We start from the raw sequence: 55,076 nt of genomic DNA on the forward strand, positions 1-55,076 counted from the left end.
GGGTCAGATCCCTTTTCCTGCGGAAAAGGGATCTGACCCTGGAAGCAATCGGCTGTTGCCTTTGCTTCTGCTTTTTCCTTTTTTTGATCTTCCGTGGCTGGCGCGCACGGAAACTTTCAGAGGTCGGGCGGGGTGGGCTGCGCAGGGGCGTGAGCCGCATGGATGCGGCGACCGAGCTTACATGGACGTACTTGCAGCGTCCCCTGCGTGGCCCACCCCGCCCGGCCACGCGCGGCTGTTGCTTTCATGACCCCTCCACCAGCCACGAGGGGCTCCGCCGTTGGCCGTATCCGCGCCGAAGGCGCGATAATGACCGGATGGAAACCGTCCGCATCGCCACCCGCAAGAGCCCGCTCGCCCTCTGGCAGAGCGAACACGTCGCCGATCGCCTGCGCCAGGCCCACCCCGGCCTGCATGTGGAACTGGTGCCGATGAGCACCCGCGGTGACGAGGTGCTGGACCGCTCGCTGGCCGCCATCGGTGGCAAGGGCCTGTTCCTGAAGGAACTGGAGCTGGCCATGCTGCGTGGCGAGGCCGACTGCGCCGTGCATTCGCTGAAGGATGTGCCGATGGAACTGGATGAACCCTTCGCGCTGCCGGCGATGCTGACCCGCCACGATCCGGCCGATGGTTTCGTCTCCAACCTGTACGCCTCGCTGGATGCGCTGCCGATCGGTGCGCGGGTTGGCACCTCGTCGCTGCGCCGCCAAGCCCAGCTGCGCGCGCTGCGCCCGGACCTGGAACTGCTGGACCTGCGCGGCAACGTCAACACCCGCCTGGCCAAGCTCGACAACGGTGGCTACGACGCCATCGTGCTGGCCGTGGCCGGCCTGGAGCGTCTGGGCCTGGGCGCGCGCATCGTCGCGCGCCTGCAACCGCCGCAATGGCTGCCGGCCCCGGCGCAGGGCGCGGTGGCGGTGGAGTGCGACGGTGGCAATGCGCGCCTGATGGCGCTGTTCGCGGGCCTGGATGACGCGGAAACCCGTGCCTGCGTGGAAGCCGAGCGAGCGATGAACCGTGCGTTGCATGGCAGCTGCCACGTGCCGGTGGCGGCGATCGCGCAGTGGCAGGGCACCGACCTGCACCTGCAGGGCCTGGTCGGCAGTGCCAGTGATGGCCAGGCGGTGCGTGCCGAAGCGATCGGCCCGGCCAGTGACCCGGAAGCACTGGGCCAGCGCGTGGCGAAGATGCTGCTGGATGCCGGTGCCGGCGAACTGCTGAACGTCTGAGCCATCGCAGCTAGTGCCGGCCGCTGGCCGGCAACCTCGTGCTCCGATTGAATGCAGTTGCCGGCCAGCGGCCGGCACTGCCGAAAGAAGAACGGGCGCCTTTGGCGCCCGTTTCTTATTTGAATTTGTAGACCACGTTCATCGTGGTCAGCGTATCGGTCTTGCGCTTGTCCTCGGCCACGTCACTGTTGTAACGCGCCTGCCAGCCGGCCTTCAGCGCCAGATGTTCGTTCATGCTCACCGAAACACCGAAGTCGTTCTGGCCGAAGGTGTTGTAGGAACCCGACTCGACCAGCAGGGTGTTGACCAGGTCGGTGTTGTCGGTCAGCGAGTACTTCATGTCGAACAGGCCGCGGCCGATCATGCCGGTGCGGGTGCGGTCGTCCTCGGTGCTGTGGGTGCGGCGCACACCGGGGCCGATCTGCGCGTCGAACGAGAAACGCTCGGTGTTCCACAGGCGGGTGCCGTAACCCAGACCGAACGAGCTCTGGCGGTCGTAGGTGGCGAAGTCATCGCGCTCGGTACGCACCGTGGCCGTCAGCTGGCGGTGCTCGCCCAGCTGCAGCGCGCTGCCGGCACTGCCGGTGTAACGGTTGGCGGTGGTGTTGTTGCGGCGGCTGGTGGAGCCGTCGTCGCGGGTCTCGATCACCTTGGAGCTGGAACGCAGGCCAGCCAGATCCATGCTGTGCACCCAGTCACCATCGGTGTAGCGCAGGCGCAGGCGGCCGTTGAAGCTCTCGGTGCTGCTGTTGCCGCGTGCCGAAGCGAAACCGAGCTCGCCGCCACTGCCGCTCCACGGCGAGGACATCGCCGCCAGTTCGGAGGCATCCTGCGCATACGCGAGCGGTGCGCACAGCAGCAGGGGGATCAGCAGGGACACGCGCAGGGACATCGGGGCTTCTCCGAAGCGGTTGACAGCCGGTGATGATACTGGAAGCGTGATGGCGGTCCGAATCGATCCAAACGGTTTCTTCAGCAGACGTTGCCGCGATCGCCTATTCAGGGCAGATCGACGCGCAATGCCGGGTCGTTGAAGCGCGAATAGCGCAGGCGCAGCTGGAAGCTGCGGCCATTGCTGCTGCCGCTGCGTACGATCTGCCGCGGCAGGCCCTGCGCGTCCACCCAGTACTCCAGGCGTTCGCCGGGCTGCGCACCGCGCAGGCGGTAGTGACGCGTCTCGACCCCGTCCAGCGACTGGCTGCCCAGGTCTTCGGCCTGCAGATCGGCGGGCAGGGCATCGGCCGGCAGCGGGTTGCGCCATTGCTCGAGCAGGCCCGGCGGGGTCGGCACCTGCCGGATCGCGTCGTCGGCCTGCAGGAACATGGTGTCGCCGATGATCGTCTGCGGACCGGCCGGGGTCTGCACCCGGAAGCGGTCGGGGGCGACGAAGTCCATGGCGCTGCGCACCGGCTGGGGCGCGCCCAGCACCTCCAGTTCGGCGTGGAAGCTGCGCAGGGCCGAGAAGCGCTGGCTGGCGCCCAGCACCGCCTGCGCCGGATCCGCCGCAGGCACGGGCGCTTCGGTGCTGGCCGGCGCGGGCGCGCGATCACAGGCGGCCAGCAGCAGGCAGGCCAGCAGGGACAGGGCAGGCAACCGGCGCATCGGGTGTTCCAGAGGGGGGGGGGCGACCACGATAGCCCAAACGTCCCACACAAGACCCGCGACTCGGACATAATCGGGGGTATGGACCGATACGAACGCATCACCGCCCTGCATCGTCTGCTCAAGTCCGCACGCTATCCGGTGACGGTGGCGACCCTGCAGGACAAGCTCGGTTGCTCCCGTGCCACCGTCTACCGCGATCTGGCCTTCCTGCGCGATGCGCTGATGGCACCGATCGAGGGCGACGGCGAAGCCGGCTTCCGTTACCAGGCCGACGAGAGCGACCGCTTCGAGCTGCCCGGCCTGTGGCTGAGCTCGGAGGAGCTGCATGCCCTGCTGGCCTCGCAGCACCTGCTGGCGCGGACCGGCGGCGGCGTGCTGTCCTCGGTGCTGGCACCGCTGCAGCAGCGCATCGAGAGCCTGCTGGCGGCCCAGGCTGGCGTTTCCAGCTGGCCGGTGGACCGGGTGCGGGTGATTCCGCACCGTGGCCGCAAGTTCGATGAAGGCAGCTTCCGCAGCGTGGCTTCGGCGGTGCTGGAGCGCCGCCAGCTGGCGTTCGAGTACCGCGCCCGTTCCACCGACGAGCCGACCAAGCGCACCGTTTCGCCGCAGCGCCTGACCCACTATCGCGACAACTGGTACCTGGATGCCTGGGACCATGACCGCGAGGCGCTGCGCAGCTTTGCCGTGGATCGCATCCACAAGGCGCGGGTGATCGACAGCACCGCCCGCGACGTGGCCGACAGCGAGCTGGACGAGCAGCTCGGGGCCAGCTACGGCATCTTCTCCGGTGCGCCGAAGGGCTGGGCGACCATCCTGTTCAGCGCCAAGGCCGCGCGCTGGGTGGCCGACGAGCACTGGCATTCCAAGCAGCAGGGCCGCTTCCTGGCCGATGGCCGCTATGAACTGAAGGTGCCGTACAGCGTCTCGCGCGAGCTGCTGATGGACGTGCTGCACTACGGCTCGGATGCCGAGATCGTCGAACCGGTGATGCTGCGCGAGCAGGCCAAGGCGCTGCTTGAGCTCGCCCTGAGCAACTACGACAACTCCTGACACTCCCCCCCGAGAACCCTTCCGCCCATGAAGAAGACCCTGTTGCTGCCCCTGCTCGCCGCTGCGCTGGCCCTGACCGCCTGCGGCAAGTCCGGCGAGCCCTCGCAGAAGCTGGTGGTGGCCGCCACGGCCGTGCCGCATGCCGAGATCCTTGAAGTGGTCAAGCCCATCCTCAAGCAGGAAGGCGTGGACCTGGACGTGCGCGTGTTCAACGACTACGTGCAGCCCAACGACCAGCTGGTGCAGAAGCAGGTGGACGCCAACTACTTCCAGACCGAGCCGTATCTGGATGCCTACAACCGCGATCGCAAGACCGATCTGGTGAAGGTGATCGGCGTGCACATCGAGCCGTTCGGTGCGTACTCGCGCAAGATCAAGTCGCTGGCCGAGCTGCGCGAAGGTGCCGACGTGGTGATCCCGAACGACCCGAGCAACAACAGCCGTGCACTGATCCTGCTGCACAAGGCCGGTGTGATCGAGCTGAAGGATCCGACCAACGCGCTGTCGACCCAGCGCGACATCACTGCAAACCCGAAGAACCTGAAGTTCCGCGAGCTGGACTCGGCGATGCTGCCGCGCGTGCTGGACCAGGTCGACCTGGCCCTGATCAACACCAACTACGCACTGGATGCGGGCCTCAACCCGACCAAGGATGCACTGGCGATCGAGAGCAAGGACTCGCCGTACGTGAACTTCCTGGTCGCACGCCCGGACAACAAGGACGACGCCCGCGTGCAGAAGCTGGCCAAGGCCCTGACCAGCCCGCAGGTGAAGGCCTTCATCGAGACCAAGTACAAGGGCGCGGTGCTGCCGGCGTTCTGACGGCCGCTGACCATGTGGTAGTGCCGGCCGCTGCCGGCAATCTGCAGACGCCTCCAAGGATCATGGGGTTGCCGGCCAGCGGCCGGCACTACCGTCAGTCGACGTGGAAGGCGAGGGTGGCCGCCACGGCCTGCTGCCATCCCGCGTACAGTTTCTCGCGCCGCGCCACCTCCATCTGTGGCTCGAAGCGCCGGTCCAGGCCCCATTGCGCGGCGATCTGTTCGCGGCTGGTCCAGAACCCCACCGCCAGGCCGGCCAGGTAGGCCGCACCCAGTGCGGTGGTCTCGGTCAGCCGCGGCCGCAGCAGCGGCACGCCAAGGATGTCGGCCTGGAATCCGGCCAGGAAGTCGTTGCCGATCGCACCGCCATCGGCGCGCAGCTCGGTCAGCGCGATACCGGCATCGGACTGCATCGCATCGAGCACGTCGCGGGTCTGGTAGGCCATCGCCTCCAGCGCGGCACGCACGAAGTGCGCCTTGCCGGTGCCACGGGTCAGGCCGAACATCGCGCCGCGCACATCACTGCGCCAATAGGGCGCACCGAGGCCGACAAATGCTGGTACCAGGTAAGCACCGCCACTGTCGGGCACCTGCGCGGCCAGCGCCTGGCTGTCGCTGGCGCGTTCGATCATGCGCAACCCATCGCGCAGCCACTGCACCACCGAGCCGGCGATGAAGATCGAACCTTCCAGCGCATATTCCACGCGCCCGTCCAGGCCCCAGGCGATGGTGGTCAGCAGGCCATTGCGCGAACGCACCGCCTGCGCGCCGGTGTGCATCAGCATGAAGCAGCCGGTGCCATAGGTGTTCTTGACCATGCCCGGCTGGAAGCAGGCCTGGCCGAACAGCGCCGCCTGCTGGTCACCGGCGATGCCGGCGATCGGAATCGGGTGATCGAAGAAGAACTGCGGCCGGGTATGCGCGTACACCGCGCTGGAATCGCGCACCTGCGGCAGCATCGCGCGCGGGATGTCCAGCAGCGCCAGCAGGTCGTCATCCCAGTCCAGCGTGTGGATGTTGAACAGCAGCGTGCGCGCCGCGTTGCTGTAGTCGGTCACATGCGCCTGGCCACCACTGAGGTTCCAGACCAGCCAGCTGTCGATGGTGCCGAACAGCAGCTCGCCGCGCTCGGCACGCTGCTGCGCGCCCTCCACGTGGTCGAGGATCCAGCGCACCTTGGTGGCGGAGAAATAGGCATCGATCAGCAGGCCGGTGCGCTCGCGGATCAGCGCCTCATGCCCTTCGGACTTCAGCCGCTCGCAGATGGCGTGGCTCTGCCGCGACTGCCAGACGATGGCGTTGTGGATCGGCTGTCCGGTGGCACGGTCCCAGACCACGGTGGTTTCACGCTGGTTGGTGATGCCCAGTGCGGCGATGTGGCGCGGGTCGATCTGCCCGCGGCTGAGCAGTTCGGTCAGCGTGGCATAGACGCTGGTGAGAATCTCGCGCGGGTCATGCTCGACCCAACCCGGCTGCGGGAAGATCTGCGCGAATTCGCGCTGCGCGCTGCCGACGATGTCGCCGGCGCGGTCGAACAGGATCGCGCGCGAACTGGTGGTGCCCTGGTCGATGGCCAGCACGTAGCGGGGCGTCATGCAGCGTCTCCGGTAGCGATGGTGTTGGTAGAGTCGAGCCTGCTCGACTGCTTTTCATGTCAGTCGAGCAAGCTCGACTCTACCGTCTATCGATCCACGCCTGCAGCCGCGCCACCTGCGCAGCATCCAGCCGCAACCCCAGCTTGCTTCGCCGCCACAGCATGTCCTCGGCGTCCCAGGCCCATTCGTGGTCGCGCAGGAAAGCCACTTCCCGCGCATGCAGGCCGCCGCCGAAGTCCTCTCCAAGATCGTCCATGCCCCGTGCACCCTGCAGAAGGGCGGCGCTGCGGCTGCCGTAGGCTTCGGCCCAACGCCGTGCGATCTCCACGGGCAACCACGGTGCCAGCGCCTGCAGGCGGGAGCGCGCCTGTGTGGCGTCACCCCAGTCGCTGCCCGGCAGCGGGTCTCCGCCTGCCGTCCAGGCCGGTCCCATCTGTGGCAGGGCAGGGCGCAGCAGGTTCAGCGCTTCCTCGGCCAGCACCCGGTAGGTGGTCAGCTTGCCGCCCAGCACATGCAGCGCCGGCGCCGGGTTGGACTGCAGCTGAAGGCGGTAGTCGCGGCTCAGCGTTGCCGCACGCGGGTCCGGGTCGGCCAGCAGGGGACGTACACCGGCGAACTGCCAGACCACGTCTTCCGGAGTGATCGGCTCACGCAGATAGCGGCTGGCGGCCGCGCACAGATAGCTCACCTCGGAAGGCAGCACGCTGCAGCGCGCCGGGTCACCGCGGTAGTCGGTGTCGGTGGTGCCGACTAGCAGATGCTCGTGGGCGAACGGCAGCAGGAACACCACGCGGCCATCGGGCTGCTGCAGCAGGCAGGCACTGTCATCGGGCCAGGGGCGGCGCATCACGATGTGGCTGCCCTGTACCAGCCGCAGCGCGGGGCCGCCGCTGCGGGCCTCCATCTGCTCCAGCAGGCCACCGGCCCATGGGCCAGCCGCATTGGCGACGGCGCGCGCGGTCACATGCTGCTGGCCATCGGCGGATTCCAGCACGGCCAGCCAACGGCCCTGCACAGGGCGCAGCTCGATGCAGCGGCTGCGCACATGTACCTGTGCGCCACGCCAGGCAGCATCCAGGGCATTGAGCAGTACCAGACGCGCGTCATCGACCTGCGCGTCGGCGTAGCTGAAGGCCTGCCGCAGATCCGGGGAGAGCCAGGGGCCGAGCGGATCACGTTGAAGGTCCAGGGCGCGCGAGGCGGGAAATGCCGGGCTGCGTGGGCCCAGGTGGTCGTACAGCCACAGTCCCACGCGCAGCATCCAGCGTGGGCGCAGGTGCGGTTCCCACGGCAGCACGAAACGCAGCGGGCGGACCAGATAGGGTGCCTGCCGGCGTACCACCTCGCGTTCGCCCAAGGCCTTGCGTACCAGACCGAACTCGCGCTGTTCCAGGTAGCGCAGGCCACCGTGGATCAGCTTGCTGCTGGCGCTGGAGGTATGCGCAGCGAGGTCGTGCTGCTCGCACAACAGCACGCGCAGGCCGCGGCCGCTGGCATCACGGGCGATGCCGGCACCGTTGATACCGCCACCGATCACCAGCAGGTCGACGTCGTGCATCGCGCCTCCGCATCCTGTGTGTGTAGAGTCGACTGTCAGTCGACTGCTGTTGCAAAAGTCGAGCAAGCTCGACTCTACGAAAGGCAGTCGAGCAAGCTCGACTCTACAGAACGCGGGTGACGGAAACGACGACGGGCCCCGAAGGGCCCGTCGCGTTACATCAGTGAAGCAGGTGCAGCCTGGATCAGAAGCGGGCGCCGATGCCGAAGCCGACGGTCCACGGATCCATCTTGGCTTCGCCGATCTTCTCGCCGCCAACCTTCACGTCCGGGCGGGCGCGCATGTAGCGGGCGTCAGCACGGGCGAACCAGGTGGAGTTGATGTTCATGTCCACGCCGACGGTGCCGATCACGCCCTTGGCATCCTTGAAGCGGATGTCGGTGTCAGCGCCGTTGCCCAGCTTCTCGTTGCTGAAGCTCGACTGGTAGTAGCCCACGCCCACGAACGGACGGAACACGTTGTCAGCCTGGCCGAAGTGGTACTGGCCGCTCAGCGCGATCGGCTGCTGCTCGACCGAGCCCAGGCGGGCGTTGTTCGGGCCCTTGAACTTGTTGTCGAACTTGTCGGCAGCGCCCCACAGTTCAACGGCCCAGTTGTCGTTGATGTAGTAGCTGAAGCTGACGGTCGGCGCCGGGCCACCATCGGTCTTCTTGACGCCGGTGATCGGATCGTTCTTCGGTTCCAGCAGCGAGATGCCGCCAACAACGGCAAAATGCTTGCCCGAAGCGGTGTCGGTGCTGCTGTCCTGGGCGAAAGCGGCCGGCGCGAAGGCGGCGGAGGTCAGCAGGGCGAGACTCAGGATACGGATGGAGCGCATGGGGGTATCTCCTAATGTTTCTTGTTTTGGGCCCCCGGTTGCGGGGCGAGCACACCGTAGTCGCCCCAACATGAATCGAATCCGACGCACGTTAAAAAATAGTTTCCCTTGTTCAGCGACTGGAGCGAAAAGCCTGTTTTCATGGGCTTTTCGGCCTTCGGCGACATTCATGCAGTTGGAGACGATGTGAGCGAAGCAACGGTGTGCATCGGCCTGCAAGCGCAGGTGAAGGCGGATTGCAGGGTGCTGCTGCTGGGTTCGATGCCCGGCGTTGCGTCATTGCAGGAGCAGCGCTACTACGCGCATCCGCGCAATCGCTTCTGGCCTGTGCTGGCCGATATCTGTGGCTTCGATGTGGCCCTGGCGTACCCGCAACGGCTGCGCGCACTGCAGGCAGCCGGTGTGGGTCTGTGGGATGTGATCGGTCAGTGCGAGCGGCGTGGCAGCCTGGATGCCGACATCGTGCGTGGCACGGAAGTACCCAATGCGCTGCCGGCATTGATCGCTTCGCTTCCTGAGCTGGAGCTGATCGGCTGCAACGGTGCGGCATCGCTGAAGGCATTCCAGCGTTGGGTGCTGCCCGGCCTGGAGGCGCCGCCAAGGCTGCTGGCGCTGCCGTCCACCAGCCCGGCCAACGCGGCCTGGTCACTGCCGCGGCTGCGCCAGGCCTGGCAGCCGGTAGCCGACGCACTGGCGACATGAAGCGGACATCGTCCGGACAATACGCTACCGACTGGTCGCGGCCGCAACCCATGAGCAACAGCGTGTCCCGGCTGCGTGAGTACTGAAAACACCTGTAACGGTTGGCGCTGGCCCCCGCTGGCCGCACAATAGACGTTTCCCTACACCAGATTGCCGGAGTTATCCCCATGGCCGAAATCAAGGAAGCACTTGTCCCCGATATCGGTGACTACAGCGATATCCCGGTAATCGAGGTGCTTGTCGCCGTCGGCGACACGGTCAAGAAGGACCAGGGCCTGGTGACGCTGGAAAGCGACAAGGCGACCATGGAAGTGCCGTCGGCCGTCGCCGGCGTGGTCAAGGAGATCAAGGTCAAGGTCGGTGACACCCTGTCCGAGGGCAAGGTCGTGGCGCTGATCGAAGTGGCTGAAGGCGAGGCGGCCAAACCGGCCGCTGCCGCCCCGGCACCGGCCAAGGCCGCAGCGCCGGCCGCTGCCACCCAGAGCACGCCGGCCCCGGCCGCAGCTGCGCCGGCCGCTCCGGCTGCCAGCGGTGGTGCGGTTGAAGCGCTGGTGCCGGATATCGGCGACTATTCCGGCATTCCGGTCATCGAAGTGCTGGTCGCCGTCGGCGACACGGTCAAGAAGGACCAGGGCCTGGTCACGCTGGAAAGCGACAAGGCCACCATGGAAGTGCCGTCGTCGGTGGCTGGCGTGGTCAAGGAACTGAAGGTCAAGGTCGGCGACACTCTGTCGCAGGGCAATGTGGTCGCCATCATCGAGGCCGAGGGCGCTGCCGCGCCGGCGCCGACCAAGGCAGCCGCTGCTGCCGCTCCGGCTGCCGCCGAGACCGCCACCAAGGTCGAGCCGGTCGCTGTGCCGGCGCAGCCGGACAAGCTGGCGGCCCGCGAGGTCGCCTCGGCCGGTACCCCGTCCAGCCCGCCGGTGCAGTTCAACGCCGATGGCGTGCTGCCGGCCAAGGTGCCGTATGCCACCCCGGCGGTGCGTGTGTTCGCCCGCGAACTGGGCGTGGACCTGCTGCAGATCAACGGCACCGAGAAGGGTGGCCGCATCACCAAGGGTGACGTGCAGAAGTTCGTCAAGGCCGCACTCAGCGGTGGCGTGCCGGCTGCCGGCGGTGCTGCTGTTGCTGCCGGTGGTGGCCTGAACCTGCTGCCGTGGCCGAAGGTCGACTTCAGCAAGTTCGGCGAGACCGAAGTCCAGCCGCTGTCGCGCATCAAGAAGATCTCCGGTGCGAACCTGGCCCGCAACTGGGCCATGATCCCGCACGTCACCCAGTTCGAACAGGCCGACATTACCGACCTGGAAGGCCTGCGCGTGGCGCTGAACAAGGAAAACGAGAAGGCCGGCATCAAGCTGACCATGCTCGCCTTCCTGATCAAGGCCAGCGCCGCGGCGCTGAAGAAGTTCCCGGAGTTCAACGCCTCGCTCGATGCCAGCGGTGAAAACCTGACCCTGAAGAAGTACTTCCACATCGGCTTTGCAGCCGACACGCCGAACGGCCTGGTCGTGCCGGTCATCCGCGACGTGGACAAGAAGGGCGTGGTGCAGATCGCGCAGGAAACCGGCGAACTGGCCAAGAAGGCGCGCGACGGTAAGCTGGGCCCGGCCGACATGAGTGGTGGTTGCTTCTCGATCAGCTCGCTGGGCGGCATCGGCGGCACCGCGTTCACCCCGATCGTCAATGCACCGGAAGTGGCCATCCTCGGCGTCTCCAAGTCGTCCATCCAGCCGGTCTGGAACGGCAAGGAGTTCGCACCGAAGCTGATGCTGCCGCTGTCGCTGAGCTACGACCACCGCGTCATCGATGGCGCGCTGGCCGCGCGCTTCACCACGTACCTGTCGCAGGTACTGGCCGACATGCGCCGCGTGCTGCTGTAAGGCACCGCTTCGCCCCCACCGTGCGGCCGCCGCCCCTGGCGCGGCCGCGTGAACAGATGCAGTGACAGCCCGCCGGCACCGCCGGGCGGGCACGAGGAAAACCCACCATGGCCACGATTGAAGTCAAGGTTCCCGACATCGGCGATTACAGCGATGTGCCGGTGATCGAAGTGTTGGTCGCCGTCGGCGACACGGTGAAGAAGGATCAGGGTCTGGTGACCCTGGAATCGGACAAGGCCACCCTGGAAGTGCCGTCCTCGGCTGCCGGCGTGGTCAAGGAAATCAAGGTCAAGCTGGGCGACACCCTGTCCGAAGGCGCCGTGGTCGTGGTGCTGGACGCCGAAGGTGCCGCCGAAGTCCCGGCCAAGGCCGCCGCGCCGGCCCCGGCAGCGGCCGCTCCGGCCAGCAAGCCGCCGGTGACCCCGTCGCACCGCGCCCCGGCTGAACCGGCTGCGCCGAAGCCGGCGCTGTCCAGCGGCAAGCCAGCCGACATCGAATGCGAAATGGTCGTGCTGGGCTCCGGCCCGGGCGGCTACACCGCCGCTTTCCGCGCTGCCGACGTCGGCCTGGATACGGTGCTGGTCGAGCGCTACGCCAGCCTAGGCGGCGTCTGCCTCAACGTGGGCTGCATTCCGTCCAAGGCGCTGCTGCACGCTGCAGCGGTCATCGACGAAGTGGCCCACGCCGGTGATTTCGGCGTCGAGTTCGGCAAGCCGACCATCACCCTGGACAAGCTGCGCGAGTACAAGGAAAAGGTCGTCAACCAGTTGACCAAGGGCCTGGCCGGCATGGCCAAGCAGCGCAAGGTCCGCAGCGTGCAGGGCGTCGGCAAATTCGTTTCGGCCAACGAGCTGGAAATCACCGCCGCTGATGGTAGCACCCAGCTGCTGCGCTTCCAGAAGTGCATCATCGCCGCCGGTTCGCAGGCGGTGAAGCTGCCGAACTTCCCGTGGGACGACAAGCGCGTGATGGACTCCACCGACGCGCTGGAGCTGGCCGAAGTGCCGGGCTCGCTGCTGGTTGTCGGTGGCGGCATCATCGGCCTGGAAATGGCCACCGTGTACAGCGCGCTGGGCAGCAAGGTCACCGTGGTCGAGTTCATGGACCAGCTGATGCCGGGCGCCGACAAGGACCTGGTCAAGCCGCTGGCCGACCGCCTGAAGAAGCAGGGCATCGAAGTCCACCTGAAGACCAAGGCCTCGGGCGTCACCGCCGATGCCAAGGGCATCACCGTGACCTTCGACGCCGCCGAGGAAGGCCAGTCGCCGGCCCTGGCGCAGGGCACCTTCGACCGCGTGCTGGTGGCCGTGGGCCGCTCGCCGAACGGCAAGAAGATCGATGCCGAGAAGGCCGGCGTGCAGGTCACCGACCGCGGCTTCATTCCGGTCGACCGCCAGATGCGCACCAACGTGCCGCACATCTTTGCCATCGGCGACATCGTCGGCAACCCGATGCTGGCCCATAAGGCCACGCACGAGGGCAAGCTGGCTGCCGAAGTGGCTGCCGGCCACAAGAAGGAGTGGGTGGCCCGCGTGATTCCGTCGGTGGCTTACACCAACCCGGAAATCGCCTGGGTCGGCGTGACCGAAACCGAAGCCAAGGCCAAGGGCCTGAAGGTCGGCGTGGCCAAGTTCCCGTGGGCCGCCAGTGGCCGCGCGATCGGCATCGGCCGCACCGAGGGCTTCACCAAGCTGATCTTCGACGAAGAGACCCATCGCATCATCGGTGGTGCCATCGTTGGTGTGCATGCTGGTGACCTGCTGGCCGAGATCGGCCTGGCCATCGAGATGGGTGCCGAAGCCGAAGACATCGGCCACACCATCCACGCGCACCCGACGCTGAGCGAATCGGTGGCGATGGCCTCGGAAATCTACGACGGCACGATCACCGATCTGTACATGCCGAAGAAGAAGTAAGGCGCCCGCGCCTTCGCGAACGAAAAGCCCCGGCATCTGCCGGGGTTTTTTGTTTCTCCGCTCCGGATTTTTGCGAGCGGTGGGGCCGCTGCGCGGGTGGCAGGCGTTTGGACAAATGTCCCCCGTCGTCCGCCTGCGGCGGTCGCCTCCTCCTTTACTTTGTCCAAACGCCTGCCACCCGCGCAGCGGCTCGGCTTGCGGATAGTCGAGAGCCACAGCTTGGCCCGCCTGGATGCCTGACACGCGGGGGAAGAGGGGCTTGCGTGCGAAGTAAAGGAGGAGGTGACGGCCGCAGGCCGGTGCCGGGGGACATTCGCACGCAAGCCCCTCTTCCCCCAGCGCTCGACCAACCTGCTTCTCTGCTCGACGATGCAAAGAAAAAGCGCGGCCCCGATGTTCCGGAGGCCGCGCCAGGAGAGAGAGTGCCGTGGAAGGGGCGGGGGATCAGAACACGAAGCTGACGCCGGCCACCGGGCCCTTGAATTCCTGCTTCAGGCCGATGGTGCCGTCGCTGCCCTTCTTGTCCGCGTCGAGCTTGAACCAGTCGTAGCCAGCGAACACACCGAAGTTCTTCGTGAAGCGGTAATCGACGATGGCGTTGGCGCGGCTCAGGTCGCCCTTGTAGTCATCGAAGCTGCCCCAGCGCGTGTTGAGATACTGGCCCTGCAGCGTGATCATCCACTTTTCCGACGGGGTGAAGCTCAGGCGCGCACCGACCACCGGCGCCACGCCGTCCGTCTTCTCATTGAGGAACTGGCCTTCGTAGACGGTACCCAGATCGGCGTAGGCCTTGGTGCTGACCTTGGCGTACTCCGCACCCAGCTGCAGGCCGAGGTCGAAGGTATCGGTGTCCACCACCGAGTAGTCATAGACCAGGCTGGCGACCTGGTACTTCAGTTCGCCCTTGACGAAGCTGCCGGATGGCACGTTGACGTCTCCGAAGGAGATGTCCTGGCCAAGGGTCTCGCGGCGGTCCTTGTCGTACTTGAAGTAGTTGAACAGCAGGCGCTGGCGGTTGCTGATGCGGAACATGCCGTCGATGCGCGGTTCCCACTCCTTGCCACCCAGCTTGAAGTCCTCGGAGAAGCCGATGTCCTGGCCGGCGACGTTGGTCTTGCCGCGAAGGGTGTTGTCCGAGTCGATGTTCATCGCACCCAGGCGCAGGGCGAAGCGGTCGTCGCCTTCAGCGGCGTGGGCGGCAGTGGCGAACGAAGCACCAGCGGCGAGCAGGGAGAGGGCGAGCAGGGTGGGTACGGGGCGCATCGAAGAGTCCTTGCAGTGGTTCATCAGAATGAAGACCACTGTGCCGGACAGGCCCGTCCACCATCCGTGAACGTATGGTCCACGAAGTGTGCACGGTTCAGCGCTGTCGCGACGATGCAAAAAGATGGCCCCGGAGCCGGGCTTCGGGGCCATCGTGGGACCTGCGGGGCGGAGCGTCGACGAGGTTGCTGCAGGCAGGTCGAAAGATCGGACCGGCGCATTCGGTGAAAGTTCCGCGGCCTGCGACCAAAGTTCAATACTGCGCTGCAACATCATGCGGACGTCATTGTCCCCTGGGTGGCACGCAAAAATGTAACCGTTACCGCAACTTGCGGCCTCCCGGGATGAACAGGGAGCGGTTGTCTCGCAAATTGTCCCATTGCTATAATTTGGCGGCTCGATGAGGCCCCCCTGCTGTAGTCGCCTCAGCCCTCCACTTGCAACCACGCGGGACGTCCTGTGCTGAACTCCGTTGATGCGGGTCGGCGACTGATGCTGCGCGCCGCGGTCTACCCGCTGGCCGCAGTGGCTGTCCTGGCCCTGGCCTTCCTGCTGGTAGGTCCGAAATATGCCCTCGGCGCGCTGGCGTCCGGTGTGGCCATTTCGGCCGGTGGCTGGGTGGCGGCACGGATGGCCCTGGGCGGTGGGGCACTGGCCGCAGGTTCGGCGATGGCTCGCCTGATCATTGCGATCGTGGCCAAGTGGGTGGTGGTTTTCGGCGTCCTGCTGGTGGGGTTTCTGGTCTTCAAGCTGCCTGCATTGGCGCTGTTGGCCGGTATCGCCGTCGGCTTGATGTTCCAGGTCCTGGCGATGGCCAGGCGTTGACAGAATTCAATTAACTGAAGGTTCCGGACACATGGCGGGCGAGGCTCTAACCCCTACCAGCTACATCCAGCATCACCTGCACAACCTGACCGCGCCGGTCGGCAAGGGTGAGGGTATGTTCTGGCATATCCACGTCGATACCTTCCTCACCGCTGTCCTGATGGGCCTGGTGATCGTTGTCGCGTTCTGGCTGGGCACCCGCAAGGCCACCGCCGGCGTGCCGGGCAAGTGGCAGGCCTTCGTCGAGATCTGCCTGGAGTTCGTCGACCGCCAGGCCAAGGACACCTACCACGGCAAGAGCAAGCTGGTCACGCCGATCGCCATCACGATCTTCTTCTGGATCCTGTTGATGAATCTGCTGAAGATGATCCCGGCCGATTTCATCGCCAAGCCGCTGGAATGGGTGGGCGTGCACTACTGGAAGCCGGTCCCGACCGCTGACGTCAATGCCACCCTGGGCATGGCCATCAGCGTGTTCTTCCTGATGCTGTTCTTCGCGCTCAAGTCCAAGGGCCTGGGCGGCTTCATCAAGGAATTCCTGACGGCGCCGTTCGGCAAGTGGATGATGCCGTTCAACCTGATCCTCAACATCGTCGAGTGGCTGAGCAAGCCGATCTCGCTGGCGATGCGACTGTTCGGCAACATGTTCGGCGGCGAAATCGTGTTCCTGCTGATCTGGGTGCTGGGTGGTGCCGGTTTCTTCGGTGCCATTGCCGGTGGTGTGTTCGGCCTCGGCTGGATGCTGTTCCACCTGCTGGTGATCCCGCTGCAGGCCTTCATCTTCATGATGCTGTCGATCGTGTACCTGAGCCTGTCGGAAGACGCTCACTGAGTTTCAAGCTTCAACGCGTTTCAACCTTCATCCGTTTCATCACCCTTAGCAACTTAAGTTCCTGGAGATAACCATGTACTTCGCCGTCCTGACCAACTTCGCGCAGATTCAGAGCTCCACCGCCCTTGCCGTCGGCATCATGATCGGCCTGGCCGCGCTGGGCGCCGGTCTGGGTCTGGCCATCATGGCTGGTAAGTTCCTGGAGTCGGCCGCCCGCCAGCCGGAACTGATCCCGGTCCTGCAGGTCCGCATGTTCATCACCGCCGGCCTGATCGACGCCGCGTTCATCATCTCGGTCGCCGTTGGCCTGCTGCTGGCCTTCGCCAACCCGCTGTCGGCTGCCTTCGCTGGCGCCGTCACCAAGGCTCTGGCCGGCTGATACAGCGGTTTGAGACGACCGGGTGCTGATGCACCCGGTTTCGGATGAAGGCCGGATGTGCCGCTACGGCGGCGCGTCCACCCCGAAACCAGCGATCGAGCTAACCATGAATATCAATTTCACCCTTCTTGCGCAGGCGCTGGCCTTCGCTGGTCTGATCTGGATCATCGCGACCAAGATCTGGCCGCCGCTGATGAACGCGATCGAAGAGCGCCAGCAGAAGATTGCTGAAGGCCTCGCTGCTGCCGACCGCAGCCAGAAAGATCTGGCCCAGGCGCAGGAGAAGGTCAACGAAGCGCTGAAGGAAGCACGCACCAAGGCCAACGAGATCATCGATCAGGCTCACGCGCGTGCCAACCAGATCGTTGATGCTGCCCGTAACGAAGCGATCACCGAAGCCACCCGTCAGAAGGAACTGGCCCAGGCTGAAATCGACGCCGCCGCCAACCGTGCCCGTGAAGATCTGCGCAAGCAGGTGTCCGCGCTGGCCGTGACCGGTGCCGAAAAGCTGCTCAAGCGCGAAATCGACGCCAACGCCCACAAGGCGCTGCTCGACGAGCTGGCCTCGGAGATCTAAGGATGAGCCAGGCCCTCACGCTTGCCCGCCCGTACGCCCGCGCCGCGTTCGCGACCGCGCGCGACGAAGGCGCGTTCGCGCCGTGGTCGGACGCCCTGGCGTTCTCCGCCCACGTCGCCGCCGACCCGCGCGTGGCGGCCCTGCTCGCCAACCCGGAGCTGGGTCGTGACGACGCCGTCGCCCTGCTGGCGCCGGTGTCCCACGGCGAGACCTACTCGCGCTTCCTGGCCATCCTGGCCGAATCGCATCGTCTGCCGCTGCTGCCGGAGATTTCCGGCATGTTCGACGCCCTGCGCGCCGAAGCCGAGCACGTGGTCAAGGCCACCGTCACCTCGGCCGCCGAACTGTCGGCCGGTGAGCTGGACGCGATCAAGGTCGCGCTGCGCAAGCGCTTCAACCGCGAGGTCGACGTGACCACCGCGGTCGATGCCTCGCTGATCGGCGGCGCCGTGATCGACGCCGGCGACGTGGTCATCGATGGTTCGCTGAAGGGCAAGCTGGCCCGTCTGCAGACCGCGCTCGCTAACTGAATTCATTTAACGTCCGGCCCCGCTGCCGGCACTAGGACTTGACGATGGCAACCACGCTCAACCCCTCCGAAATCAGCGAACTGATCAAGAACCGCATCGAGAAGGTCAAGCTGGCCGCGGAATCGCGCAACGAAGGCACCGTGACCAGCGTGTCCGACGGCATCGTGCGCATCTTCGGTCTGGCCGACGTGATGCAGGGCGAAATGATCGAACTGCCGAACAACACCTTCGCCCTCGCCCTGAACCTGGAGCGCGACTCGGTCGGCGCCGTGGTGCTGGGTGACTACGAGCACCTGCGCGAAGGCGACGTCGCCAAGACCACCGGCCGCATCCTGGAAGTGCCGGTCGGTCCGGAACTGCTGGGCCGCGTCGTGAACGCGCTGGGCGAGCCGATCGACGGCAAGGGCCCGCTGGGCACCGACCTGACCGCTCCGGTGGAGCGCGTTGCGCCGGGCGTGATCTGGCGCAAGTCGGTCGACCAGCCGGTGCAGACCGGCTACAAGTCGGTCGACTCGATGATCCCGATCGGCCGTGGCCAGCGCGAGCTGATCATCGGTGACCGCCAGACCGGCAAGACCGCGATGGCGATCGATGCGGTGATCAACCAGAAGGGCACCGGCATCAAGTGCGTGTACGTTGCGATCGGCCAGAAGGCTTCGACCATCGCCAACATCGTGCGCAAGCTGGAAGAGAACGGCGCGCTGGCCCACACCATCGTGGTGGCCGCGACTGCTTCCGAATCGGCTGCCATGCAGTACATCAGCGCCTACTCGGGCTGCACCATGGGTGAGTACTTCATGGACCGCGGCGAAGACGCGCTGATCGTGTACGACGATCTGTCCAAGCAGGCCGTCGCCTACCGCCAGATCTCGCTGCTGCTGAAGCGCCCGCCGGGCCGTGAAGCCTACCCGGGTGACGTGTTCTACCTGCACTCCCGTCTGCTCGAGCGCGCTGCCCGCGTGTCCGAGGAATACGTCGAAAAGTTCACCGAAGGCAAGGTCACCGGCAAGACCGGTTCGCTGACCGCGCTGCCGATCATCGAAACCCAGGCCGGCGACGTGTCCGCCTTCGTTCCGACCAACGTGATCTCGATCACCGACGGCCAGATCTTCCTGGAAACCGATCTGTTCAACGCCGGCATCCGCCCGGCCGTGAACGCCGGTATCTCGGTGTCGCGCGTCGGTGGCTCGGCCCAGACCAAGATCATCAAGAAGCTGTCCGGCGGCATCCGTATCTCGCTGGCCCAGTACCGCGAGCTGGCTGCGTTCGCGCAGTTCGCCTCGGACCTGGACGAAGCGACCCGCAAGCAGCTGGAGCGTGGTCAGCGCGTCACCGAGCTGATGAAGCAGAAGCAGTACGCGCCGATGTCGATCGCCAACCAGGCACTGTCGATCTACGCCGTCAACGAGGGTTACCTCGACGACGTGCCGGTCAACAAGCTGCTGGCGTTCGAAGAAGGCCTGCACGCCCACTTCGCCAACACCCAGGGCGAGCTGGTCAGCAAGGTCAACGCCACCGGCGGTTGGGACAACGACATCGAAGGTGCCTTCAAGAAGGGCATCGCCGAGTTCAAGACCACCGGCAGCTGGTAATCGCGGTCCTGTAGAGCGGAGCCGCTGGCTCCGCTGGACCAGATGACAAACGGTTGAACAACGCGGGGCAGCAGCCCCGCGCCACGGGAAACAAGAGATGGCAAGCGGACGCGAAATCAAAACCAAGATCAAGAGCGTGCAGAACACCCGCAAGGTGACGCGCGCCCTGGAAATGGTCTCGGCCTCCAAGATCCGCAAGGCGCAGGATCGGATGAAGACCTCGCGTCCGTACGCGCAGGCGATGAAGCAGGTGATCGGTCACCTGGCCCAGGCCAGCACCGACTACCAGCATCCGTTCCTGGTCGAGCGCGAGCAGGTCAAGCGGGTCGGCTTCATCGTGATCTCCTCCGATCGCGGCCTGGCCGGCGGCCTGAACAACAACCTGTTCCGCAGGATGCTGGGCGAAGCCAAGGCATGGCAGGACAAGGGCGCGGAAGTGGACCTGGTGACCATCGGCCAGAAGGCATCGACCTTCTTCCGCCGCGTGAAGGTCAACATGGTCGGCAGCGTGACCCACATCGGCGACGTGCCGAAGCTGGAATCGCTGATCGGTGTGATCAAGGTCATGCTCGACGCCTTCACCGAAGGCAAGATCGACCGCGTGTACCTGGTCTACAACCGCTTCGTGAACACCATGGTGCAGAAGGCCAGCTTCGATCAGCTGCTGCCGCTGCCGCCGGCTGAGAAGCAGGTCGCTCACCACGACTGGGACTACCTGTACGAACCCGATGCCGCGACCGTGCTCGAGCACGTGATGACGCGTTACATCGAGTCGCTGGTGTACCAGGCATTGCTGGAAAACGTCGCCTCCGAGCATGCGGCACGCATGGTTGCGATGAAGGCGGCGAGCGACAACGCCAACAAGCTGATCGGCACCCTGCAGCTCGTCTACAACAAGGCGCGCCAGGCAGCGATCACCCAGGAAATCTCCGAAATCGTCGGCGGCGCGGCAGCAGTCTGACCGCGTTCGTTCAAAGCACACATTAGAGGATGCAGCAATGAGTCAGGGCAAGATCGTTCAGATCATCGGCGCGGTCGTCGACGTCGAATTCCCGCGTGAATCGGTGCCGAAGGTGTACGACGCACTGAAGGTGGAAAACACCGAGATCACCCTCGAAGTCCAGCAGCAGCTGGGCGACGGCGTGGTGCGTACCATCGCCCTCGGTTCCACCGACGGCCTGAAGCGCAACCTGGTTGCCGTCAACACCGGCCGTGGCATCTCGGTGCCGGTCGGCGCTGGCACCCTGGGCCGCATCATGGACGTGCTCGGCCGTCCGATCGACGAAGCCGGCCCGGTGGCCGCCAGCGACAGCTGGGAAATCCACCGTGCGGCCCCGTCGTACGAAGACCAGTCCCCGGCCACCGAACTGCTGGAAACCGGCATCAAGGTCATCGACCTGATGTGCCCGTTCGCCAAGGGCGGCAAGGTCGGCCTGTTCGGCGGCGCCGGCGTCGGCAAGACCGTCAACATGATGGAGCTGATCAACAACATCGCCAAGGCGCACAGCGGTCTGTCCGTGTTCGCCGGCGTGGGTGAGCGTACCCGTGAGGGCAACGACTTCTACCACGAAATGAAGGACTCCAACGTCCTCGACAAGGTGGCGATGGTGTACGGCCAGATGAACGAGCCGCCGGGCAACCGTCTGCGCGTCGCCCTGACCGGCCTGACCATGGCCGAGTACTTCCGCGACGAGAAGGACGAAAACGGCAAGGGTAAGGACGTCCTGCTGTTCGTCGACAACATCTACCGCTACACCCTGGCCGGTACCGAAGTGTCGGCACTGCTGGGCCGCATGCCGTCCGCCGTGGGTTACCAGCCGACCCTGGCCGAGGAAATGGGCGTTCTGCAGGAGCGCATCACCTCGACCAAGAACGGTTCGATCACCTCGATCCAGGCCGTCTACGTTCCCGCGGACGACCTGACCGACCCGTCGCCGGCGACCACCTTCGCCCACCTGGACTCGACCGTCACCCTGTCGCGTTCGATCGCCTCGCTGGGTATCTACCCGGCCGTCGATCCGCTGGACTCCACCAGCCGCCAGATGGACCCGCTGGTCATCGGCCACGAGCACTACGACACCGCCCAGCGCGTCCAGCAGACCCTGCAGAAGTACAAGGAACTGAAGGACATCATCGCGATCCTGGGCATGGACGAGCTGTCCGAAGAGGACAAGCAGGCCGTGTCGCGCGCCCGTAAGATTGAGCGCTTCTTCAGCCAGCCGTTCCACGTGGCCGAAGTGTTCACCGGTTCGCCGGGCAAGTACGTGCCGCTGAAGGACACCATCCGTGGCTTCAAGGCCATCGTCGATGGCGAGTACGACCACCTGCCGGAGCAGGCGTTCTACATGGTCGGCGGCATCGAAGAAGCGGTCGAGAAGGCCAAGAAGATGGCCGAGAAGGCCTGATCCGGGACGGGCGGGAGCGATCCTGCCCGACCTGACGCCGGCGCCGGGCAACCGCCCGCGCCGGTGGACTCCCACGGTGGCATTGCGCCGCCGCGAACAGCGAAGAGATTTGCATGAGCACGATCCGTTGCGACATCGTCAGCGCCGAGCAGGAAATCTTCCGTGGCGAAGCGACCCTGGTCGTGGCCACCGGTGAGCTGGGCGAACTGGGCATCGCGCCCAAGCACGCGCCGCTGATCACCCGCCTGAAGCCGGGCAAGGTGGTGGTGACCACGCCGAACGGCGAGCAGCTGGATTTCGCCATTTCCGGCGGCATCCTGGAAGTGCAGCCGCAGGTGGTGACCGTGCTGGCCGACACCGCGATCCGCGCGCAGGACATCGACGAAGCCTCTGTCCGCAAGGCCAAGGAAGAAGCCGAGCGCATCCTGGCCAACCGCGGCGAGGCGATGGAAGTGGCTGAAGCCCAGCAGAAGCTGGCCGAAGCCGTCGTCCAGCTGCAGGCGCTGGAGCGCCTGCGCAAGAACCTCAAGCACTGAGGTTTCTCGCGCTGCATCCACGAGAACGCCGGCCCTGTGCCGGCGTTTTTGTTTGTGCGGGGTAGAGTGTCGGCTGGGTAGAGTCGACTATCGCGCGCAGCGCGGGATTTCCGCATTCTGATGGAAGAGCAGTCGACCAACAGTCGACTCTACCGATCCCGATCCCGATCCCGATCCCGATCCCGATCCCGATCCCGATCCCGATCCCAGCGCCGTATCAGCGGTAGACCACGCAGCGCATCAGCAGGAAGGAAACGCACGCCAGCCCGCCTTCCACCAGCGGCTTGGCCAGCCAGGTGTACTGCAGGCCCAGCGCGTGGTCGACCAGGCTCACCAGCAACGTGCTTGTCGCGGTCAGCAGCAGCCACAGCCCGAAGAAGCGTGAAAATCGACGCCAGCCAAGGCGCGCATCACCTGCATTGGCAAAGGTGTAACGGCCGTTGAGCCAGAAGCCCAGCAGCATCCCGGCCAGGCGACCGGCAATGTTGGCAGGCACCACCGGCAGGCCCAGCGCGGTCGCGGTGACGAACACCAGCCAGTCGAGCAGCAGCTGCACGAGCCCGATGATGAGATAGGTGCTTCCCTGGCGGACGAGGCCCATCAGTGCGGTGAAGGAGGTGGGATGCACATGTTAACGGCCCACGCTCTAGAATCATCGGCAACGAACCACGGACTGCCGTTTCCATGACCCAACCCCTGCACGTCATCATCCTCGCCGCTGGCGCGGGCAAGCGCATGAAGTCGGTGCTGCCGAAGGTGCTGCAGCCGATCGCCGGCCAGCCGATGCTGGCACACGTGATCGCGGCCGCCCGCGAACTGGAACCGGCGGCGATCCACGTGGTCTACGGCCATGGTGGTGAAGCGGTGCGCCAGTACTTCGCCGACCAGCCCGACCTGCAATGGGCTGAACAGGCACGGCAGCTGGGCACCGGCCATGCGGTGGCCCAGGCGATGCCGCAGGTGCCTGACGCCGCGCAGGTGCTGGTGCTGTACGGCGACGTGCCGCTGATCCGCGCGCAGACCCTGCGCGACCTGCTGGCGCAGCCGGGTCGCCTGGCGGTGCTGGTCGCCGATGTCGATGACCCGACCGGTTACGGCCGCGTGCTGCGCGATGCCGAAGGCAAGGTGGGCTCCATTGTCGAGCAGAAGGACGCTACCGATGACCAGCTGCGTGTGCGCACGATCAACACCGGCATCATTGCCGCCGAGTCGACCGCGCTGCGGCGCTGGCTGTCGCAGTTGTCCAACAGCAACGCGCAGGGCGAGTACTACCTGACCGACGTGTTCGCCTTTGCCGCGCACGAGTACACCCCGGCCGAAATGGCACTGGTGGCCGACGCGCAGGAAGCCGAAGGGGCAAACGATCCCTGGCAGCTTTCGCAGCTGGAGCGTGCCTGGCAGCGCCGCGCGGTACGGGCCCTGTGCGCGCAGGGCGCGCGCGTACGCGATCCGGCACGTCTCGATATCCGTGGCACTGTCACCGTGGGCAGTGACGTGCTGATCGATGTCGATGTCGTTCTCGAAGGCAATATCGTGCTGGGCGATGGCGTGACCATCGGTCCATTCAACCGCCTGAAGGACGTTGCTCTCGGTCCGGGCACCGAAGTACGTGCGCACTGTGATCTGGAAGGCGTGGTCACCGAAGGCGCAGCACTGGTCGGTCCGTTCGCGCGCCTGCGCCCGGGTACCGTGCTGGCCGATGGCGTGCACGTCGGCAACTTCGTCGAGACCAAGAAGGTCACCCTCGGTGTTGGCAGCAAGGCCAACCATCTGACCTACCTGGGCGATGCGGTGATCGGCAGCAGGGTAAACATCGGTGCCGGCACCATCACCTGCAACTACGACGGCGTGAACAAGTCGACCACCACCATCGGCGACAACGCCTTCATTGGCTCCAACAGTTCGCTGGTAGCACCGGTGACCATTGGCGACAGTGCGACGATTGCCGCCGGTTCGGTCATCACCCGCGACGCCCCGGATGGCAAGCTGACACTGGCACGTGCACGACAGGAAACCATCGATGGCTGGAAGCGCCCGCTCAAGAAGTCCTGAGCCACGCATCCCGCATGCCGACGAACTCGGCATGCTGCCGGCAATTGAACAACGTGCCGGTGAACTGCTGAAGGGTCACCAGGCCTACCCGGTGTTTGCCGGGCATGGTCTGGACCTGCCGACGCTGCAGGATGGCCTTCAACGTGGCCAGTTGTGGGTGGTGGATGCGGCTGACGGTGGTATCGCGGGTTACCTGCTGGCCGGTGAACTCTGCGGTGAATTCCATGTGCTGCAGATGGACGTGGATCCCGCACACGCGCGGCGTGGCCACGGCCGCGCTTTGCTGCGCCATTCCTTGGCGCAGGCGAGGGCGGGAGGCTACGCGGCCGCGGTGCTGACCACGCTGTCCGATGTGCCGTGGAATGCGGCCTTCTATGCCAGCGAAGGATTCAACGTAGTGCCCGAGGCGCAGTGGAACGATGGCCTGCGCGCGGTGATGGCCGAAGAGGCTGCGCTCGGGTTCCCGATGCACCTGCGGGTGGCGATGCGGCAGGTTTGGTAGGTGCCGAGCTTGGTCGGCACATCCGCGCATGGCGTGGACCTACCCGCTCAACCCACCGGCAACAGGATCGACACGCACAACCCGCCATCGCCGCGATTCTGCAGTGATACCCGGCCGCCATGCGCTTCCACGATCTCGCGGGTCAAGGCCAAGCCCAGCCCGGTGCCATTGCGCTTGGTCGAATAGAACGGCATCAGCGCATTCTGCAGCACCTGCTCGTTCATGCCCTTGCCGCGATCCAGTACGTCCAGGCGCAGCCACTGCGGCAGCCGCGTGAGTTGCACCTGTACGTCGTCGTTGGGCGGTTCTGCTTCGGCGCAGGCTTCGTGCGCGTTCTTCAACAGGTTCAGCAGTGCCTGCCCGAACTGGGCGATGTCGATGCGGCTGCTCAGTTCCTCGTCCGGCTCACGTTCCATGCCGAATGGGATCTGCTGGCGCAGGCTGGACAGGAAGGGGGCCCAGTGCACGGTCTGCAACTGCGGTTGCGGCAGCTTGGCAAAGCGCGCATAGCCGCGGATGAAGCCTTCCAGGTGGCGTGCACGATCCTCGATGGTGGTGAAGATCTCCGGCAGCCGGTCAAAGCGCTCACGCTGCACCAGTACACCGCCGGAGTGGGCCAGCGAGGCAATCGGTGCCAGCGAGTTGTTGAGCTCGTGGCTGATCACCCGGATCACCTTCTTCCAGGTCTGTACTTCCTGGCGGCGCAGCTCGGCGGTCAGCAGGCGTACCAGCAGCAGGTCGTGCGGACGACCATTGAGCTGGAAGGCGCGGCGCGAGAGGTGGTACACCTGCTCGTCGTCCTCATCGCCGTCCTCGCCCTCGGCATGCACCGCGAACAGGCTGTCGCCACCGCGGGCGATGGCATCGCGCAGCTCCACCGGCACCTGTTCCAGCACGTCCTCCAGGTGCTGGCCTTCCAGCTTCCAGCCGCCATGCAGCAGCTTGCGCGCAGCCAGATTGGAGAACACCACGCGGGCGATGCCATCACCGCCCGAGGCGATCAGCAGCATCGCCACCGGCGTATTCTGCACCATCGTGTCCAGCAGAAGTTCGCGTTGCACCAGGCCCTGCCGCTGTGCACGCAGCACATCGCCCAGTTCGCGGTGTGCCTGCACCAGGTCGCCGAGCTCGTCATTGCCGGGCCAGTGCACGCCGAAGTTGTATTCGCCGTCGCGATAGCTGCTGGTGGTGCCCGCCAGGGCCCGCATCAGTGACCGCACCGGGGCGGTAGCGCGACGCAGGGTCCACCACATCAGCGACAGCAGGATCAACGCCGACACCGTGGTCACCACCCAGCCATGGTCCATCCAGTAGGCCAGCAGCCACGGCAACGCGGCGGCCAGCGCCAGCACCGGCAGCAGGCGCAGGAACAGGCGGAAAGTGAACGAGCGCCGTTTCATTCGCGCGGGATACCGTGGCGGTCCATGCGCCGGTACAGCGCCTGGCGGCTCAGGCCGAGTTCGGCGGCGGCCTGGGCGATGACGCCATGGTTGCGCGCCAGTACCTCTTCGATGCGCGCGCGGTCGGGGTCATTGCCCGCACTGGGGGCCGGGCGCGGTGCTGCGGCTGCGCGCGGCAGGTTCAGGTCGGCCACTTCAATGCGGTTGCCGATGGCCAGCAGTTCGGCGCGCTGGATCACGTTGCGCAGTTCGCGCACGTTGCCTGGCCACGGGTGCCGCAGCAGGGCGGCGGTGGCGGCGCTGGACAGGGGTTTGCCAGCGGTCAGGAAGCGCTCGGCCAGCGGCACGATGTCGCCCGGGCGATCGGCCAGCGGCGGCAGCACCAGTTCCACCGTGTTGAGGCGGTAATAGAGGTCTTCGCGGAAGGTGCCGTCGCGGATCATCGCCGGCAGGTCGGCATTGGTCGCGCTGACCACGCGGACCTTGACCTGGCGTTCGCGGTTGGAGCCCAGGCGCTCGAAGCGGCCGGTTTCCAGCACACGCAGCAGCTTCATCTGCCCGCCCAGCGACAGGTTGCCGATCTCATCCAGGAACAGGGTGCCACCATCGGCGGCCTCGAACTTGCCTTCGCGCGCCTTGTTGGCGCCGGTATACGCACCGGCCTCGGCACCGAACAGTTCGGCCTCGATCAGTTCCGAAGGCAGCGCGCCACAGTTGACCGCCACGAATGGACCCTTGGCCACCAGGGAATTGGCCTGGATGATCTGCGCGATCTTCTCCTTGCCGGCACCGTTCGCGCCGGTGATCAGTACCGGCAGTTCCGAGCGTGCGACCTGGCAGGCGAGGGCGATGACGCGCTCGCTGGCGGGGTCGGCGAAGACCGCGCCGCACAGGTCATACTTCTCTTCCAGCGCATTGCGCTGGCGCAGTTCACGGCTGCGGCGCCGGTCCAGTTCGCGGCGCGCCTCGGACAGTTCCAGCAGGTTGTTGACCGTGGTCATCAGCTTGCGGTCGTCCCAGGGCTTGGCCAGGTAGTCGGCCGCACCGGCCTTGACCAGATCCACCGCGCTGCTGAGGTGGGTCCAGGCGGTCAGCAGGATCACCGGCAGATCGGGATGGCGCGCGCGGATCTGCGCGAACAGGGCCTCGCCTTCTTCGCCGGAGGTGGTGTCCTCGCTGAAGTTCATGTCCTGGATCACCAGGTCGACCGGCTGCGACTCCAGCAGGGCCAGCCCTTCGGACGGGCTCTGCGCCTGCAGGGTGTCGATGTCGTGCAGGGAGAACAGCACGTCCAGCGCGGTACCCACGCTGGCGTTGTCGTCGATGATCAGGATCGCAGGCATCAAGCGGTTCTGCAGAAAGGGATGGGCGGCGCCGTTGGAGCCGTTCGTGTCCACGCACCGGGAGAGCCCGGCGCCACCCATCAAGCATAGCCAAACCCGTGGCTGTGCAGGAGCGGCCCTCGCTCAGCGCCGGGGAGGCGCCGGGGGCCGTGGCGGCGCAGGTGGCGGCGGCACCTCCAGCGCCTGGCGCCAGGTTGCGGCGTCGACCGCCACCGTCAGTTCGCGCTTGTCGCGGCGCAGCAACAGATAGGCGGTGGCTGCGTTGGAATGACGCAGGGCCTCAGCAAGGTGTTCGACCCGGCGCACCGCCGTGTCGTCCACGCGCAGGATGCGATCGCCACTGCGCACGCCGAAGCGCATTTCCGGGCTGGCGGCCTCCACGCGCACCTGGCCCTCCGTTGAGCGCAAGGACAACCGCGCGGCATCCTGGCGCCACTCCAGTGTCTGCGCACTGCCACCGCCGGCCAGCGCCGGCAATGGCAGGAGCAGCATCAGGCACATCGCGCGGGCACGCATCTCACGCGCCCCGCGTGGCGACCGCAGGCGGCACCGCTGCCGCACGCCGCGCCGGCCCGAACACGGCGATCTGGCCCAGCACCCACAGCAGCAGTGCACCCAGCGGCAGGTAGTACAGCGGCATGCGCGGCAGCTCGTACAGGTTCATCAGCGCCAGGTTGATGGCGTAGGCCGCCAGCATGCCCAGCACGATGCCCAGCGTGGCCAGCAGGAAGTTCTCGGTCTGGAAGTAGCGCAGGATCTGCCCACGGGTCGCGCCCAGCGCACGGCGGATGCCGATCTGCTTGCTGCGCTGCTGCACCCAGAAGCTGGCCAGGCCGATGATGCCCAGCGCGGTGACCACCAGCAGCGAGATGCTGACGGTGATCAGCAGGCCGACCATCGCGCGGTCGTTCTTGAAGAAGTCCTTGCGCTGGTCTTCATAGGTCAGCTTGTCGCGCATCAGCCGGTTGGGGTCGTTGCGTTCCAGCGCGGCGGCACCGGCATCGAGTACTTCCTTGCGGCGTTCCGGCGAAGTGCGCAGCACATACGTGCCACCTTCGTCGAAGGTGCGCCGCATGGGCAGCAGCATCGAGTTGGTCCAGTTGTCATTCCAGCCGTTGGGCGTGCTGAGCGTGTCGACGATGCCGACCACATGCAGCGGCTGCTTGCCCATGTAGTAGGTTTTGCCCAGCGCACTGCCATTGGGTTCCATCTTGGCGGCGGTGGCCTGGGTGAGGATGACCGGGATCGCGTTCTCCTTTGCGCCGCCCTTGCTGGCGTCTTCGAAGTTCTGGTACTCGTCGGGCAGGAAATCGCGGCCTGCGATCAGGTTGATGCCCATCGTGGCCAGCCCGTTCTCGGACAGGGTGTACATCGAGGCGTTGGTGGTCGGCCGTTCCTGGTCGATCACACGCGAAATGCTGCTGCTGGAGGAGCCGTCGCGGAAGGGGACCTGGTTGATGATGGTGACGTTGCTGACGCCGGGAATCGCGCGCAGCGATGCCAGGTCCTCGCGGGTGCGGGCCATGGCGTCGGTCTGCTTGCCGATGCCGCTGACGCGCAGCATGACCAGTTCGCTCTCGGCGATGCCGCTGGGCATGCTGATCTTCTCCACGCGCTGGCTGACCAGGAACAGCGCGTTGCAGACGATGGCGCAGGTCAGTGCGACTTCCAGCACGATCAGGGCAGCGGCGGTCTTGTGCCGGCGCAGCGTGCTGAGGATGGGGCGGATGTCCATGGGAGTCCTCGTTCGGGTGCTTACTGCGACTTGAGCTGGATGGCCGGGGTGACCTGCATGGCGCGCCAGGCGGGCAGGAACCCGGCGGCAAGACTGGCGAGCAGGGTCAGGCCCAGCGCGAGCAGCAGCATGTTGCCGTCCAGGTGGGCCAGCTTTGCGTATTCCACCGGTTGCTGGCGCACCGCGAACAGGCCAAGCAGGGCCAGGCCGATACCCAGCACGCCACCGACCACGCCGACCGCACCGGCTTCCACCAGGCACTGCAGGAAGATCTGGCCACGGCTGGCACCGAGGGCGCGGCGCACGCCGATCTCACCACTGCGGCGCAGGAACTTGGCCAGCAGCAGGCCCACCGTGTTGACCAGGCAGACACCCAGGAAGCCCAGCGCCAGCCACAGCTGCAGGCGCACATCGCTGGGGACTGCGCCATTGAAGTCCAGCCATTCCATCACGGTGCGCAGGCGCACGTTCGGCGGATGTTTGAAGCGGCCGGCCTCGCGCTGCTGGGTCGAATAGTTCTCCAGGTAGCGGCGGTAGTCGGCGGCCTTGGCCGGGTCCATCTCCACCCAGTACTGCAGCCACGCGCACGGTGCGTTGAGCGAGTAGCTGTTGCCATCGGGATTCTCGCCGAAGCAGTTCATGTTGCCGTTGTTGCCCAGCTTCAGGTCGAAGGAGGTGGAGATCGGCAGCAGCAGGTCCTCGTTCTTGCCGTAGCTGCCCGTGGTCAGGTCGTAGAAGTGCGGCTCCGGGCTCCATTCCTTCATCACGCCGACAATGCGGTAGCTCTGCCCTTCCATGCGCAGGTCGCGGCCCACGCTGTTGGCGCCCTGGTACAGCTTGTCATTGAGCGCCTTGGAGATGACCACCACGCGTGCACGGCCTTCATCGTCCTCGCGCGTCCAGGGGCGGCCGTACTGCATGGGCACCTCGAACATCGGGAAGAAGTCGGCCGAGGTCCAGCGGGTGTCGATGCTGAAGGGCTTGAGAGTGCTGTTGTCCGGTTCGATGGTACCGCCGCCGCCGCTCATCAGTGCCTGGCGCTCGCCCTTGGCCTCGCGCAGCAGGGCTTCACCGTCGAAGCGGGTCAGCTGGGTTTCCGGTTCCTCGCCAGCGACATAGGCGCCGGTCGCGGCATCAAGCTGCACATAGAACAGGCGGTCACTCTTGCCGGGAATCGGGTCACCGGACAGCACGTGGAACACGGTCAACGTGGTCATCGAGGCGCCGATGCCTAGCGCGATAGCGATCACCATCAACGCGGTCAGTACCTTGTTGCGGCGGAAGCTGCGCACCGCCAATCGGGCGTAGTAGGCGAACATGGTCGGGCCCTCACTCGTTGACGGCGACGATGTGGCGCGGCGGGGTGGCCAGCACCGGCTCGCGCACCAGGTCGGTCACCTGACCATCGACGATGTGCACGTTGCGCTGCGCGCGCGCGGCCAGTTCCGGATCGTGGGTGACCATCACGATGGTGGTGCCGGCAGCGTTGATCTCCTCCAGCAGTTCCATCACGCCGCGGGCCATCTGTGTGTCCAGGTTGCCGGTCGGTTCGTCGGCCAGCAGCAGGCGCGGGCTGCCGGCCAGCGCACGCGCGATGGCCGCGCGCTGCTGCTGGCCACCCGACAGTTCATTCGGATAATGCTTCATGCGCGAGCCCAGGCCGACCTGGCTCAGCGCCTTCTCGATACGTTCGCGGCGCTCGTTGGCGCTCATCTTCCTGTAGCGCAGCGGCACGTCGACGTTGTCGAACAGGTTCAGGTCGGGGATCAGGTTGAAGCCCTGGAAGATGAAGCCGATCTTCTGGTTGCGCAGGCGGCTGCGCGCATCATCGCCCAGCGTGCTCACGTCCTGGCCGTCAAGCATGTAGGTGCCGCTGGTGAAGGTTTCCAGCAGGCCGGCGATGTTGAGGAAGGTGGTCTTGCCGGAGCCTGACGGGCCGGTGACGGCGACGAACTCACCTTCCTTGACCTGCAGTTCCAGCGAGCGCAGTGCGTGGGTTTCCACCTGTTCGGTGCGGAAGACCTTGGCGACCGAACGCATTTCGAGCATGTACATGGGGTGTCCTCTCTCCAGGATTCAGGTATCAGGTATCAGGTGTCAGGTGTCAGGTATCAGTTGACGGAGACGCGTTCGGCGTCCTTGAACAGGTCGCTGCCAGAGACCACGATGCGGTCGCCCGGCTGCACACCCGACTTGATTTCCACTTCGCCCAGGCTGCTGACGCCCAGTTCCACCGGACGCCGCACTGCGGTGCGGCCATCCATCACGTAGGCAATGCCGTTGCCCTGTTCGACGAACGGGCCGCGCTCGACCTTCAGCACGTCCTTGCGGGTGTCGAGCAGCACGCGCACCGACATCCGCTGGCTCTGGCGCAGGCCTTCCGGCTGCGCGCTGGCGAAGCGCACGCGGGCGTTGACCTCGCCGTTGACCACTTCCGGCGACACCGCACTGATCTCGCCCGGGAACGGCTTGCCGTTGCCGCCGGTCAGCTGCGCCGGCATGCCGATCGCCAGGTCGCGGGCGAAGCTTTCCGGCACCTTGATCTCGACCTCGAACTTGGACAGGTCGACCACGCCCAGCACGGGCGCATTGGCGGCCAGGTTGGTGGACTGGACGGCCTGCACCTGGCCGACCTGGCCGTCGAACGGCGCGCGCAGGGTCAGCGCGTCCACCTGGCGCTGCACTTCAGCCACCACGGCCTTCTGGCGGTCGGCCAGCAGGCGCTTGTTGCGGGCGTCCAGGTCAGCGCCCTGGCTCTGCAGGCGTGCATCGGTGGTGGCGTTGGCCAGGGTGATGTCGGCCTTCTTCAGCGAGTCCTTGGCCTTGGCCAGATCGATCTGCGGTACTGCACCGCCGTCGTAACCGCGCTGGTAGCGCTGCAGGTCGCGGTCGGCGGCCTGGCGCTCGATGGTGGCCTGGTCGGTTTCCTTGCGCGACTTGGCGCGGGCCAGGGTGGCGTCCAGCGCGGCGCGGCTGGCCTCGGCTTCCAGGCCGGCCAGGGTGGCCTGCTCCTGGGCCAGCTTGCTGCGCAGTTCCGGGCTGTCGATGACCGCCAGCTCCTGGTCCTTCTTGACCACGTCACCGGCAACGACTTTCAGGTCCACGGTACCGGCCGAGATGGCGTACAGGATCGGGCTGTTGGCGGCAATCACCCGACCGTCGGCGGCGATGTCGCGGACCAGGTCTCCGCGCTTCACTTCGGCGATGCGCACGCGGCTGCTGTCGTAGGAGCGGCTGGCGTTGGACCAGGCGTACACGGCCCAGCCGATGCCGGCCAGCAGCGCGATGGCGCCCAGTGCCGGCCAGCGGTAACGCTGCCAGTTGGCGCGGGTGGTGCCGGCCGGGGCGGAGGAAACGATCTGGTCCTGTGCGGAGGTGTCGCGGATCATCGGGTGCGTGCCTGACGGTGGTAGTGGGTACCAAGCACGTAGCGTGCCAACTTTATTTCCTTGTGGGTCAATGGGTTGGGAGTCGCCCTGAAGTGTCCGGGTGTCCGCGGACACCTTTCCGGACACTTTCATTAAGCGGACAGGAGGGGGAGCGCGGGCCCGCAGGCTAGAATGCGGCGATCGTCTTCAAGGAAACGCGTGACATGTGTGGAATCGTGGGTGCGATCGCTGATCGCGACGTAGTGCCGGTGCTGATCGAAGGCCTGAAGCGCCTTGAGTACCGTGGTTACGATTCCTCGGGCATCGCGGTGATCGACCATGCCGAACGGCCGGATGTGCGCCGCGTGCGTCGTACCGGCCGTGTGTCGGAAATGGCCACTGCGGCCGAGGCCGAGGGCTTCAATGCAGTGCTGGGCATCGGCCACACCCGCTGGGCCACCCACGGTGGTGTCACCGAGGCCAACGCGCATCCGCACATCAGCCACGGCGTGGCACTGGTGCACAACGGCATCATTGAAAATCACGAGGAGCAGCGCGAGAAGCTGCGTGCCCTGGGTTACACCTTCGAGTCGCAGACCGACACCGAAGTCATCGCGCACCTGATCCATCACCACCTGAAGGACGGCGACGACCTGCTGGTGGCGCTGCAGCACACGGTGAAGGAGCTGACCGGCGCCTACGCGCTGGCCGTGGTCAGCCGCGCCGAGCCGGAACGCTTCGTGTGCGCGCGCATGGGCTGCCCGCTGTTGATCGGCCTGGGCGAGGGCGAGAACTTCGTGGCGTCCGACGTCTCGGCGGTGATCTCGGCCACCCGCAAGGTGATCTTCCTGGAAGAGGGCGACACCGCGGAGATCCGCCGCGACGGTGTGCGTATCTTCGACGAGCACGACCAGCCGATCGAGCGCGAGGTGCACCTGTCCGACGTATCGCTGGCATCGCTGGAGCTGGGCCCGTACCGCCACTTCATGCAGAAGGAAATTCACGAGCAGCCGCGTGCGCTGGGCGACACCATCGAGGCAGCGATCGACGCCGGTGGTTTCCCGGCCGAACTGTTCGGCAAGAATGCCGAGGCCGTGCTGTCAGGCATCGAAGGCGTGCAGATCATCGCCTGCGGCACCAGCTATTACGCCGGCCTGACCGCGCGCTACTGGATCGAAGCCATCGCCGGGCTGCCGTGCAGCGTGGAGATCGCCAGCGAGTACCGCTACCGCGCCGCGTATGCCAACCCGAAGCACCTGATCGTCACCATCTCCCAGTCCGGCGAAACGCTGGATACGATGGAAGCGCTGAAGTACGCCAAGTCGCTGGGCCACAAGCACACGCTGTCGATCTGCAATGTGCCGGAAAGCGCGATTCCGCGCGCCAGCGAGCTGGTCTGCTACACCCGTGCCGGCGCCGAGATCGGCGTGGCGTCGACCAAGGCCTTCACCACCCAGCTGGCCGCACTGTTCCAGCTGACCGTGGTGCTGGGCAAGCTGCATGGCCGCATCGACGCGGCGCAGGAAGCGGACTACCTGGAGCAGCTGCGCTTCCTGCCGGGCAGCGTGCAGCACGCGCTGAACATGGAGCCGCAGATCGCCGCCTGGGCCGAGCGTTTCGCCCGCAAGAGCAGCGCGCTGTTCCTGGGTCGTGGCCTGCATTACCCGATCGCGCTGGAAGGCGCGCTCAAGCTGAAGGAGATCTCCTATATCCACGCCGAGGCCTATCCGGCGGGCGAGCTGAAGCATGGCCCGCTGGCGCTGGTGGACGAGGACATGCCTGTAGTGGTGATCGCGCCCAACGACAGCCTGCTGGAGAAGGTGAAGTCGAACATGCAGGAAGTACGCGCGCGCGGCGGCGAGCTGTTCGTATTCGCCGACCAGGACAGCAATTTCAACGAGTCCGAAGGCGTGCATGTGATCCGTACGCCGCGCCATGCCGGCGTGCTCAGCCCGATCGTGCACACCATCCCGGTGCAGCTGCTGGCGTACCACACCGCACTGGCACGTGGCACCGACGTGGACAAGCCGCGCAACCTGGCCAAGAGCGTGACGGTGGAGTAACTCCGCCGGAACCGCTGGAAGCTGCATGCGAAAGGGGCCCCACGTGGGCCCCTTTCGTTTGCGCCGGTGGTCGTGCCAAGTGGGATAGCCGCCGGGTGTTCTGTCCGCCGTCGGCAGCAGGCAATCAATCTTTAATGCGCGGCATCGCCTGTATTCAGCGGCGGTTTCAGCCGCGGTGCCATTCTCTGGATCGTCAGTTGGTTCCCACGACGAACTGTCCCATCGATGCCGGTAGTGACCGATGGTCGCAGTCGTAGAATCGATTTGACCGAGGGCCGGGTTGAGCGGTTGAACCCACCTCGTTCGCGTTGCAGCACGTCGTCTGCCGATCCATTTCCACCGGCAGCCGGGTGCGCCAGACGTGCGCTGAAAGGTCTGTTCCCGGGGAGGGGGCGTATCGGAAGAGCACACTTTTTTGACTTCAGTGACCTGCACCAGGAAACAAGAATGAACGTCCGCGAACTCCTGCAATCCAAGAAAGAAGCTGTCATCACCATCGACGCCGAAGACACCATCGGTGCCGCCGCCCACAAGATGAGCGCGAACAAGATCGCTGCGCTGGTGGTGATGAAGGACGATGCCCCGGTCGGCATCATTTCCGAGAAGGACATCGTGCGCACCCTGGCCGACGACGGCCCGCAGGCCGGCCGTCGGGTGATTTCCAGCCTGCCGTCCACCGGCCTGGAAGGCATTGCGCCGGAAGCGACCCTGAAGCAGGCCATGTCGCTGATGACATACTCGCGGCGCCGTCATCTGATGGTCACCGAAGGCACCCGACTGGTTGGCATCCTCAGCCTGGGTGACATCGTGAAGAACCTGCTGGGCGAGCTGGAGCTGGAAAAGGCCGTGCTGCAGGACATCTACATGGCCGCCCACTGAGGGCTGGACCCTTGGATGCAGAGAAGCCGGGCATTGCCCGGCTTCTTCGTTCACGGCTTCGGTGATATCAGAAAGTGACCTTCACCGAATCGGCGCTGTAGTTCGCCGGACCGTGATAGACCACTTCGATGTTGTTGCCATCCGGATCGAGTACGAACGCGCCGTAGTAGCCCGGGTGGTAAGGGCGTTCGCCCGGCGCGCCGTTATCGGTGCCGCCGGCGGCGATCGCGGCGGTATGGAAGGCATCGACGGTGGCGCTGTCGCGCGCCTGGAATGCCAGGTGGTGGCGGCCGGTCAGCTGGCCGGCGGCGGCCTCGCTGGTGGCGCTGGAAATGAACAGCTCATCGGCCCAGAAGTAATCCTCGCCTTCGCCGGCGATCGGGATGCCGATCGTGTCGAACACCGCCTGGTAGAAGCGGCGGCTGGCGGTGAGGTCGCGTACGACCAGCTGGATGTGGTCGATCAGTCGTCCGCGGTGCAGTTCCATCGTTTCCATACGAACCTCGCAAAAAAGGGGACGGAGGGGATTAAGTCACTTCCAGCCAATAGTGCCAGAAACGACTTAATCCCCTCCGTCCCCTTTTGTCAGTTGGCGATGATCTCGACCCAGTAGCCGTCCGGGTCCTTGATGAAGGCCAGGTTCTTCATGCGGCCGTCGGTCAGGCGCTTCTGGAAGGTCACGCCCAGGTCCTCGAAGCGCTGGCAGGCGGCTTCGATGTCCGGCACGGACACGCAGATGTGGCCGAAGCCGCGCGGGTCGCTGTTGCCGTCGTGGTAGACCGCGCCGTCCTGGGCCTCGGTGCCATGGTTGTGGGTCAGTTCCAGCACGCCCGGCAGGCCGGCCATCCACACGCGGCGCTGGCTGTCGTCTTCCGGCACCACCGCGCCGGCCGGTACGTAGGCCAGGAAGTACAGGCTGAACTGGGCTTCGGCGAAGTCGCGCTTGTCGATCAGCTGGTAGCCCAGCACGCGGGTGTAGAAGTCCAGCGAGGCGGTGATGTCCTTCACCCGCAGCATGGTGTGGTTGAACACGAAGCCGGTGGTCTCGGCCGGAGCCTGGGCGGCGACGCCGGGGACATCGCGCAGGGCGGGGATGGTCATGGGGGAGGTCCTTCAGACAGGGCCGTTGCCGGCCGGATGTGGCCATTCTACCGGCTCTGAATTTGGCCATTTGCGACATACAATGGCCAGATAGCACCGTTCCGTCCTGATGACCATTGCCCGCCATGTCGCAGCGTGAATGGGTGGCCGCCGCCATCCGCAAGATCGAAGCCGATTTCAACCGTTCCGCCGATACCCACCTGATCCCGTTGGCGCTGGCCGGGTTCGCGGGCATCGATGTGTACCTGAAGGATGAATCGAGCCATCCCACCGGCAGCCTCAAGCACCGGCTGGCGCGCTCGCTGTTCCTGTATGCGTTGACCAACGGCTGGCTGCGCGAAGGGCGGCCGGTGATCGAGGCTTCCAGCGGGTCGACGGCAGTGTCCGAGGCCTATTTCGCGCGCCTGCTGGGGGTGCCGTTCATCGCGGTGATTCCGGCCACGACCTCGCCGGAGAAGATTGCCGCCATCGAATTCCATGGGGGCCGCTGCCACCTGGTCGAGCGCGCCTGCGAACTCAACGGTGAATCGGAGAAGCTGGCCCGCGAAACCGGTGGCCACTTCATGGACCAGTTCACCTATGCCGAGCGGGCGACCGACTGGCGCGCCAACAACAACATTGCCGAGTCCATCTTCAAGCAGATGGCCGAGGAGCCCAGCCCGGTTCCGGAATGGATCGTGTGCAGCCCCGGTACCGGCGGTACCGCAGCGACGCTGGGCCGCTATGTCAGCTACCGCCGGCATGACACCCGCATCCTTTGCGCGGACCCGGAAGTGTCGGTGTTCTTCGATGGCTATCAGGCTGCCGTGGCCGGCCAGCAGGACTGGCGCGGCCTGACCTGCAGCGGCGGTTCGCGCGTGGAAGGCATCGGCCGGCCGCGGGTGGAGCCGAGCTTCATCCCGACCAGCGTCGATGCGATGGTGAAGGTGCCCGACGCGCTGAGCCTGGCCGCGATGCGCCATGTCAGCCGCCAGCTCGGTCGACGCGTGGGTGGCTCCACCGGCACCAACTTCATCGGTGTGCTGCGGGCGGCGCAGTGGATGCGTGAGGCAGGCCACCAGGGCAGCATTGTCAGCATCCTGTGCGACAGTGGCGAGCGCTACGCGCAGAGCTACTACGACCCGGCGTGGTACGCGCGGCAGGGCATCGATGTCGACGGCGCCGATGCACAGCTGGCAGCGGCAGTGGCCGGGCAGGGGCTGCCGGAACTGCCGTGGTGCAGCCTGGAAGCGTTGTAGCCGGCCGGCATTTCCGCCGGGCGATGCCCGACGAGCGCAGCGGTGTGTCGTACCCCGATCAATACCCCGCCGCGGTGAACGCATCCAGTACTGCATCGCGCAGCGCATCGGGCAAGGCCTCGATGTCCATCGCGCGATCATCCAGATGCAGGCTCGGGTCCAGGATGCTGGCACGGCCCTGGGCCAGCGCCTGCAGCCACAGCAGCACGCAGATCACGAACTCGCGCTCATGGCCCAGCCGCAGCTGGCTGGCGCCGCGTTCGATCACCTCGAACGGGTACCACTCCTGGGCATCGTTGAACGTGCCGCCCTGCTGCAGCACTGCCTGCAGTTGCTGCAGGTGACGCGGGGCGTCGTCGCCGGCATCGCACAATGCGGCGATCCAGGTCAGTTCGGCCGGGCTGGCGGACAATGCCAGTGACCGGGCCGGTGAGGCGGATGCAACTGCAGCCAGACCTTCCATGTAGGGCCTCGTTCGGTGCGTACCGCTGCGGACTCCCCCGCAGCCAGAGCTTCAGCGCGGGACCGTAAGGCCGACGTGAATGCCGGGCCGTGCCCCCTTGTCAGCCCCGCCTGCCAGCGCCATATCCTGCATGCTGCCCGCCCGCCGGGCCCGTACCCTGGAGATCTGCCGTGACCGTTGCCAACCCCCTGCTCGATTTTTCCGGCCTGCCGCGCTTCGAGGCCATCCGCCCCGAGCACGTGGCGCCGGCGCTGGACGTGCTGCTGGCCGAGGCCGAAGCCGCCGTCAGCACGGCCGAGCAGGTGCAGCCGGTGCGCTGGGAGACCTTCGTTGCCCCGCTGGACGATGCCACCGAGCGGCTGTGGCGCGCCTGGGGCCTGGTCGGCCACCTGCAGGGCGTGGTCAACACCCCGGAACTGCGTGAGGCCTACAACAGCAACCTGCCGCGGGTGACCCGCTTCGCCAGTGCGCTCAGCCAGAACCTGGCGTTGTACCGGCAGTACCAGACACTGGCCGCCAGCACCGAGGCGGCGCGCTTCGACGAGGCCCAGCGCAAGGTGCTGGACAACACGCTGCGTGACTTCCGCCTCGGCGGCGCCGAGCTGGCGCCGGAGGCGCAGCAGCGCTTCGCGGCGATCAAGGAAGAACTGTCGGCGCTGTCGGCGAAGTTCTCGCAGAACGTTCTTGACGCTACCGATGCCTGGTCGCTGATCGTCGAGGACGAAGCGCGATTGAAGGGCCTGCCGGAAGACGTGAAGGCCGCCGCGCATGCCGCAGCACAGAAGGACGGCAAGTCTGGCTGGAAACTGACCCTGCAGATGCCGTGCTACCTGCCGGTGCAGACCTGGGGTGAGGACCGCGACCTGCGCGAGATCCTGTACCGTGCCAGCGCACAGCGTGCGTCCGAATTCGGCGATGACACGCTGGACAACAGCGGCAACATCGACCGCATTCTCGCCCTGCGCGCGGAACTCGCCGCACTGCTCGGCTTCGGTTCGTATGGTGATTATTCGGTGGCGACCAAGATGGCGCAGGACCCGGCCGAGGTGCTCGGTTTCCTGCGTGACCTGGCCTCGCGCGCCAAGCCGTTCGCGGCCAAGGACCGCGCCGAACTGGAGCAGTTCGCACGCGAGCAACTCGGCATCGACAGCCTGCAGGCCTGGGACCTGGCATTCGCCGCCGACCGCCTGAAGCAGGCGCGTTACAGCTATTCCGAACAGGAAGTGAAGCAGTACTTCACCGAACCGAAGGTGCTGGGCGGCCTGTTCTCGGTAATCGAGCAGCTGTACGGCCTGCGCGTGCAGGAGGACAGCGCGCCGGTGTGGCACGAGGATGTGCGCCTCTTCCGCCTGGTCGATGCGCAGGGCGGGCTGGTGGGCCAGTTCTACCTGGACCTGTACGCGCGCGAAGGCAAGCGCGGTGGCGCGTGGATGGATGATTGCCGTAACCGCCGCGAGCGTGCCGACGGCAGCGTGCAGACGCCGCTGGTCTACCTGGTGTGCAACTTCGGCCGAGGTGCCAATGGCAAGCCGGCCACCTTCAGCCACAATGAAGTGACCACCCTGTTCCATGAAATGGGCCACGGCCTGCATCAGCTGCTGACCCGCATCGGCGAACTGGGCGTGGCCGGCATCAACGGCGTGGAATGGGACGCGGTGGAGCTGCCCAGCCAGTTCATGGAGAACTTCTGCTGGGAATGGGAGCACCTGCAGGCGATGACCGCACATGTGGACAGTGGCGAGCCGCTGCCGCGCGCGCTGTACGAGCGCATGCTGGCTGCACGCAACTTCCACAGCGGCATGGCCACGGTGCGCCAGCTGGAGTTCGGCCTGTTCGACATGCTGCTGCACAGCCAGTTCGAACCGGCGCAGGACAGCGTGCTGGCACTGCTCGACCGCGTGCGTGCGGAAGTGGCGGTGAACCACCCGCCGGTCTGGAACCGCTTCCCGCATCAGTTCAGCCACATCTTCGCCGGCGGCTACGCAGCCGGTTACTACAGCTACAAGTGGGCCGAGGTGCTGAGCGCCGATGCCTATGCGGCGTTCGAGGAGGCGCCGCAGGCGCTGGCTGAAACCGGCGCGCGCTTCCGCGAAGAGATCCTGTCGCGCGGTGGCAGCCGCCCGGCGGCGGAGAACTTCAAGGCCTTCCGCGGCCGCGCGCCTCAGATCGACGCGCTGCTGCGCCACTCGGGCATGGCGTAAGGTGTTTGGTAGGTGCCAACCTTGGTTGGCACGTTACCGCTATCCACGCATGGCGTGGATCTACCGGAATGTTCGGACATGGCGTAACGCCTTGGTAGGCGCCAACCTTGGTTGGCGAAAAGCCCAGGCCAACCAAGGTTGGCCTCTACCGGGCGTCGCGCCTTGGGGTCATTCGGCGTAGATCATCTTCCGGGTCATGCCGCCGTCCACGATGAAGTCCTGGCCGGTGGTGAAACCGGACAGCGACGACAGCAGGTACACCGCCAGTGCACCGATGTCTTCGGGGCGGCCGACCCGGCCGACCGGGTGTTGCGCATGGTCGATGGCTGAGTATTCCGGCGCGTGGCGCCGTGAGGGTGCCTGCCACGCAGTGGTGCCGATCCAGCCGGGGCTGATGCTGTTCACCCGCACCGCCGGGCCGGCGCTGATCGCAAGTGCATGGGTGAAGGCCACCAGCCCACCCTTGGCTGCCGCGTAGGCTTCGCTGTGTGCTTCGGATTGCCAGGCGCGGGTGGAGGCGATGTTGATGATCGCACCGGCGGCGCTGGCGATCAGTGCTGGCAACGTGTGCTTGCTGCACAGGAATGCACCGTGCAGTGACGACAGCCGGCGCTGCCACTCGTCCCAGTCCATATCCTGCAACCCTGTGCCGTGTGGACCGGCGATGCCCGCGTTGTTCACCAGTCCGTCGATACGGCCGAAACGCTGCTGGGCCACGGCGATGAAGTCGCGCACGCTGGCTTCGTCGGTGATGTCCAGGCGCTGGAACGCGGCATCCTCGCCGCGCTGCCATTCCGCCAGACACGCTTCTCCGGCCTCCACGTCCAGGTCGCCGATCAGCACGCGTCCACCGGCACCAAGTACGGCCTGGGCAATACCACGGCCGATGCCGTTGGCACCGCCGGTGACCAGCACAACCTTGCCCGACAGTGGCGCGGCCGGCCATGCGGCGATCGGCGGTACCGTGCTCACGTCAGGTCTTCGCCGCGCAGGCGGCGATGCCAGCCGTCCACGCCGATGCGGTCCAGGGTCTGGATGTTGCGCTCGACGATCACGTCCGGGTCCGGATAGACATCCACCGCGCGTGCCACGCTGTCTTCGCGCAGCAGGTGCAGGGTGGGGAAGGGTGCGCGGTTGGTGTAGTTGCTGGCGTCGTCCGCGGCCACGCCATCGAACTGGTAGTCCGGGTGGAAGCTGGCCACCTGCAGGATGCCCTGCAGGTCCAGTGCCTCGATCGCCGCATCGGCGTTGTCGAGGAAATCGTTGTAGTCGAGGAAATCGGTCAGCACCTGCGGATGCACGATCAGCGTCGTGTCGATCTGCTCGGCCGGCGTATCGCGCAGCAGCACCAGCTCCTCGGCCAGCTGTTCAACCAGCGCTTCCGGCGTGGTCGCATCGCTGAGCACGATGCGGACCTGGTCCTTCACGTACACCGCCTTGGCGAACGGGCACAGGTTCAGGCCGATGACGATGCGCTCCAGCCACAGGCGGGTGGCGGCGATCGGGTCATCGGTGGGCAGGTGTGAATCGGTCATGGCGGGCACGTGGGCTGGCGGGGCCGCCATTGTAGGCAGTGTGCCGGTGCTGCGCTGTCCACTGTGCAGGAACTGGACAGTGGCGAAGCTGGAAATTCCTGAAGATTCAAACCGTTGCGCGCTACCGATGGATGGCCGATTGCCAGTCCGGGGCGACGGGCGTGGAATGGATGCACGAAACAGGAGGACACCCATGACTGCATCTTCCCCGTGGCTGCCGGACGCCCTCTGGGCCGGCGCCTTCTTTGATGGCCACTGGCAGGCTGCCCCGCAACGGCACCCGGTGATTGAACCGGCCACTGGCCGGGAGCTGGGCGAGATCGGCCTGGCCGATCCGGCGCAGATCGCGCGTTCGGCGGCTGCCGCGGCACAGGCGCAACAGGCTTGGGCGGCGGCGCCCTACGAACAGCGTGCCGACGTGCTGCGCAAGGCCGCGCGTCTGGCCGAAGAGAACATCGACACCCTGGTCGAGTGGCTGGTGCGCGAAAGCGGCTCGACCCGCCTGAAGGCCGGCTTCGAGGCCAAGGTGACGATCAAGGCGCTGCACGAGGCCGCCGCACTGCCGTCGCGCAGCACGGGTGAGATCCTGCCCTCCGAGCCGGGCAAGCTGAATCTGGCGCGGCGCCGCCCGCTGGGTGTGGTCGGGGTCATTTCGCCGTTCAACTTCCCGCTCTACCTGGCGATGCGTGCGGTGGCCCCGGCGATCGCGCTGGGCAACGCTGTGGTTCTCAAGCCGGACCCGCGTACGGCAGTGTGTGGTGGCGCGGTGATCGCGCGCCTGTTCGAGCAGGCGGGCCTGCCGGCAGGCGTGCTGCACATGCTGCCCGGCGATGGCGCGGCCGGGGCCGCGCTGACCAGTGACCCGCACGTGGCGATGATCCAGTTCACCGGTTCCACCGCCGCCGGGCGCAAGGTCGGCGAAGCGGCGGGCAAGCACCTGAAAAAGGTTTCGCTGGAGTTGGGTGGCAAGAATTCGTTGATCATCCTGGACGATGCGGACCTGGACCTGGCGGTGGCCAACACCGCGTGGGGCGTCTACCTGCACCAGGGCCAGATCTGCATGGCGACCGGCCGCGTGCTGGTGCACCGGAAGATCCATGACACGTTCCTGCAGAAACTGGTGGCCAAGGCCAACGCGCTGAAGGTAGGCGACCCGGCACGTGAGGACGTGGCGATCGGCCCGCTGATCAATGCCGGCCAGCGCGACCATGCTGCACGCGTGGTCGAGCAGGCGGTGCAGGCCGGTGCCACGCTGGAAGCGGGTGGCACGCACCGGGAGCTGTTCTTCGCACCCACCGTGCTCGGCAACGTTGCGGCCGACAATCCGGCCTTCAGCGAGGAAATCTTCGCGCCGGTAGCGGTGGTGGTGCCGTTCGACGATGACGACGAAGCCGTGCGCCTGGCCAACGACAGCGAGTACGGGCTGTCGATGGCGATCGTGTCCAGCAACGTCGGCCGCGCGCTGAAGATCGGCGAGCGCCTGCGTACCGGTCTGCTGCACATCAACGACCAGACCGTGAATGACGAGGTGATCAACCCCTTCGGCGGCGTCGGCGCGTCCGGCAACGGCACCAGCATCGGTGGCCCGGCCAACGGCGAGGAGTTCACCCAGTGGCAGTGGTTGACCGTCAAGGGCGAAGCGCCCGCATACCCGATCTGATCGAAGGAGCCATCACGATGAACGACAACAACGCAACGCGTGAGATCACCGCCGCCGTGGTACGCGGCAAGGAGCAGCCCTTCGTCATCGAGCAGGCGACGCTGCGCGGTCCGCAGGACGACGAGGTGCTGGTGAAGGTGGTGGCCACCGGCCTGTGCCATACCGACCTGATCGTGCGCGATCAGTACTATCCGGTGCCGCTGCCGGCGGTGCTGGGCCATGAGGGGGCGGGCATCGTCGAAGCGGTTGGCCCGAACGTGCGCGACCTCAAGGCGGGGGATCACGTGGTGCTGACCTACGGCGCCTGTGGTCACTGCAATCCCTGCCGGGGTGGACACGGTGCTTACTGCAGGGATTTCTTCGCCCTGAACTTCGGTGGCGATGATGGCCACGGCCATACCGCGATCACCGATGCGCAGGGCCAGCCGCTGCACGATCATTTCTTCGCCCAGTCCTCGTTTGCCACCTACGCGCTGGCCCGCGAGATCAATGCGATCAAGGTGCCTGATGACGCACCACTGGAACTGCTGGGCCCGTTGGGGTGCGGCATCCAGACCGGTGCCGGTGCGGTGCTCAACTCGCTGCAGGTGCGGTCGGGCAGCAGCTTTGCAAGCTATGGTGCCGGTGCGGTGGGCCTGAGCGCGGTGATGGCGGCCAGGGTGGCCGGGGCCACCACCATCATTGCCATCGACGTGGTGCCTTCGCGCCTGGAGCTTGCTCTGGAGCTGGGGGCCACCCACGTGGTCAACAGCCGGGAGACCGATGTGGTCGAGGCGGTGCGTGCGATCACGGGTGGGGGTGCTGACTTCGCGCTGGAATCGACCGGTCGTCCGGACGTGCTGTCCGCTGGCGTCGAGGCGCTGGGTGGGCTGGGCATGATGGGCGTGGTCGGTGCGCCGAAGCTGGGCACCACCGCCAGTTTCGATGTGAACAACCTGCTGCTCGGCGGTCGCAGCATCCGCGGCATCGTCGAGGGCGACAGTGTGCCGCAGGTGTTCATTCCGCAGCTGGTGACCCTGTTCCAGCAGGGACGCTTTCCGTTCGACAAACTGGTGAAGTTCTATCCGCTGGACCAGATCAACCAGGCCGCCGAAGACAGTACCCGTGGCATTACCCTGAAGCCGGTGCTGCGCATCGCGGCGTAGTTTCCCTTGTTGGTAGTGCCGGCCGCCGGCCGGCCCGGGGGGCAGATCCGTTTTCCAGAAGATAACGGCTCTGCCCCTTTGTTTGAACGCGTCTTGAAACGGAAACGCTCCGTTGCCGAGACGTAACATGGCGTTGCCACTGGCGGGTGTACGCTGCGTCCATGATGGCCACGACAGTCGGGCAGCAACAACTGGTGGCGGCACGCGCCGCTTTCGCCGACGGCGATGCGCGCTCATTGGGCGTGTTGCCGCTGCCGCTGCAGCAGTCATGGCTGCGTTCGCGCGCGGCGGGCCTGCAGCCGGGGCAGGAGCCGGACTATCGGCCGCTGCTGGGCGATGGCCGCCATCTGTCCCATCCCGATGACCGGCGCCTGGCGCGTTGCGTGCAGCCGGAGCTGGAACAGCTCTGGGCGGCCTTCGGTGGGCGTGGCTGGACGATGTTCTGCGCCAACCGCGACGGCATGGTGATCGCGCAGCAGGCCCACGGGCTGGAAGATGCTCCCTTGCTGCGGCCGATCCAGGTCGGGCGACAGCTGGGCGAGACCGAGATCGGCACCACCGCGCCAGCGGTCAGCCTGGCCGACGATGTGCCGGCACTGGTGCGCGGCAACGAACACTACCTGCAGCGGTTCGCGCCGGTGTTCTGCCTGAGCGAGCCACTGCACGATCTCGACGGTCGGGTCTGCGGAGTGATCGACATCACCGGTCTTGGCGAGCGCGATCCCGCGCTGCTGCAGGGCTATTTCCGGCAGGCTGCGCTGGCCAGCGAAAATCGCTTGTTCCACAGCCTCACTGACGTGCACCTGCTGGCCGTGCAACATGATCCGCGCTGGCTGGCGTCACCGCTGCAGGGGCTGCTGGCGGTGCAGGAGGATGGCCAGCTGCGTGCAGCCAACCGCGTTGCACGGCGCCTGCTGGGCCTGCCACGGCGCGGGCCGTTGCCGCTGCTGGGTCTGGAAGCGCTGTTTGCCGGTGCCAGTGCGGCGCAACGGCGTCGGCTGCTGCAACCGGGCGCAGCGCATCGGGTCCGGCTGGGCGAGGGCAGTGCGGTCTACCTGCAGCGTCTGCAGGGGCCGCGGGGCGCGACGCACCGGTCTACTGTGCGAAGCACCCCGGCAGATCCAGGCGCGCCGCTGCTGCGTGACCAGCAGCGTGAGGCCGCGCGTCGCGCGGCCCTGGCCGCTGACGGCAACCTCAGCCTGGCCGCACGCCAGTTGGGAATCTCGCGTACCACGCTGTACAAGCTGCTGCGCGATTGACCGCGTAGTCCACCGGGCAGGGCCCGGCGGGGGCATCAGTCGCGGAAGTTGTTGAACTGCAGCGGCAGCTCGAACTTGCCGGCCTTGAGTACGGCGATGGCATCCTGCAGATCGTCGCGCTTCTTGCCCTGCACGCGCAGCTTGTCGCCGTTGATCTGGCTTTCCACCTTCAGCTTGGCGTCCTTCAGTGCCGCCGCGATCTTCTTGGCGATCTTCTGCTCGATGCCCTGCTTGACGGTGATCTTCTGCCGGGCCTGGGCCAGGTTGGTTTCGATGTCGCCGAACTCCAGGCTGAGCACGTCGATGCCGCGCGCGGCCAGGCGTGCGCGCAGGATGTCGTTCATCTGCTTGAGCTGGAACTCGGTCGGCGCAGTCTGGTTGATGACATCGCCATCGCGTTCGAACTTGGCGTCCACGCCCTTGAAGTCGAAGCGGGTGGCCAGTTCGCGGTTGGCCTGGTCGATGGCGTTGGTCAGCTCGTGGGTGTCGACTTCGGACACGACGTCGAAGGAGGGCATGGGCGATGCTCCGCAGGATTCAGTGGTGGCCATTCTATCGCGCCGGCCCGCATGCCCGCTTTCTGTAGAGTCGAGCCATGCTCGACTGCTCTTCACAAAGCAGTCGAGCATGGCTCGACTCTACAGAAGGGCGGCAGTCGAGCAAGCTCGACTCTACAGAAGGGCGGCAGTCGAGCAAGCTCGACTCTACAAACCGGTGCTGTCGGCGATAATGGGCCATGAATGTGCAACGCTCCCCTTCGCGTGCGGTGGCCTGGATGGTCGCTGCGGTCGCCTGTTTCTCGCTGATGGATGCTGGCATGAAGCAGCTGTCGGCCAGCTATCCGACCCTGGAAGTGACCTTCCTGCGTGGTGCGGCTTCGTTGCCGTTCGTGCTGGTCTGGGTGCTGGTCAGCGCCGGCCCGCGCTCGCTGATCCCGCGCCGCTGGGGCCTGCACCTGCTGCGTGGTGGGCTGGGCATGGCGATGATCGGCTGCTTCGTGTTCGCCCTGCGTGACCTGCCGCTGTCCACCGCCTACACCATCTATTTCGTTGCCCCACTGCTGATCGCCGCGCTGTCGGTGCCGTTGCTGGGTGAGCGGGTTGGCCCGCGGCGCTGGGTGGCCATCGGCATCGGCCTGGTCGGCGTGCTGGTGGTGCTGCGGCCGGGCGTGGACGGCTTCATTTCGGTGCCGGGGCTGATGGTGCTGGCCGCGGCCACTGCGTATGCCGTGGCGGCGATCACGGTCAGCCTGCTCACCCGCACCGATACCTCGCAGTCGATGGTGGTCTGGTTCCTGGTGATCATGGCCATCGGTGCCGGCCTGCTGGCCCTTCCCGGCTGGGTGCCACTGCAGCTGGCGCATGCGCCGCTGATCGCCGGCATGGGTCTGGCTGGGGCGCTGGGCCAGATTGCCCTGACCAAGGCGTTCCAGCTGGGCGAGGCCTCGATGATCGCGCCGCTGGAGTACAGCGGCCTGGTCTGGGTGATCGGCTGGGATCTGGCCTTCTGGGGCCAGCTGCCGGACAGCTATACCTGGGTGGGCGCGGCGATCATCGTCGCCTCGGGGCTGTACCTGCTGCACCGTGAGCGGGTGAACCGGCAGGAACCGCCGAAGCCGCTGGATCATCCCTGAGCCGGGGTAGTGCCGGCCGCTGGCCGGCAACTCCTTGCCCCGGAGGAACCGCTGCAGGTGCCGGCCAGCGGCCGACACTACCGGGCGCGGGCGACTTAGAACCAAAAGGAATAACATTCTGGCCCATGGCGCGGGCGCGCGACCGCCTGCGCTGGTAGGCTGCACGCCCCCTTCCGTCACCCAGCCGGTGAGCCACGCCCGTGATCGAGTTCCAGCGCCTGCACAAATCCTATGCCGTTGCCGGCCGCGCAGTCAGCGCGCTGCAGCCGCTGGACCTGACCATCGAGGCCGGTGAGGTATTCGGCATCATCGGCCATTCCGGCGCCGGCAAGTCGACCCTGATCCGCATGATCAACCGCCTGGAAGAGCCCAGCGGTGGTCGCCTGCTGATCGGTGGCGAGGATGTCACCGGACTGGATGCGGACGGCCTGCGCGCGCTGCGCCGGCGCATCGGCATGATCTTCCAGCACTTCAACCTGTTGTCTTCGCGCACGGTGGCCGGCAACGTTGCCTTCCCGCTGGAGCTGGCGGGCACGCCGAAGGCGGAGATCGATGCACGCGTGGCCGAGCTGCTGCAGACCGTGGGCCTGGAGGCGCACGCGCAGAAGTACCCCGCACAGCTGTCCGGTGGGCAGAAGCAGCGCGTCGGCATCGCCCGTGCGCTGGCGACACGCCCGCAGATCCTGCTGTGCGACGAGGCCACCAGTGCGCTGGACCCGCAGACCACCGCCTCGGTGTTGTCGCTGCTGTCGAAGATCAATCGCGAGCTGGGCCTGACCATCGTGCTGATCACCCACGAGATGGATGTGATCCGCCGTGTCTGCGACCGTGTCGCCGTGCTCGACGCCGGCCAGATGGTCGAGACCGGGCCGGTCACCCGGGTGTTCCTGCATCCGCAGCACCCGACCACGCGCCGTTTCGTCAGCGAATCGGAGCACGTGGATGAAGGCGCGCTGCATCGTGATTTCGATGCCGTCGGTGGCCGCATCGTGCGGCTGACCTTCCTCGGCGGAGACACCTACGAACCCCTGCTCGGCAGTGTCGCGCGGGAGACCGGGGTCGACTACAACATCCTGTCCGGCCGTATCGACCGGATCAAGGACACCCCGTATGGCCAGCTGGTGGTCGCCCTGGTGGGCGGTGACCAGTCCGCCGCGCAGGCCGCGTTCGTGGCTGCCGGCGTGCACGTTGAGGAGCTGCGTCGATGATCATCGCCACTGCCGGCGGATTCTTCCGCCACCTGGATGCGGGCAAGTGGGCCGACATCGGCCAGGCCACCATCGACACCCTGCTGATGCTGCTCGGTTCGCTGCCGCTGACCCTGGCCATCGGCCTGCCGCTGGGCGTGCTGCTGTACCTGTTCGGCGCGCCGCAGATGAAGCGCCGTCCGTTCGCCTACGGCGTGCTGGCGCTGGTGGTGAACCTGCTGCGCTCGGTGCCTTTCATCATCCTGATGATCGTGCTGATCCCGGTCACCCTGTTCCTGATGGGGACGTCGCTGGGGGTACGCGGTGCGATCGTGCCGCTGGTGATCGGTGCCGCGCCGTTCTACGCGCGCCTGGTCGAAACCGCACTGCGCGAAGTGGACCGTGGCGTGATCGAAGCGACCCAGTCGATGGGTGCCACCACCTGGCAGCTGGTCACCCGCGTGCTGCTGCCCGAGGCGCGCCCCGGCCTGATCGCCGGTGCGACGGTCACCACCGTGGCGCTGATCGGTTTCACCGCGATGGGCGGCGCGATTGGTTCCGGCGGCCTTGGTGACCTGGCGTTCCGCGATGGCTACCAGCGTTCGCACACCGACGTGGCCCTGGTTACCGTGGTCTTGCTGTTGGTTCTGGTGCAGCTGCTGCAGATGCTCGGCGACCGCCTGGTCGCGCATTACAGCCGCAAATGACGAGGCGCCGGGGCGCTGCCCCCGGCGTCGCCCGGTGCATCGCGGCAGCCGGCCAGCGGCCGGCTCTACCTCATTGCCTGGAAATGGCAGTGCCGGCCGCTGGCCGGCAGAACCTGCAGAACTTCGACAGTGTGCCTGTCATAGCGCCAGGCTCTGGAAGCCGCCACACCCATCAGGAATCGATATCGCCAGACTGGGACTGGCAGCACACCCCGTTCCTTGGTATGTTCCGTTCAACGTAATACGTTTTACGGAATGATCCGTTCATTCCGCTGCAAGCAGACCCGTGCCCTGTTTGAAGGAACCTGTCCACGTGCCTGGCTTTCGATCCGGCGGGCTGCCGAGCGCAAGCTGCAGCTGCTCGACTCGGCACAGACGTTGGCATTCCTGCGCAGCCCGCCCGGGAACCGACTCGAGGCGCTGTCAGGTGATCGGAGAGGGCAGTACAGCTTGCGTATCAATGACCAGTGGCGGCTGTGCTTTACCTGGACTGACAACGGTGCCGATGCCGTGGAAATTGTTGACTATCACTGAGGTGCCCGCCATGAAGCGTCCCCACAACGGCATGCGCGCCATCCATCCTGGCGAGATCCTGCGCGAAGAGTTCCTGATGCCTCTGGCGTTGAGCGTGAACGCGCTGGCAAGGGCCTTGGATGTTCCCGCAACACGGCTGCACGCCATCGTGCACGGGGAGCGCAGTATTTCGGCCGATACCGCGGCACGGCTGGCGCGACATTTTGGTGGGGATGCCGCGTCCTGGCTTGCGATGCAGGCGGCCTACGACCTCAAGACATTGCCAACGCGCAGCGAGATCGAGCGACGGGTACAGCCGCGGGCAGCGTGAATTCGGGGCGCACGGACCGAGGTCCGCGGCCACAATCCAGTCAACGCACGTTCGGTACTTCGTAGCCCAGCTTGCCGACCTGCTCCGGGTGCTGCGGCACGCGCTTGAGCTTGTCGGTGTTCACGCCGTACTCGTCACGCAGGCGCTCGGCCAGCTCCTTGTACAGGGCTTTGTCCATGTCCGGCGTACGCGAGAAGATCCAGGCCATTTCGCGGCCCGGGTAGCCGATCAGTGCCCACGAGTAATCCGGCGCTACTTCCAGCACCCTCGAATGGGTGGGCACGACACGGTAGAACCAGGTGCGCCAGCCGTGGTTGCCACTGTCCGGGTCGACGCTGGCGCGGGCACGCACTTCCTGCAGCGGTTCGCCGAAGCCATCACGGTAGCGGTAGGTGATGCCGACCTTGTGCGCGTCGCGCAACTCGTACTCGTTGACGCTGGCGACATGGCCACGTTCGATGAAGTTCGGCACGCGGCCGATCACATACCAGGTGCCCATGAAGCGCTTCAGGTCGATCGGTGCGTCCAGGGCAGCCGCACCAGAGGCGCTGGTACGGGGCGACGGCGGCTCACTGGCGGCCACGGCGGGGCCGGCCAGGGAAAGGGCCAGCAGCGCGGCGCAGAGCGGGCGGATCGAAGTCATGCGGGAGCGGGCTCCAGTGGGCTTGCACGCGCATGGTCGACTGTGTGCACGCGATCCGTCAATGGTGTCGCAACCTGTGAGAAGGGGGTTGCCCATGCTGTGTTGCATTGTCCACCGGAGAAGCCCCATGAACGCACGTTCCGTCCGCCGCTCTGCAACTGAACGCGTCATTCTCGAGCGTGCCGACCCGCGCCTGCTGCGCAGCGTGCAGCAGCTGGCCCTGGCCGGTATGGCGCTGGTACTGGTCTGGCCGGCCGCGCGCGGCAGCAGTGCCTGGCTGGGCTGGCTACCCATGTGGCTGGTGGGCATGCCGCTGGTGGCCTGGTGGGCGTTGCTGCGCTTTCCGTTGCCGCGCCTGTCGTGGCTGCGGCTGGCGCGTCGTACCGGTGGACAGGCACGTCGCCGTAGCGGCGGGGCGGCGCGAGGCCGTCGCGGCTCCACCGCCGCGGCCTGACCTTCGACACGGGGGCGGCCGCGGCGATCCATGCTAGCGTTCCACGGCTTATGACTGCCTGGAGCTGCAATGTCTCGACTCGCTTCCGCCTGCCTGCTGGCCGGCATGATGACCGCTGCCTCGGTGGGGACCGCCGTGGCCGCTGAAGACACCGATCGCTACGCCTGGCTCGAAGACGTCACCGGCGACAAGCCGCTGACCTGGGTCAAGGAACAGAACGCCAAGTCCGAGGCGCGCCTGGCGCAGACCCCGGCCTTCAAGCAGATGGAGACCAGCATCCGCGAGGTGCTCGACTCCGATGCCAAGATCCCCGGCGTGCAGAAGATCGGCGACTACTACTACAACTTCTGGAAGGACCAGCAGCACGAGCGCGGCCTGTGGCGGCGCACCACCCTGGCCGAGTACCGCAAGGCCTCGCCGCAGTGGGAAACCGTGCTCGACCTGGATGCGCTGAACAAGGCCGAGGGTGAGAACTGGGTCTGGCACGGCGCCGATTGCCTGCGCCCGGATTACAGCCGCTGCCTGATCGCGCTGTCGCGCGGTGGCGCCGACGCCGACGTCACCCGTGAGTTCGACCTGGCCAACAAGACCTGGATCAAGGACGGCTTCTTCCGTCCAGAGTCCAAGGGCGGCCTCAACTGGGTCGACCGCGACACCGTGTTCGTCTACACCGACTTCGGTGCGGGCTCGATGACCACCTCCGGCTACCCGCGCGTGGCCAAGCTGTGGAAGCGCGGCACGCCGATGACCTCGGCCACCGTGGTGTACGAAGGCAAGCCGGAGGACATGTACATCGCGGCGATGCACGATGACACCCCGGGCTTCGAGCGCAACCTGGTCAGCCGCACGCTGGCGTTCTACAACAACGAGCTCTACCTGCGTGGCGACGATGGCACGCTGACCAAGATCGACGCGCCGAATTCGGCCGAGAAGGGCCTGCACAAGCAGTGGCTGACCCTGGAACTGCGCGATCCGTGGACCGTGGGCGGCAAGACCTACGCGTCCGGTTCGCTGCTGGCGACGAAGCTGGACGACTTCCTGGCCGGCAAGCGCGACTTCGAGGTGCTGTTCACCCCGACCGCGACCACCTCGCTGGCCGGCGCCACCTGGACCAAGAGCCACCTGGTGCTGAACGTGCTGGATGACGTCAAGAACCGCCTGTCGGTGCTGACCCCGGGCGCCGATGGCTGGCAGACCAGCCGCTTCGTCGGCGCGCCGGCCTTTGGCACGCTGGCCGTGGGCGCAGTGGACAGCAACGACAGCGATGCGGTGTGGCTGACCGCCACCGACTACCTGACCCCGACCACGCTGGCTCTGGCCGAGATCGGCCAGGCGCCGGAAACGTTGAAGACCATGCCGGCCTTCTTCGATGCCAAGGGCAAGGTGATCGAGCAGCACTTCGCCACCAGCAAGGACGGCACCCGCGTGCCGTACTTCGTGGTGCACGACAAGGCGATGAAGCTGGACGGCTCCAACCCGACCCTGCTGTACGGCTATGGTGGCTTCGAGATCTCGCTGACCCCGAATTACTCAGGTGGCATGGGCCGCGCCTGGCTGGAGAAGGGCGGTGTGTACGTGGTCGCCAACATCCGTGGTGGTGGCGAGTACGGCCCGCGCTGGCACCAGGCAGCGCTGAAGCAGAACCGTCACAAGGCCTATGAAGACATGGCTGCGGTGGCGCGCGATCTGGTCAAGCGCAAGATCACCAGCGCCAAGCACCTGGGCGTGCAGGGTGGCAGCAACGGTGGCCTGCTGACCGGCAACATGCTGACCCAGTACCCGGAGCTGTTCGGTGCAGTGGTGGTGCAGGTGCCGCTGCTGGACATGAAGCGCTACAGCCACCTGTTGGCCGGTGCCTCGTGGATGGCCGAGTACGGTAACCCGGATACCAGCGACTGGGAGTTCATCAAGACCTTCTCGCCGTACCATCTGTTCAACGAGAAGAAGAACTACCCGCCGGTGCTGTTCACCACCTCCACCCGCGATGACCGCGTGCACCCGGGCCATGCCCGCAAGATGGCGGCGAAGATGATCGACGCCGGCAAGGACGTGACCTACTACGAGAACATCGAAGGTGGCCACGGCGGCGCAGCCAACAACGCGCAGGCCGCACACATGTCGGCGCTGGCCTACAGCTTCCTGTGGGAGCGGTTGGGCGGTAAATAAGCAGAACGGAAAACGCCGCCCCAGGGCGGCGTTTTTCGTTGGGTTCACGTATCCACGCATGGCGTGGATCTCCCTACGTATCGTGCGCTGGGTCAATAGATCCACGCCATGCGTGGATGCCGTTCGCGCAGATCGATCAGGCGCCCAAGCTCTTCAACCCGCGTGCAATCCGCGCCACCGCCTCCTGCAGCCGCGGCACTTCCTGGGTATAGGCCAGGCGCACATGCTGGTTGGCGCGATGGAAACCGAAATCCAGCCCCGGGGTGAACGCCACGTGCTCGGTTTCCAGGAAGTGCGCGCAGAACGCCTGCGCGTCGTCAGTGAACGCGCTGACGTCGGCGTACAGGTAGAACGCACCCTGCGGTTCCACTTCGATGCGGAAACCAAGCTCGCGCAGCGCCGGCAGCAGATAGTCGCGACGCTGGCGGAACGCCTCGCGGCGCTGTTCGAAGATCGCCATCGATTCCTCGCTGAAGCAGGCAAGTGCGGCATGCTGGGCGATGCTCGACGCGCTGATGTACAGGTTCTGTGCCAGCTTCTCCAGGTCCGGCACCGCCGCTGGCGGCGCCACCAGCCAACCCAGCCGCCAGCCGGTCATGCCGAAATACTTGGAGAAGCTGTTCAGCACGAACGCGCTGTCGTCCACCTGCAGCACGCTGGGTGCATCCAGGCCGTAGGTCAGGCCGTGGTAGATCTCGTCCACCACCAGATGGCCGCCACGCGCGTGCAGGGCCTGCGACAGTGCCGCCAGTTCGTCGGCGGACAGCACGGTGCCGGTCGGATTGGCGGGGGAGGCCACCAGTGCGCCGACGCTGTCGGCATTCCAGTGCTGTTCCACCAGCGACGGTGTGAGCTGGTAGGCGGTGTCCGGGCCGACCGGCACCAGCTGTGCACCGCCTTCCACCAGGCGCAGGAAATGACGGTTGCAGGGGTAGCCGGGGTCGGCCAGCAGCCAGTGGCGGCCGGGGTCGACCAGCAGGCTGCTGGCCAGCAGCAGCGCACCGGAGCCGCCGGGAGTGACCAGGATGCGTTCGGGATCGATATCCAGCCCGTAGTGGCTGCGATAGAAGCCACTGATCGCCTGGCGCAGGGCCGGCAGGCCACGTGCGGCGGTGTAGCGGGTATGGCCGGCGGCCAATGCGGCCTGGCCGGCACGCACGACCGGTTCGGCCGTGGTGAAGTCCGGTTCGCCGATTTCCAGATGGATCACATCGTGGCCCGCCTGTTCCAGCGCCTGCGCGCGGGCCAGCAGGGACATCACGTGGAACGGAGCGATTTCATGGCTGCGCCGGCTGTAGCCCGGCGTGTGGGGCAGGGTACTCATGTGCCCATGGTACGCCGCGCGTCCTGGTAGTGCCGGTCGCTGGCCGGCAACCACCCGCCTCT

At 66.3% G+C, this 55,076-nt stretch carries 53 protein-coding genes; 31 read left to right on the forward strand and 22 right to left on the reverse strand.

Going from position 1 to position 55,076, the window contains the following annotated elements:
• Nucleotides 1-317 precede the first annotated feature (317 nt).
• Nucleotides 318-1,229 (forward strand): hydroxymethylbilane synthase, encoded by a 912-nt coding sequence (gene hemC / locus ACMZ91_RS05315; protein ID WP_107433283.1) that lies wholly within the window; start codon nucleotides 318-320, stop codon nucleotides 1,227-1,229.
• A gap of 115 nt (nucleotides 1,230-1,344) precedes the next feature.
• On the opposite strand, the gene ACMZ91_RS05320 is transcribed toward hemC, so the two are convergent.
• Together ACMZ91_RS05320 and ACMZ91_RS05325 are read right to left on the reverse strand one after the other, a co-directional pair.
• On the reverse strand, nucleotides 1,345-2,121 hold the full coding sequence (locus tag ACMZ91_RS05320) for a DUF481 domain-containing protein (RefSeq protein ID WP_010481298.1): 777 nt from the start codon (nucleotides 2,119-2,121) through the stop codon (nucleotides 1,345-1,347).
• 107 nt (nucleotides 2,122-2,228) lie between these two features.
• Nucleotides 2,229-2,831 (reverse strand): LolA family protein, encoded by a 603-nt coding sequence (locus tag ACMZ91_RS05325; protein ID WP_049399177.1) that lies wholly within the window; start codon nucleotides 2,829-2,831, stop codon nucleotides 2,229-2,231.
• Between the two features lie 81 nt (nucleotides 2,832-2,912).
• Here ACMZ91_RS05325 and ACMZ91_RS05330 point away from each other — a divergent pair, with 81 nt between their 5' ends.
• Complete coding sequence (locus ACMZ91_RS05330; RefSeq protein ID WP_010481302.1) at nucleotides 2,913-3,884, forward strand: helix-turn-helix transcriptional regulator; 972 nt, start codon at nucleotides 2,913-2,915, stop codon at nucleotides 3,882-3,884.
• Between the two features lie 27 nt (nucleotides 3,885-3,911).
• Complete coding sequence (locus ACMZ91_RS05335; RefSeq protein ID WP_032129055.1) at nucleotides 3,912-4,706, forward strand: MetQ/NlpA family ABC transporter substrate-binding protein; 795 nt, start codon at nucleotides 3,912-3,914, stop codon at nucleotides 4,704-4,706.
• 94 nt (nucleotides 4,707-4,800) lie between these two features.
• On the opposite strand, the gene glpK is transcribed toward ACMZ91_RS05335, so the two are convergent.
• From glpK to ACMZ91_RS05350, 3 genes are all read right to left on the reverse strand, one after another.
• A complete protein-coding gene (glpK, locus tag ACMZ91_RS05340; RefSeq protein WP_414577254.1) occupies nucleotides 4,801-6,300 on the reverse strand; it encodes a glycerol kinase GlpK in 1,500 nt (499 codons plus the stop codon).
• Between the two features lie 79 nt (nucleotides 6,301-6,379).
• The gene (gene glpD / locus ACMZ91_RS05345) at nucleotides 6,380-7,858 is read right to left on the reverse strand and encodes a glycerol-3-phosphate dehydrogenase (RefSeq protein WP_414577252.1); all 1,479 of its coding nucleotides are present in this window, start codon (nucleotides 7,856-7,858) and stop codon (nucleotides 6,380-6,382) included.
• Between the two features lie 184 nt (nucleotides 7,859-8,042).
• Nucleotides 8,043-8,675, reverse strand: coding sequence for an OmpW/AlkL family protein (locus ACMZ91_RS05350; RefSeq protein ID WP_049460865.1), 633 nt, complete (start codon nucleotides 8,673-8,675; stop codon nucleotides 8,043-8,045).
• A gap of 186 nt (nucleotides 8,676-8,861) precedes the next feature.
• On the opposite strand from ACMZ91_RS05350, the gene ACMZ91_RS05355 reads away from it, so the two are divergent.
• From ACMZ91_RS05355 to lpdA, 3 genes are all read left to right on the forward strand, one after another.
• Nucleotides 8,862-9,377 carry a DNA-deoxyinosine glycosylase gene (locus tag ACMZ91_RS05355; RefSeq protein WP_049460894.1) on the forward strand — a complete coding sequence of 172 codons (516 nt, stop codon included), beginning with the start codon at nucleotides 8,862-8,864 and terminating at the stop codon, nucleotides 9,375-9,377.
• Between the two features lie 167 nt (nucleotides 9,378-9,544).
• Nucleotides 9,545-11,257, forward strand: a complete 1,713-nt coding sequence (gene aceF, locus ACMZ91_RS05360) for a dihydrolipoyllysine-residue acetyltransferase (RefSeq protein ID WP_049399181.1) — start codon at nucleotides 9,545-9,547, stop codon at nucleotides 11,255-11,257.
• Nucleotides 11,258-11,364: 107 nt separating this feature from the next.
• Nucleotides 11,365-13,173, forward strand: a complete 1,809-nt coding sequence (gene lpdA / locus ACMZ91_RS05365; protein ID WP_414577250.1) for a dihydrolipoyl dehydrogenase — start codon at nucleotides 11,365-11,367, stop codon at nucleotides 13,171-13,173.
• 444 nt (nucleotides 13,174-13,617) lie between these two features.
• Here lpdA and ACMZ91_RS05370 read toward each other — a convergent pair whose 3' ends face one another.
• Nucleotides 13,618-14,436, reverse strand: coding sequence for a hypothetical protein (locus ACMZ91_RS05370; RefSeq protein ID WP_010481314.1), 819 nt, complete (start codon nucleotides 14,434-14,436; stop codon nucleotides 13,618-13,620).
• Nucleotides 14,437-14,895: 459 nt separating this feature from the next.
• Here ACMZ91_RS05370 and ACMZ91_RS05375 point away from each other — a divergent pair, with 459 nt between their 5' ends.
• The 9 genes from ACMZ91_RS05375 to ACMZ91_RS05415 all read left to right on the forward strand — a co-directional run bounded on the left by ACMZ91_RS05375 (nucleotide 14,896) and on the right by ACMZ91_RS05415 (nucleotide 22,112).
• The gene (locus tag ACMZ91_RS05375; RefSeq protein ID WP_006394654.1) at nucleotides 14,896-15,261 is read left to right on the forward strand and encodes a hypothetical protein; all 366 of its coding nucleotides are present in this window, start codon (nucleotides 14,896-14,898) and stop codon (nucleotides 15,259-15,261) included.
• Nucleotides 15,262-15,292: 31 nt separating this feature from the next.
• Nucleotides 15,293-16,093 (forward strand): F0F1 ATP synthase subunit A, encoded by an 801-nt coding sequence (gene atpB, locus ACMZ91_RS05380; RefSeq protein ID WP_010481316.1) that lies wholly within the window; start codon nucleotides 15,293-15,295, stop codon nucleotides 16,091-16,093.
• A 73-nt stretch (nucleotides 16,094-16,166) separates the two neighbouring features.
• Entirely contained in the window at nucleotides 16,167-16,472 is a 306-nt protein-coding gene (atpE, locus tag ACMZ91_RS05385) for a F0F1 ATP synthase subunit C (RefSeq protein WP_005411133.1), read from the forward strand.
• 106 nt (nucleotides 16,473-16,578) lie between these two features.
• Nucleotides 16,579-17,049 (forward strand): F0F1 ATP synthase subunit B, encoded by a 471-nt coding sequence (locus tag ACMZ91_RS05390; RefSeq protein ID WP_005419512.1) that lies wholly within the window; start codon nucleotides 16,579-16,581, stop codon nucleotides 17,047-17,049.
• A 2-nt stretch (nucleotides 17,050-17,051) separates the two neighbouring features.
• Complete coding sequence (locus ACMZ91_RS05395) at nucleotides 17,052-17,579, forward strand: F0F1 ATP synthase subunit delta (RefSeq protein WP_005411131.1); 528 nt, start codon at nucleotides 17,052-17,054, stop codon at nucleotides 17,577-17,579.
• A gap of 44 nt (nucleotides 17,580-17,623) precedes the next feature.
• Nucleotides 17,624-19,171, forward strand: coding sequence for a F0F1 ATP synthase subunit alpha (gene atpA / locus ACMZ91_RS05400; RefSeq protein WP_005411130.1), 1,548 nt, complete (start codon nucleotides 17,624-17,626; stop codon nucleotides 19,169-19,171).
• A 97-nt stretch (nucleotides 19,172-19,268) separates the two neighbouring features.
• Nucleotides 19,269-20,132: a F0F1 ATP synthase subunit gamma gene (gene atpG, locus ACMZ91_RS05405; RefSeq protein WP_134709722.1), complete on the forward strand. Its 864-nt coding sequence runs from the start codon at nucleotides 19,269-19,271 to the stop codon at nucleotides 20,130-20,132.
• Nucleotides 20,133-20,169: 37 nt separating this feature from the next.
• Nucleotides 20,170-21,576: a F0F1 ATP synthase subunit beta gene (atpD, locus tag ACMZ91_RS05410; RefSeq protein ID WP_005411128.1), complete on the forward strand. Its 1,407-nt coding sequence runs from the start codon at nucleotides 20,170-20,172 to the stop codon at nucleotides 21,574-21,576.
• 113 nt (nucleotides 21,577-21,689) lie between these two features.
• Nucleotides 21,690-22,112, forward strand: a complete 423-nt coding sequence (locus tag ACMZ91_RS05415; protein WP_005419509.1) for a F0F1 ATP synthase subunit epsilon — start codon at nucleotides 21,690-21,692, stop codon at nucleotides 22,110-22,112.
• A 217-nt stretch (nucleotides 22,113-22,329) separates the two neighbouring features.
• Here the strand turns inward: ACMZ91_RS05415 and ACMZ91_RS05420 are convergent, their stop codons facing one another.
• Nucleotides 22,330-22,713 (reverse strand): GtrA family protein, encoded by a 384-nt coding sequence (locus ACMZ91_RS05420; RefSeq protein ID WP_049460896.1) that lies wholly within the window; start codon nucleotides 22,711-22,713, stop codon nucleotides 22,330-22,332.
• Nucleotides 22,714-22,796: 83 nt separating this feature from the next.
• Between ACMZ91_RS05420 and glmU the strand changes: the two genes are divergently transcribed.
• On the forward strand, nucleotides 22,797-24,164 hold the full coding sequence (gene glmU / locus ACMZ91_RS05425) for a bifunctional UDP-N-acetylglucosamine diphosphorylase/glucosamine-1-phosphate N-acetyltransferase GlmU (RefSeq protein WP_049460871.1): 1,368 nt from the start codon (nucleotides 22,797-22,799) through the stop codon (nucleotides 24,162-24,164).
• Entirely contained in the window at nucleotides 24,133-24,666 is a 534-nt protein-coding gene (locus ACMZ91_RS05430) for a GNAT family N-acetyltransferase (protein WP_049460873.1), read from the forward strand. The genes glmU and ACMZ91_RS05430 overlap by 32 nt, the downstream gene beginning before the upstream one ends.
• A gap of 47 nt (nucleotides 24,667-24,713) precedes the next feature.
• On the opposite strand, the gene ACMZ91_RS05435 is transcribed toward ACMZ91_RS05430, so the two are convergent.
• The 7 genes from ACMZ91_RS05435 to ACMZ91_RS05465 all read right to left on the reverse strand — a co-directional run bounded on the left by ACMZ91_RS05435 (nucleotide 24,714) and on the right by ACMZ91_RS05465 (nucleotide 32,533).
• A complete protein-coding gene (locus ACMZ91_RS05435) occupies nucleotides 24,714-26,066 on the reverse strand; it encodes a sensor histidine kinase (RefSeq protein WP_414577247.1) in 1,353 nt (450 codons plus the stop codon).
• Nucleotides 26,063-27,409: a sigma-54-dependent transcriptional regulator gene (locus ACMZ91_RS05440; protein WP_049399261.1), complete on the reverse strand. Its 1,347-nt coding sequence runs from the start codon at nucleotides 27,407-27,409 to the stop codon at nucleotides 26,063-26,065. Before ACMZ91_RS05440 ends, ACMZ91_RS05435 begins: the two co-directional genes overlap by 4 nt.
• 123 nt (nucleotides 27,410-27,532) lie before the next feature.
• Nucleotides 27,533-27,910, reverse strand: a complete 378-nt coding sequence (locus tag ACMZ91_RS05445) for a PDZ domain-containing protein (RefSeq protein WP_414577256.1) — start codon at nucleotides 27,908-27,910, stop codon at nucleotides 27,533-27,535.
• Between the two features lie 16 nt (nucleotides 27,911-27,926).
• Nucleotides 27,927-29,144: an ABC transporter permease gene (locus ACMZ91_RS05450; protein ID WP_071228876.1), complete on the reverse strand. Its 1,218-nt coding sequence runs from the start codon at nucleotides 29,142-29,144 to the stop codon at nucleotides 27,927-27,929.
• A gap of 20 nt (nucleotides 29,145-29,164) precedes the next feature.
• Entirely contained in the window at nucleotides 29,165-30,463 is a 1,299-nt protein-coding gene (locus tag ACMZ91_RS05455) for an ABC transporter permease (protein WP_121504340.1), read from the reverse strand.
• 10 nt (nucleotides 30,464-30,473) lie between these two features.
• Entirely contained in the window at nucleotides 30,474-31,199 is a 726-nt protein-coding gene (locus ACMZ91_RS05460) for an ABC transporter ATP-binding protein (RefSeq protein ID WP_032129038.1), read from the reverse strand.
• A gap of 56 nt (nucleotides 31,200-31,255) precedes the next feature.
• Nucleotides 31,256-32,533 carry an efflux RND transporter periplasmic adaptor subunit gene (locus ACMZ91_RS05465; protein ID WP_049399200.1) on the reverse strand — a complete coding sequence of 426 codons (1,278 nt, stop codon included), beginning with the start codon at nucleotides 32,531-32,533 and terminating at the stop codon, nucleotides 31,256-31,258.
• Between the two features lie 203 nt (nucleotides 32,534-32,736).
• Here ACMZ91_RS05465 and glmS point away from each other — a divergent pair, with 203 nt between their 5' ends.
• Nucleotides 32,737-34,575, forward strand: a complete 1,839-nt coding sequence (gene glmS, locus ACMZ91_RS05470) for a glutamine--fructose-6-phosphate transaminase (isomerizing) (RefSeq protein ID WP_049399202.1) — start codon at nucleotides 32,737-32,739, stop codon at nucleotides 34,573-34,575.
• Nucleotides 34,576-35,022: 447 nt separating this feature from the next.
• On the forward strand, nucleotides 35,023-35,454 hold the full coding sequence (locus tag ACMZ91_RS05475; RefSeq protein WP_010481344.1) for a CBS domain-containing protein: 432 nt from the start codon (nucleotides 35,023-35,025) through the stop codon (nucleotides 35,452-35,454).
• Nucleotides 35,455-35,521: 67 nt separating this feature from the next.
• Here ACMZ91_RS05475 and ACMZ91_RS05480 read toward each other — a convergent pair whose 3' ends face one another.
• A complete protein-coding gene (locus ACMZ91_RS05480; protein WP_414577243.1) occupies nucleotides 35,522-35,950 on the reverse strand; it encodes a VOC family protein in 429 nt (142 codons plus the stop codon).
• Nucleotides 35,951-36,039: 89 nt separating this feature from the next.
• A complete protein-coding gene (gene gloA, locus ACMZ91_RS05485; RefSeq protein WP_049460883.1) occupies nucleotides 36,040-36,555 on the reverse strand; it encodes a lactoylglutathione lyase in 516 nt (171 codons plus the stop codon).
• A gap of 125 nt (nucleotides 36,556-36,680) precedes the next feature.
• Between gloA and ACMZ91_RS05490 the strand changes: the two genes are divergently transcribed.
• On the forward strand, nucleotides 36,681-37,793 hold the full coding sequence (locus ACMZ91_RS05490; RefSeq protein WP_049460884.1) for a PLP-dependent cysteine synthase family protein: 1,113 nt from the start codon (nucleotides 36,681-36,683) through the stop codon (nucleotides 37,791-37,793).
• A gap of 58 nt (nucleotides 37,794-37,851) precedes the next feature.
• On the opposite strand, the gene ACMZ91_RS05495 is transcribed toward ACMZ91_RS05490, so the two are convergent.
• Entirely contained in the window at nucleotides 37,852-38,256 is a 405-nt protein-coding gene (locus tag ACMZ91_RS05495; RefSeq protein WP_005411111.1) for a hypothetical protein, read from the reverse strand.
• Nucleotides 38,257-38,426: 170 nt separating this feature from the next.
• On the opposite strand from ACMZ91_RS05495, the gene ACMZ91_RS05500 reads away from it, so the two are divergent.
• Nucleotides 38,427-40,457, forward strand: coding sequence for a M3 family metallopeptidase (locus ACMZ91_RS05500; RefSeq protein ID WP_414577241.1), 2,031 nt, complete (start codon nucleotides 38,427-38,429; stop codon nucleotides 40,455-40,457).
• 168 nt (nucleotides 40,458-40,625) lie between these two features.
• Here the strand turns inward: ACMZ91_RS05500 and ACMZ91_RS05505 are convergent, their stop codons facing one another.
• Both ACMZ91_RS05505 and ACMZ91_RS05510 read right to left on the reverse strand, forming a co-directional pair.
• Nucleotides 40,626-41,429: an SDR family oxidoreductase gene (locus ACMZ91_RS05505; RefSeq protein ID WP_121504346.1), complete on the reverse strand. Its 804-nt coding sequence runs from the start codon at nucleotides 41,427-41,429 to the stop codon at nucleotides 40,626-40,628.
• The gene (locus ACMZ91_RS05510; protein ID WP_032129027.1) at nucleotides 41,426-41,992 is read right to left on the reverse strand and encodes a DUF1415 domain-containing protein; all 567 of its coding nucleotides are present in this window, start codon (nucleotides 41,990-41,992) and stop codon (nucleotides 41,426-41,428) included. The genes ACMZ91_RS05505 and ACMZ91_RS05510 overlap by 4 nt, the downstream gene beginning before the upstream one ends.
• A 193-nt stretch (nucleotides 41,993-42,185) precedes the next feature.
• Between ACMZ91_RS05510 and ACMZ91_RS05515 the strand changes: the two genes are divergently transcribed.
• The 3 genes from ACMZ91_RS05515 (at nucleotide 42,186) to ACMZ91_RS05525 (ending at nucleotide 46,056) form a co-directional block, all read left to right on the forward strand.
• On the forward strand, nucleotides 42,186-43,652 hold the full coding sequence (locus tag ACMZ91_RS05515; RefSeq protein ID WP_032129026.1) for a benzaldehyde dehydrogenase: 1,467 nt from the start codon (nucleotides 42,186-42,188) through the stop codon (nucleotides 43,650-43,652).
• Nucleotides 43,653-43,669: 17 nt separating this feature from the next.
• Entirely contained in the window at nucleotides 43,670-44,797 is a 1,128-nt protein-coding gene (locus tag ACMZ91_RS05520; protein ID WP_049460891.1) for an NAD(P)-dependent alcohol dehydrogenase, read from the forward strand.
• 164 nt (nucleotides 44,798-44,961) lie between these two features.
• The gene (locus tag ACMZ91_RS05525) at nucleotides 44,962-46,056 is read left to right on the forward strand and encodes a helix-turn-helix domain-containing protein (RefSeq protein ID WP_238380432.1); all 1,095 of its coding nucleotides are present in this window, start codon (nucleotides 44,962-44,964) and stop codon (nucleotides 46,054-46,056) included.
• 35 nt (nucleotides 46,057-46,091) lie between these two features.
• Here the strand turns inward: ACMZ91_RS05525 and ACMZ91_RS05530 are convergent, their stop codons facing one another.
• Entirely contained in the window at nucleotides 46,092-46,574 is a 483-nt protein-coding gene (locus ACMZ91_RS05530; protein ID WP_006471121.1) for a YajQ family cyclic di-GMP-binding protein, read from the reverse strand.
• A gap of 218 nt (nucleotides 46,575-46,792) precedes the next feature.
• Here ACMZ91_RS05530 and ACMZ91_RS05535 point away from each other — a divergent pair, with 218 nt between their 5' ends.
• From ACMZ91_RS05535 to ACMZ91_RS05555, 5 genes are all read left to right on the forward strand, one after another.
• Entirely contained in the window at nucleotides 46,793-47,689 is an 897-nt protein-coding gene (locus tag ACMZ91_RS05535) for a DMT family transporter (protein ID WP_049399222.1), read from the forward strand.
• Nucleotides 47,690-47,889: 200 nt separating this feature from the next.
• Nucleotides 47,890-48,897 (forward strand): methionine ABC transporter ATP-binding protein, encoded by a 1,008-nt coding sequence (locus tag ACMZ91_RS05540; protein ID WP_049463219.1) that lies wholly within the window; start codon nucleotides 47,890-47,892, stop codon nucleotides 48,895-48,897.
• On the forward strand, nucleotides 48,894-49,583 hold the full coding sequence (locus ACMZ91_RS05545; RefSeq protein ID WP_032129021.1) for a methionine ABC transporter permease: 690 nt from the start codon (nucleotides 48,894-48,896) through the stop codon (nucleotides 49,581-49,583). Before ACMZ91_RS05540 ends, ACMZ91_RS05545 begins: the two co-directional genes overlap by 4 nt.
• Nucleotides 49,584-49,838: 255 nt before the next feature.
• Nucleotides 49,839-50,117, forward strand: coding sequence for a type II toxin-antitoxin system RelE/ParE family toxin (locus ACMZ91_RS05550; RefSeq protein ID WP_080356578.1), 279 nt, complete (start codon nucleotides 49,839-49,841; stop codon nucleotides 50,115-50,117).
• Between the two features lie 10 nt (nucleotides 50,118-50,127).
• A complete protein-coding gene (locus ACMZ91_RS05555; RefSeq protein ID WP_049463234.1) occupies nucleotides 50,128-50,427 on the forward strand; it encodes a HigA family addiction module antitoxin in 300 nt (99 codons plus the stop codon).
• A 40-nt stretch (nucleotides 50,428-50,467) separates the two neighbouring features.
• Here ACMZ91_RS05555 and ACMZ91_RS05560 read toward each other — a convergent pair whose 3' ends face one another.
• The gene (locus ACMZ91_RS05560) at nucleotides 50,468-51,070 is read right to left on the reverse strand and encodes a lipocalin family protein (RefSeq protein WP_010481371.1); all 603 of its coding nucleotides are present in this window, start codon (nucleotides 51,068-51,070) and stop codon (nucleotides 50,468-50,470) included.
• 127 nt (nucleotides 51,071-51,197) lie between these two features.
• On the opposite strand from ACMZ91_RS05560, the gene ACMZ91_RS05565 reads away from it, so the two are divergent.
• Nucleotides 51,198-51,524, forward strand: a complete 327-nt coding sequence (locus tag ACMZ91_RS05565) for a hypothetical protein (RefSeq protein WP_049399225.1) — start codon at nucleotides 51,198-51,200, stop codon at nucleotides 51,522-51,524.
• A 69-nt stretch (nucleotides 51,525-51,593) separates the two neighbouring features.
• Nucleotides 51,594-53,690: a prolyl oligopeptidase family serine peptidase gene (locus ACMZ91_RS05570; RefSeq protein ID WP_049463220.1), complete on the forward strand. Its 2,097-nt coding sequence runs from the start codon at nucleotides 51,594-51,596 to the stop codon at nucleotides 53,688-53,690.
• 136 nt (nucleotides 53,691-53,826) lie between these two features.
• On the opposite strand, the gene ACMZ91_RS05575 is transcribed toward ACMZ91_RS05570, so the two are convergent.
• A complete protein-coding gene (locus tag ACMZ91_RS05575) occupies nucleotides 53,827-55,014 on the reverse strand; it encodes a pyridoxal phosphate-dependent aminotransferase (RefSeq protein ID WP_149908687.1) in 1,188 nt (395 codons plus the stop codon).
• Between the last annotated feature and the right edge of the window lie 62 nt (nucleotides 55,015-55,076).

Source organism: Stenotrophomonas sp. FR024 (genome assembly GCF_047500745.2).
Taxonomy (GTDB): domain Bacteria; phylum Pseudomonadota; class Gammaproteobacteria; order Xanthomonadales; family Xanthomonadaceae; genus Stenotrophomonas; species Stenotrophomonas maltophilia_A.

Excerpts from the sequence above, each read along its gene's own strand:
- hemC (WP_107433283.1), top strand. The coding sequence starts at position 318 with ATGGAAACCGTCCGCATCGCCACCCGCAAGAGCCCGCTCGCCCTCTGG.
- ACMZ91_RS05320 (WP_010481298.1), bottom strand. The coding sequence starts at position 2,121 with ATGTCCCTGCGCGTGTCCCTGCTGATCCCCCTGCTGCTGTGCGCACCG.
- ACMZ91_RS05325 (WP_049399177.1), bottom strand. The coding sequence starts at position 2,831 with ATGCGCCGGTTGCCTGCCCTGTCCCTGCTGGCCTGCCTGCTGCTGGCC.
- ACMZ91_RS05330 (WP_010481302.1), top strand. The coding sequence starts at position 2,913 with ATGGACCGATACGAACGCATCACCGCCCTGCATCGTCTGCTCAAGTCC.
- ACMZ91_RS05335 (WP_032129055.1), top strand. The coding sequence starts at position 3,912 with ATGAAGAAGACCCTGTTGCTGCCCCTGCTCGCCGCTGCGCTGGCCCTG.
- glpK (WP_414577254.1), bottom strand. The coding sequence starts at position 6,300 with ATGACGCCCCGCTACGTGCTGGCCATCGACCAGGGCACCACCAGTTCG.
- glpD (WP_414577252.1), bottom strand. The coding sequence starts at position 7,858 with ATGCACGACGTCGACCTGCTGGTGATCGGTGGCGGTATCAACGGTGCC.
- ACMZ91_RS05350 (WP_049460865.1), bottom strand. The coding sequence starts at position 8,675 with ATGCGCTCCATCCGTATCCTGAGTCTCGCCCTGCTGACCTCCGCCGCC.
- aceF (WP_049399181.1), top strand. The coding sequence starts at position 9,545 with ATGGCCGAAATCAAGGAAGCACTTGTCCCCGATATCGGTGACTACAGC.
- lpdA (WP_414577250.1), top strand. The coding sequence starts at position 11,365 with ATGGCCACGATTGAAGTCAAGGTTCCCGACATCGGCGATTACAGCGAT.
- ACMZ91_RS05370 (WP_010481314.1), bottom strand. The coding sequence starts at position 14,436 with ATGCGCCCCGTACCCACCCTGCTCGCCCTCTCCCTGCTCGCCGCTGGT.
- atpB (WP_010481316.1), top strand. The coding sequence starts at position 15,293 with ATGGCGGGCGAGGCTCTAACCCCTACCAGCTACATCCAGCATCACCTG.
- atpE (WP_005411133.1), top strand. The coding sequence starts at position 16,167 with ATGTACTTCGCCGTCCTGACCAACTTCGCGCAGATTCAGAGCTCCACC.
- ACMZ91_RS05390 (WP_005419512.1), top strand. The coding sequence starts at position 16,579 with ATGAATATCAATTTCACCCTTCTTGCGCAGGCGCTGGCCTTCGCTGGT.
- ACMZ91_RS05395 (WP_005411131.1), top strand. The coding sequence starts at position 17,052 with ATGAGCCAGGCCCTCACGCTTGCCCGCCCGTACGCCCGCGCCGCGTTC.
- atpA (WP_005411130.1), top strand. The coding sequence starts at position 17,624 with ATGGCAACCACGCTCAACCCCTCCGAAATCAGCGAACTGATCAAGAAC.
- atpG (WP_134709722.1), top strand. The coding sequence starts at position 19,269 with ATGGCAAGCGGACGCGAAATCAAAACCAAGATCAAGAGCGTGCAGAAC.
- atpD (WP_005411128.1), top strand. The coding sequence starts at position 20,170 with ATGAGTCAGGGCAAGATCGTTCAGATCATCGGCGCGGTCGTCGACGTC.
- ACMZ91_RS05415 (WP_005419509.1), top strand. The coding sequence starts at position 21,690 with ATGAGCACGATCCGTTGCGACATCGTCAGCGCCGAGCAGGAAATCTTC.
- ACMZ91_RS05420 (WP_049460896.1), bottom strand. The coding sequence starts at position 22,713 with ATGGGCCTCGTCCGCCAGGGAAGCACCTATCTCATCATCGGGCTCGTG.
- glmU (WP_049460871.1), top strand. The coding sequence starts at position 22,797 with ATGACCCAACCCCTGCACGTCATCATCCTCGCCGCTGGCGCGGGCAAG.
- ACMZ91_RS05430 (WP_049460873.1), top strand. The coding sequence starts at position 24,133 with ATGGCTGGAAGCGCCCGCTCAAGAAGTCCTGAGCCACGCATCCCGCAT.
- ACMZ91_RS05435 (WP_414577247.1), bottom strand. The coding sequence starts at position 26,066 with ATGAAACGGCGCTCGTTCACTTTCCGCCTGTTCCTGCGCCTGCTGCCG.
- ACMZ91_RS05440 (WP_049399261.1), bottom strand. The coding sequence starts at position 27,409 with ATGCCTGCGATCCTGATCATCGACGACAACGCCAGCGTGGGTACCGCG.
- ACMZ91_RS05445 (WP_414577256.1), bottom strand. The coding sequence starts at position 27,910 with ATGTGCCTGATGCTGCTCCTGCCATTGCCGGCGCTGGCCGGCGGTGGC.
- ACMZ91_RS05450 (WP_071228876.1), bottom strand. The coding sequence starts at position 29,144 with ATGGACATCCGCCCCATCCTCAGCACGCTGCGCCGGCACAAGACCGCC.
- ACMZ91_RS05455 (WP_121504340.1), bottom strand. The coding sequence starts at position 30,463 with ATGTTCGCCTACTACGCCCGATTGGCGGTGCGCAGCTTCCGCCGCAAC.
- ACMZ91_RS05460 (WP_032129038.1), bottom strand. The coding sequence starts at position 31,199 with ATGTACATGCTCGAAATGCGTTCGGTCGCCAAGGTCTTCCGCACCGAA.
- ACMZ91_RS05465 (WP_049399200.1), bottom strand. The coding sequence starts at position 32,533 with ATGATCCGCGACACCTCCGCACAGGACCAGATCGTTTCCTCCGCCCCG.
- glmS (WP_049399202.1), top strand. The coding sequence starts at position 32,737 with ATGTGTGGAATCGTGGGTGCGATCGCTGATCGCGACGTAGTGCCGGTG.
- ACMZ91_RS05475 (WP_010481344.1), top strand. The coding sequence starts at position 35,023 with ATGAACGTCCGCGAACTCCTGCAATCCAAGAAAGAAGCTGTCATCACC.
- ACMZ91_RS05480 (WP_414577243.1), bottom strand. The coding sequence starts at position 35,950 with ATGGAAACGATGGAACTGCACCGCGGACGACTGATCGACCACATCCAG.
- gloA (WP_049460883.1), bottom strand. The coding sequence starts at position 36,555 with ATGACCATCCCCGCCCTGCGCGATGTCCCCGGCGTCGCCGCCCAGGCT.
- ACMZ91_RS05490 (WP_049460884.1), top strand. The coding sequence starts at position 36,681 with ATGTCGCAGCGTGAATGGGTGGCCGCCGCCATCCGCAAGATCGAAGCC.
- ACMZ91_RS05495 (WP_005411111.1), bottom strand. The coding sequence starts at position 38,256 with ATGGAAGGTCTGGCTGCAGTTGCATCCGCCTCACCGGCCCGGTCACTG.
- ACMZ91_RS05510 (WP_032129027.1), bottom strand. The coding sequence starts at position 41,992 with ATGACCGATTCACACCTGCCCACCGATGACCCGATCGCCGCCACCCGC.
- ACMZ91_RS05515 (WP_032129026.1), top strand. The coding sequence starts at position 42,186 with ATGACTGCATCTTCCCCGTGGCTGCCGGACGCCCTCTGGGCCGGCGCC.
- ACMZ91_RS05520 (WP_049460891.1), top strand. The coding sequence starts at position 43,670 with ATGAACGACAACAACGCAACGCGTGAGATCACCGCCGCCGTGGTACGC.
- ACMZ91_RS05525 (WP_238380432.1), top strand. The coding sequence starts at position 44,962 with ATGGCCACGACAGTCGGGCAGCAACAACTGGTGGCGGCACGCGCCGCT.
- ACMZ91_RS05530 (WP_006471121.1), bottom strand. The coding sequence starts at position 46,574 with ATGCCCTCCTTCGACGTCGTGTCCGAAGTCGACACCCACGAGCTGACC.
- ACMZ91_RS05535 (WP_049399222.1), top strand. The coding sequence starts at position 46,793 with ATGAATGTGCAACGCTCCCCTTCGCGTGCGGTGGCCTGGATGGTCGCT.
- ACMZ91_RS05545 (WP_032129021.1), top strand. The coding sequence starts at position 48,894 with ATGATCATCGCCACTGCCGGCGGATTCTTCCGCCACCTGGATGCGGGC.
- ACMZ91_RS05550 (WP_080356578.1), top strand. The coding sequence starts at position 49,839 with ATGATCCGTTCATTCCGCTGCAAGCAGACCCGTGCCCTGTTTGAAGGA.
- ACMZ91_RS05555 (WP_049463234.1), top strand. The coding sequence starts at position 50,128 with ATGAAGCGTCCCCACAACGGCATGCGCGCCATCCATCCTGGCGAGATC.
- ACMZ91_RS05560 (WP_010481371.1), bottom strand. The coding sequence starts at position 51,070 with ATGACTTCGATCCGCCCGCTCTGCGCCGCGCTGCTGGCCCTTTCCCTG.
- ACMZ91_RS05565 (WP_049399225.1), top strand. The coding sequence starts at position 51,198 with ATGAACGCACGTTCCGTCCGCCGCTCTGCAACTGAACGCGTCATTCTC.
- ACMZ91_RS05570 (WP_049463220.1), top strand. The coding sequence starts at position 51,594 with ATGTCTCGACTCGCTTCCGCCTGCCTGCTGGCCGGCATGATGACCGCT.
- ACMZ91_RS05575 (WP_149908687.1), bottom strand. The coding sequence starts at position 55,014 with ATGAGTACCCTGCCCCACACGCCGGGCTACAGCCGGCGCAGCCATGAA.